At 42.9% G+C, this 57,671-nt stretch carries 47 protein-coding genes, 1 tRNA gene, 2 pseudogenes, 1 riboswitch and 1 other annotated feature (1 of these 52 running past the window's edge); of the genes and pseudogenes, 14 read left to right on the top strand and 36 right to left on the bottom strand.

Annotated features, from left to right (window positions below):
- The 4 genes from HMPREF9708_RS06145 to HMPREF9708_RS06130 form a co-directional block, all read right to left on the bottom strand.
- Window positions 1–129: the 5' portion of a C1 family peptidase gene (locus tag HMPREF9708_RS06145; RefSeq protein ID WP_006309392.1), read on the bottom strand. Its footprint begins 1,206 nt before the window's first position; only the first 129 of its 1,335 coding nucleotides appear in the window; its start codon is at window positions 127–129; its stop codon lies off the left edge, out of view.
- A 90-nt stretch (window positions 130–219) separates the two neighbouring features.
- Window positions 220–543 carry a branched-chain amino acid transporter permease gene (locus HMPREF9708_RS06140; protein WP_006309391.1) on the bottom strand — a complete coding sequence of 108 codons (324 nt, stop codon included), beginning with the start codon at window positions 541–543 and terminating at the stop codon, window positions 220–222.
- Window positions 536–1,240 (bottom strand): AzlC family ABC transporter permease, encoded by a 705-nt coding sequence (locus HMPREF9708_RS06135; protein ID WP_006309390.1) that lies wholly within the window; start codon window positions 1,238–1,240, stop codon window positions 536–538. Before HMPREF9708_RS06135 ends, HMPREF9708_RS06140 begins: the two co-directional genes overlap by 8 nt.
- A gap of 20 nt (window positions 1,241–1,260) precedes the next feature.
- Window positions 1,261–1,731 carry an HAD family hydrolase gene (locus HMPREF9708_RS06130; RefSeq protein WP_006309389.1) on the bottom strand — a complete coding sequence of 157 codons (471 nt, stop codon included), beginning with the start codon at window positions 1,729–1,731 and terminating at the stop codon, window positions 1,261–1,263.
- A 248-nt stretch (window positions 1,732–1,979) separates the two neighbouring features.
- Between HMPREF9708_RS06130 and HMPREF9708_RS06125 the strand changes: the two genes are divergently transcribed.
- The gene (locus HMPREF9708_RS06125) at window positions 1,980–2,777 is read left to right on the top strand and encodes a YwqG family protein (protein ID WP_006309388.1); all 798 of its coding nucleotides are present in this window, start codon (window positions 1,980–1,982) and stop codon (window positions 2,775–2,777) included.
- Window positions 2,778–2,907: 130 nt separating this feature from the next.
- On the top strand, window positions 2,908–3,702 hold the full coding sequence (gene surE / locus HMPREF9708_RS06120; RefSeq protein WP_006309387.1) for a 5'/3'-nucleotidase SurE: 795 nt from the start codon (window positions 2,908–2,910) through the stop codon (window positions 3,700–3,702).
- Window positions 3,703–3,827: 125 nt separating this feature from the next.
- On the opposite strand, the gene HMPREF9708_RS06115 is transcribed toward surE, so the two are convergent.
- The 7 genes from HMPREF9708_RS06115 to HMPREF9708_RS06085 all read right to left on the bottom strand — a co-directional run bounded on the left by HMPREF9708_RS06115 (window position 3,828) and on the right by HMPREF9708_RS06085 (window position 10,355).
- Window positions 3,828–5,054 carry an ABC transporter permease gene (locus HMPREF9708_RS06115; protein WP_232215550.1) on the bottom strand — a complete coding sequence of 409 codons (1,227 nt, stop codon included), beginning with the start codon at window positions 5,052–5,054 and terminating at the stop codon, window positions 3,828–3,830.
- Entirely contained in the window at window positions 5,038–5,802 is a 765-nt protein-coding gene (locus tag HMPREF9708_RS06110; RefSeq protein ID WP_006309385.1) for an ABC transporter ATP-binding protein, read from the bottom strand. The genes HMPREF9708_RS06115 and HMPREF9708_RS06110 overlap by 17 nt, the downstream gene beginning before the upstream one ends.
- Window positions 5,803–5,811: 9 nt before the next feature.
- The gene (locus HMPREF9708_RS06105) at window positions 5,812–7,143 is read right to left on the bottom strand and encodes an efflux RND transporter periplasmic adaptor subunit (protein WP_040447814.1); all 1,332 of its coding nucleotides are present in this window, start codon (window positions 7,141–7,143) and stop codon (window positions 5,812–5,814) included.
- A 281-nt stretch (window positions 7,144–7,424) separates the two neighbouring features.
- A complete protein-coding gene (locus HMPREF9708_RS06100) occupies window positions 7,425–7,778 on the bottom strand; it encodes a glycine cleavage system protein H (protein ID WP_006309383.1) in 354 nt (117 codons plus the stop codon).
- A 72-nt stretch (window positions 7,779–7,850) separates the two neighbouring features.
- A complete protein-coding gene (locus HMPREF9708_RS07940; protein WP_198004239.1) occupies window positions 7,851–8,756 on the bottom strand; it encodes a YdcF family protein in 906 nt (301 codons plus the stop codon).
- Between the two features lie 20 nt (window positions 8,757–8,776).
- Complete coding sequence (locus HMPREF9708_RS06090) at window positions 8,777–9,169, bottom strand: thioesterase family protein (protein ID WP_006309367.1); 393 nt, start codon at window positions 9,167–9,169, stop codon at window positions 8,777–8,779.
- Between the two features lie 139 nt (window positions 9,170–9,308).
- Entirely contained in the window at window positions 9,309–10,355 is a 1,047-nt protein-coding gene (locus tag HMPREF9708_RS06085; RefSeq protein WP_006309365.1) for a 2,3-butanediol dehydrogenase, read from the bottom strand.
- Window positions 10,356–10,714: 359 nt separating this feature from the next.
- On the opposite strand from HMPREF9708_RS06085, the gene HMPREF9708_RS06080 reads away from it, so the two are divergent.
- The 7 genes and pseudogenes from HMPREF9708_RS06080 to HMPREF9708_RS06055 all read left to right on the top strand — a co-directional run bounded on the left by HMPREF9708_RS06080 (window position 10,715) and on the right by HMPREF9708_RS06055 (window position 16,878).
- Window positions 10,715–11,383 carry a DUF3841 domain-containing protein gene (locus HMPREF9708_RS06080; protein ID WP_006309364.1) on the top strand — a complete coding sequence of 223 codons (669 nt, stop codon included), beginning with the start codon at window positions 10,715–10,717 and terminating at the stop codon, window positions 11,381–11,383.
- Between the two features lie 123 nt (window positions 11,384–11,506).
- A complete protein-coding gene (locus HMPREF9708_RS06075; RefSeq protein ID WP_006309363.1) occupies window positions 11,507–12,463 on the top strand; it encodes a tRNA dihydrouridine synthase in 957 nt (318 codons plus the stop codon).
- Window positions 12,464–12,568: 105 nt separating this feature from the next.
- A complete protein-coding gene (gene sppA, locus HMPREF9708_RS06070) occupies window positions 12,569–13,591 on the top strand; it encodes a signal peptide peptidase SppA (RefSeq protein WP_006309362.1) in 1,023 nt (340 codons plus the stop codon).
- Complete coding sequence (locus HMPREF9708_RS07935; protein ID WP_006309361.1) at window positions 13,578–14,504, top strand: RDD family protein; 927 nt, start codon at window positions 13,578–13,580, stop codon at window positions 14,502–14,504. Before sppA ends, HMPREF9708_RS07935 begins: the two co-directional genes overlap by 14 nt.
- A 192-nt stretch (window positions 14,505–14,696) precedes the next feature.
- Entirely contained in the window at window positions 14,697–15,755 is a 1,059-nt protein-coding gene (locus HMPREF9708_RS06060) for an ABC transporter permease subunit (RefSeq protein ID WP_006309360.1), read from the top strand.
- A gap of 18 nt (window positions 15,756–15,773) precedes the next feature.
- Window positions 15,774–16,148 (top strand): annotated as a pseudogene (locus HMPREF9708_RS08550) (amino acid ABC transporter permease); the annotation flags it as partial.
- A gap of 1 nt (window position 16,149) precedes the next feature.
- Window positions 16,150–16,878 carry an amino acid ABC transporter ATP-binding protein gene (locus tag HMPREF9708_RS06055; RefSeq protein WP_006309357.1) on the top strand — a complete coding sequence of 243 codons (729 nt, stop codon included), beginning with the start codon at window positions 16,150–16,152 and terminating at the stop codon, window positions 16,876–16,878.
- Window positions 16,879–17,165: 287 nt separating this feature from the next.
- On the opposite strand, the gene HMPREF9708_RS06050 is transcribed toward HMPREF9708_RS06055, so the two are convergent.
- The 6 genes from HMPREF9708_RS06050 to pheS all read right to left on the bottom strand — a co-directional run bounded on the left by HMPREF9708_RS06050 (window position 17,166) and on the right by pheS (window position 26,903).
- Window positions 17,166–18,314, bottom strand: coding sequence for a CD0519/CD1768 family membrane protein (locus HMPREF9708_RS06050; protein WP_006309356.1), 1,149 nt, complete (start codon window positions 18,312–18,314; stop codon window positions 17,166–17,168).
- A 27-nt stretch (window positions 18,315–18,341) separates the two neighbouring features.
- The gene (locus HMPREF9708_RS06045) at window positions 18,342–20,879 is read right to left on the bottom strand and encodes an ATP-dependent Clp protease ATP-binding subunit (protein ID WP_006309355.1); all 2,538 of its coding nucleotides are present in this window, start codon (window positions 20,877–20,879) and stop codon (window positions 18,342–18,344) included.
- Between the two features lie 17 nt (window positions 20,880–20,896).
- Window positions 20,897–22,000, bottom strand: coding sequence for a putative NPN-dependent ornithine cyclodeaminase (locus tag HMPREF9708_RS06040; RefSeq protein ID WP_006309354.1), 1,104 nt, complete (start codon window positions 21,998–22,000; stop codon window positions 20,897–20,899).
- A gap of 13 nt (window positions 22,001–22,013) precedes the next feature.
- Window positions 22,014–23,186, bottom strand: coding sequence for an ornithine cyclodeaminase family domain (locus HMPREF9708_RS06035; RefSeq protein WP_006309353.1), 1,173 nt, complete (start codon window positions 23,184–23,186; stop codon window positions 22,014–22,016).
- A gap of 220 nt (window positions 23,187–23,406) precedes the next feature.
- Complete coding sequence (pheT, locus tag HMPREF9708_RS06030) at window positions 23,407–25,836, bottom strand: phenylalanine--tRNA ligase subunit beta (protein ID WP_006309352.1); 2,430 nt, start codon at window positions 25,834–25,836, stop codon at window positions 23,407–23,409.
- Window positions 25,836–26,903, bottom strand: coding sequence for a phenylalanine--tRNA ligase subunit alpha (pheS, locus tag HMPREF9708_RS06025; RefSeq protein WP_006309351.1), 1,068 nt, complete (start codon window positions 26,901–26,903; stop codon window positions 25,836–25,838). The genes pheT and pheS overlap by 1 nt, the downstream gene beginning before the upstream one ends.
- Window positions 26,904–27,293: 390 nt before the next feature.
- On the opposite strand from pheS, the gene HMPREF9708_RS06020 reads away from it, so the two are divergent.
- Window positions 27,294–27,725 (top strand): OsmC family protein, encoded by a 432-nt coding sequence (locus HMPREF9708_RS06020; protein ID WP_006309350.1) that lies wholly within the window; start codon window positions 27,294–27,296, stop codon window positions 27,723–27,725.
- Between the two features lie 65 nt (window positions 27,726–27,790).
- On the opposite strand, the gene HMPREF9708_RS06015 is transcribed toward HMPREF9708_RS06020, so the two are convergent.
- From HMPREF9708_RS06015 to HMPREF9708_RS05985, 7 genes are all read right to left on the bottom strand, one after another.
- Window positions 27,791–28,288 (bottom strand): HD domain-containing protein, encoded by a 498-nt coding sequence (locus tag HMPREF9708_RS06015; protein ID WP_006309349.1) that lies wholly within the window; start codon window positions 28,286–28,288, stop codon window positions 27,791–27,793.
- 89 nt (window positions 28,289–28,377) lie between these two features.
- Window positions 28,378–29,148, bottom strand: coding sequence for a TrmH family RNA methyltransferase (locus HMPREF9708_RS06010; protein ID WP_006309348.1), 771 nt, complete (start codon window positions 29,146–29,148; stop codon window positions 28,378–28,380).
- 99 nt (window positions 29,149–29,247) lie between these two features.
- Window positions 29,248–30,675, bottom strand: coding sequence for a dipeptidase PepV (gene pepV / locus HMPREF9708_RS06005; protein ID WP_006309347.1), 1,428 nt, complete (start codon window positions 30,673–30,675; stop codon window positions 29,248–29,250).
- A gap of 142 nt (window positions 30,676–30,817) precedes the next feature.
- Window positions 30,818–31,543, bottom strand: a complete 726-nt coding sequence (locus HMPREF9708_RS06000; RefSeq protein WP_006309346.1) for a pseudouridine synthase — start codon at window positions 31,541–31,543, stop codon at window positions 30,818–30,820.
- Window positions 31,543–35,112, bottom strand: a complete 3,570-nt coding sequence (locus tag HMPREF9708_RS07930; RefSeq protein WP_006309345.1) for a polysaccharide biosynthesis protein — start codon at window positions 35,110–35,112, stop codon at window positions 31,543–31,545. Before HMPREF9708_RS07930 ends, HMPREF9708_RS06000 begins: the two co-directional genes overlap by 1 nt.
- A gap of 81 nt (window positions 35,113–35,193) precedes the next feature.
- Entirely contained in the window at window positions 35,194–37,614 is a 2,421-nt protein-coding gene (gene leuS, locus HMPREF9708_RS05990) for a leucine--tRNA ligase (protein WP_006309344.1), read from the bottom strand.
- Between the two features lie 62 nt (window positions 37,615–37,676).
- Window positions 37,677–37,885, bottom strand: a binding site (T-box leader).
- 11 nt (window positions 37,886–37,896) lie between these two features.
- The gene (locus tag HMPREF9708_RS05985) at window positions 37,897–39,606 is read right to left on the bottom strand and encodes a LysM peptidoglycan-binding domain-containing protein (protein WP_006309343.1); all 1,710 of its coding nucleotides are present in this window, start codon (window positions 39,604–39,606) and stop codon (window positions 37,897–37,899) included.
- Between the two features lie 222 nt (window positions 39,607–39,828).
- On the opposite strand from HMPREF9708_RS05985, the gene HMPREF9708_RS05980 reads away from it, so the two are divergent.
- A complete protein-coding gene (locus HMPREF9708_RS05980) occupies window positions 39,829–40,398 on the top strand; it encodes a tRNA (mnm(5)s(2)U34)-methyltransferase (RefSeq protein ID WP_006309342.1) in 570 nt (189 codons plus the stop codon).
- 143 nt (window positions 40,399–40,541) lie between these two features.
- Here HMPREF9708_RS05980 and HMPREF9708_RS05975 read toward each other — a convergent pair whose 3' ends face one another.
- The 5 genes from HMPREF9708_RS05975 to metK form a co-directional block, all read right to left on the bottom strand.
- Complete coding sequence (locus HMPREF9708_RS05975) at window positions 40,542–41,564, bottom strand: sulfurtransferase (protein WP_006309341.1); 1,023 nt, start codon at window positions 41,562–41,564, stop codon at window positions 40,542–40,544.
- Between the two features lie 11 nt (window positions 41,565–41,575).
- Window positions 41,576–42,754: a MalY/PatB family protein gene (locus HMPREF9708_RS05970; RefSeq protein WP_006309340.1), complete on the bottom strand. Its 1,179-nt coding sequence runs from the start codon at window positions 42,752–42,754 to the stop codon at window positions 41,576–41,578.
- A 130-nt stretch (window positions 42,755–42,884) separates the two neighbouring features.
- Window positions 42,885–44,033: an FAD-dependent oxidoreductase gene (locus tag HMPREF9708_RS05965; protein ID WP_156798785.1), complete on the bottom strand. Its 1,149-nt coding sequence runs from the start codon at window positions 44,031–44,033 to the stop codon at window positions 42,885–42,887.
- A gap of 84 nt (window positions 44,034–44,117) precedes the next feature.
- Entirely contained in the window at window positions 44,118–44,246 is a 129-nt protein-coding gene (locus HMPREF9708_RS08545) for a hypothetical protein (RefSeq protein ID WP_006309338.1), read from the bottom strand.
- An 88-nt stretch (window positions 44,247–44,334) separates the two neighbouring features.
- Window positions 44,335–45,519 (bottom strand): methionine adenosyltransferase, encoded by a 1,185-nt coding sequence (gene metK / locus HMPREF9708_RS05955; RefSeq protein ID WP_006309337.1) that lies wholly within the window; start codon window positions 45,517–45,519, stop codon window positions 44,335–44,337.
- Window positions 45,517–45,602: riboswitch (SMK box riboswitch) on the bottom strand. Its footprint overlaps the gene before it by 3 nt.
- 203 nt (window positions 45,603–45,805) lie before the next feature.
- Between metK and HMPREF9708_RS05950 the strand changes: the two genes are divergently transcribed.
- Window positions 45,806–46,609 carry a hypothetical protein gene (locus HMPREF9708_RS05950; protein WP_006309336.1) on the top strand — a complete coding sequence of 268 codons (804 nt, stop codon included), beginning with the start codon at window positions 45,806–45,808 and terminating at the stop codon, window positions 46,607–46,609.
- A gap of 193 nt (window positions 46,610–46,802) precedes the next feature.
- On the opposite strand, the gene HMPREF9708_RS05945 is transcribed toward HMPREF9708_RS05950, so the two are convergent.
- The 5 genes from HMPREF9708_RS05945 to HMPREF9708_RS05925 are packed head-to-tail and all read right to left on the bottom strand — an operon-like array spanning window position 46,803 to window position 54,509.
- Window positions 46,803–48,119, bottom strand: a complete 1,317-nt coding sequence (locus HMPREF9708_RS05945; RefSeq protein WP_006309335.1) for a hypothetical protein — start codon at window positions 48,117–48,119, stop codon at window positions 46,803–46,805.
- Window positions 48,109–51,543 (bottom strand): type I restriction endonuclease subunit R, encoded by a 3,435-nt coding sequence (locus tag HMPREF9708_RS05940; protein WP_006309334.1) that lies wholly within the window; start codon window positions 51,541–51,543, stop codon window positions 48,109–48,111. Before HMPREF9708_RS05940 ends, HMPREF9708_RS05945 begins: the two co-directional genes overlap by 11 nt.
- 3 nt (window positions 51,544–51,546) lie before the next feature.
- Window positions 51,547–52,683 (bottom strand): restriction endonuclease subunit S, encoded by a 1,137-nt coding sequence (locus HMPREF9708_RS05935; protein ID WP_006309333.1) that lies wholly within the window; start codon window positions 52,681–52,683, stop codon window positions 51,547–51,549.
- Complete coding sequence (locus tag HMPREF9708_RS05930) at window positions 52,670–54,277, bottom strand: class I SAM-dependent DNA methyltransferase (RefSeq protein ID WP_006309332.1); 1,608 nt, start codon at window positions 54,275–54,277, stop codon at window positions 52,670–52,672. The genes HMPREF9708_RS05935 and HMPREF9708_RS05930 overlap by 14 nt, the downstream gene beginning before the upstream one ends.
- 4 nt (window positions 54,278–54,281) lie before the next feature.
- On the bottom strand, window positions 54,282–54,509 hold the full coding sequence (locus tag HMPREF9708_RS05925) for a helix-turn-helix domain-containing protein (protein WP_006309331.1): 228 nt from the start codon (window positions 54,507–54,509) through the stop codon (window positions 54,282–54,284).
- A 272-nt stretch (window positions 54,510–54,781) separates the two neighbouring features.
- Here HMPREF9708_RS05925 and HMPREF9708_RS05920 point away from each other — a divergent pair, with 272 nt between their 5' ends.
- Both HMPREF9708_RS05920 and HMPREF9708_RS05915 read left to right on the top strand, forming a co-directional pair.
- A complete protein-coding gene (locus HMPREF9708_RS05920) occupies window positions 54,782–55,447 on the top strand; it encodes a hypothetical protein (protein WP_006309330.1) in 666 nt (221 codons plus the stop codon).
- Between the two features lie 154 nt (window positions 55,448–55,601).
- A pseudogene (locus HMPREF9708_RS05915) lies at window positions 55,602–56,900 on the top strand (ISL3 family transposase).
- Window positions 56,901–57,002: 102 nt separating this feature from the next.
- On the opposite strand, the gene HMPREF9708_RS05910 reads toward HMPREF9708_RS05915, so the two are convergent.
- Together HMPREF9708_RS05910 and HMPREF9708_RS05905 are read right to left on the bottom strand one after the other, a co-directional pair.
- Window positions 57,003–57,482: a CsbD family protein gene (locus tag HMPREF9708_RS05910; protein ID WP_006309327.1), complete on the bottom strand. Its 480-nt coding sequence runs from the start codon at window positions 57,480–57,482 to the stop codon at window positions 57,003–57,005.
- 96 nt (window positions 57,483–57,578) lie between these two features.
- Window positions 57,579–57,649 (bottom strand) — tRNA-Gly (locus HMPREF9708_RS05905).
- Between the last annotated feature and the right edge of the window lie 22 nt (window positions 57,650–57,671).

The following is a 57,671-nucleotide window of genomic DNA, read 5'->3' as shown; positions in this document are numbered from 1 at the left end:
ACGGATCGCATTATTATTCAGACTCGCTTCCTGTAAACCCACCCGCGCAATGGCATGACGACTTGCTCGATTACGGCAAGGCTTATTAAATTTCGCTTCAAATTGCTGCAAGAGTTCTTGATCAATCATGGTATCATCCTTTTCTATTATTCTTTCAATTAGTGGCAATCAATAATAGTGTACGCTTCTTAGCGCGGATCGACAAGTCGACGGTCATCCTTACCCAGCTAGAACTCCCTGTACCAGCACCATATAAACCACGGTTCCGGTTGCTACCGATAGAATGGTCGAGTGCCGCCACTTATGAACTAAGACAACTGCCATGCAAGCAATAAGAGAAGCCACTCCATTCGAGGATAGCCAGTTGACATCCTTCAAGCAGTATAGGAATAGAAGGATCATAATCGAGTAAGGAAAGACTTGTCCGAGATAAATCACCCACAAGGGCGTCCGCTTCTTAAAGACAATAAAGGGAAAGAGTCGAATCATAAAGGTAACAAGGGCCATCAACGCGATCAAACCAACACTATACCAATTAAACATAATCGGGACGCCCTCCCTTCAAGCGGTGCTCCACTAGAATCATGGTAATCGCCGCTAACATGGCAGGGACAATAAATTGGTCAGGTCCTAGAACCCCCAACATCACTACTCCCCCAATGAGCCCATAGATGGCAGGCCGATGGTTCTGTGTTGCTTCCCATTGGTTGATCACCACCACTAGAAAAAGAGCTGTTAGGGAGAATTCGATGCCTTGTGTTGAAAAGGGTAGCAAGTCTCCAACGAGAGCCCCCAAAATTGAACCCGAAATCCAGAAAAAATGATTGAGAATCGTCACATTAAAGTAGAAACGCTCTTGATCAATTCCGACAGGAAGATAATCTTGACTCACTAATGAGAAAGTCTCGTCTGTTAGAGCAAAGATGAGGTACAGCTTCTTGAACCATTGGATTCCACGATAACGCTGTAACTGGCTGATACCATAGAAAAGCAGACGGAAATTCACCATTAGTGTCAAAATAGCAGTCCCCAATAAATCAGCCCCACTCGCTAACATAATTGGAGCCATAAATTGAATAGAGCCGGAATAAACAAAAAGACTTAAAGCCCCAGCCCAGACCCAATTATAGCCATTAGCCGTCATCATAACCCCAAACCCCATCGCCAAGGCAATATAAGTCAAAGCAATGGGCAAATCGATTTGAAGGGCATACCGAAATTGTTCCCATGATTTCATCATTTATCAATCTCCATCTTGAATTAATGGCGTAGAGTCGCTTTGATCCGCTGAGGATGATTTAAGAGATCCAAGGCTTCCCCAATTGATCGACAGACAATATCACTGTGGTAGAGACATTGTCCATAAGTGCCTTCTCCCTCGATCACCGCTACCGATAAGGCAGCTTGTTTAATCATTAGTAGATCGTTATAACCATTACCGATGGCTACACACTGGTCTGCCCCTAGCTGCTCAACGATCTCTAACTTAGCTGCTGCTGCTTGCCCTTGAGGAAACGTCTTGACCTCAACCGGCAGAGAATGGCACTGATTTTGGACAGTCTGGTAAGTATCCGCCGTGCAGATATAGATCTTTAATTGTTCAGCCAATTGAGTGAGTAATTCTGGCACACCCGCAATAAACTGCCCATCAAACGCTAAAGTCCCATTGAAATCCAAAACTAAATAAGCAAGTTCGACTTGCTCACGACCTGGAATATCAAAATGAATCATGGTTAAACTCCTCTCGCATTACTTGTCTTAACAGTATGATAACGCTTTACCTTCTAATTAGGCAAGCCTTTGACCAAAGCCTAATAATTCTCATGAAATTATTCTTTAAGGGCCAGTCTTTAACCTGCAAATGTAGACTATAAACAGATTTTTACTGAAACCAGAGGATTGAAGGTTCAGGTCATCTACCTTGTACTTCATACAATCGCCCTCTATAATGAAGCCATCGAAGATCAAGGAGACGAACCATGCCAAACTATCCCAACTTAGTCCAGCTATTCCGCCAACAGTTTAATCATCCGCGGCTAGATCTCACCCTAAGTCCATTAGATGAGTCCAACTTGACCCAAAGCAAGCTGGGTGGCATCCCTTATTTGGAAGAAGAAGAGGCCCTGCCACGTGACCTTGAAGGTTACCCCATGCGGCTGCTCGCTCAAATTAATTATGAGCAGATGGCTGGTCACGCGCTTAAAGGCTTTCCCCAAAAAGGGCTGATCCAATTTTGGATCAGCCAAACAGACCCCTATTTCGGTCGAGGACCCCAAATCGGATCCACTGACCAGAAGGACTGGCGCATCCTCCATTATCCTGAGATCCACCAGTCCTTAACTCCTGCTAAGATCCAGTCCTTAATGGCCTTAAATAACCAGGAGATTAAGCCATCCTTTCCCCTGGCGATCGATCAAGCTTATGCGATCGACTTTGAAAAAACAATCATTCCCCCTCTTTGGAATATTTATGGATCTCACCAAGACGTCCAAGCCTTTCTCGCCCCCCTCTCAAGCCTTGAACAAGAAGGATTCAAAGATGAGGTCTTTGAACAATGGGACCCTTATGGCAGCATGATAGGTGGTTATCCCGCCTTCAACGATCAAGACCCCCGCTGGCAAATAAGAGACTGGCAAGGATTTGATACTGTTCTTCTCCAATTAGATTCCCAAGGTCCTATCCACTGGCCAGACGATGGGATAGGTCAATTTATGATCAGGCGAGAAGACCTCCTCAATCTAAATTTCAACCGAGTTCTTTATAACTGGGGAAGCTAGCTTGCTCTAGCCAGCCGTCACTCTGACCTTGCGACTGCTGTTAAGCCACTTAGTCAAACCTAGAATCTTTACACAATCTTTACATGGGTCTGTTATACTCTAGTTAACATTAAAAAGGAGCCTAGAACTTATGTTAAATTTTTTGGTTACGAATGATGATGGGATCGACTGTCAAGGAATTCATGTATTGGCTTCAACCCTCAGCCTCTTCGGTCATGTCCGCATCGTCTGTCCAGACAGTGAAAAATCAGGTTTTAGCCATGCTATTACCACCCGCCGTCCCTTAACACTGACCCATTTAGAAGATCGGTCAACCGACAGAATCCAAGTCTACACGGTCAACGGATCGCCCGCGGATACCGTTAATATTGCCATGGATGTCTTCTATCAAGAACAGAAGCCTGACTTTGTCGTGACGGGTATTAATGCAGGTGTGAACGCTGGGCAAGATATCTATTACTCAGGTACTGTAGCAGCCGCTCGCCAGGCAGTCTTACATGGTGTCCCTGCTATCGCCACCTCTTTAGAGCGCCAGCCAGACGGCTCACTCGCTTACCAAGAAATTATTCCCGATCTCAAGCGCGTTCTCAAAGTTTTATTGGCCAAAGTCTTCCCCGATAATACCTTAATCAATCTAAACTTCCCGGCCTACAAGCCTACTAGGCAGGAGACTCCAGTTCCAGTCGAAGTCCTTCCAATCGAACTCGATGCCCGCAAGTTCTCCTACCACGAAGACTTGGATTATGATGGACAGAAGGTCTATTATTTATCCAGTCATTATCGGACCGTCTCTGTCAAGGAAGGTACGGATATCGACCGTTTGCGTAAGGGAAGCATCACGGTCTCCCCTCTACTCGTTAAACAAAACAACGAGGCCTTACTCAATAAGGTCCAACAGTGGTTCAACGACGAATCGGTCTATTAGTTGAAGTCAATCTATCCTCACAAATCAATAACCCCTTGCTCATGGTGGTCCCTTCTCAGCAAACTTGACTCACATAGTCTTTGCTTGCAGAAGGCCCATCCCAATCGAGCAAGGGGTTCTTTAGCTTATCTTAGAATTTCAATGACATTCTTACGTGAGGCTTGGCGAGCTGGAAAGACACTGGATAGGATCCCAATTAGAACCGAAATCACCACAGTCAAAAGAGCGGTCGGAATATCAAAGACTGCCTGGAAGCTGATAAAATTCCCAATGATTTTGGCGATAGTAAATCCTAAAACATAGCCAATCAACCCTCCAAGGGTCGTAATCGCAATCCCTTCTAACAAGAATTGCCACTGGATGGACTGCTTGGTCGCTCCAATGGACCGCCTGATCCCAATTTCCTTGGTGCGCTCAGCGACTGAAATATACATCATATTCATCACACCGACACCTGCAATAAATAAGGAAATCGCCGCGATCGCAGTAATAAAGAGCGTGATCATCTTCAACTGGTTACCAATCTCATCCATCGTCTCCGTCATATCATAATACTCATAAGTTCCGTTCTCTCGCTCATGGCCATTATCCTGGAGGTACTGATTAATCTCTTGGTTCAGCCCCTTCATATCAGCAGCATCCTGGTAGAAGACCTTCATACTATAATTATAGCTCGATTGAAGAGAGAACCGCCGATAAGTTCCAGTTGGAATCGCCAGTTGATTCATATTCATCATCCCATTATCCACCATAGGGTCCAGGTTTTGGTCCGGGTTTATATCTGGGATAAAGACCCCAACGATGGTATAGTCATGACTATCAATGGTCAGCACCTTATGTAAAGCCTGGTCTGCTTGACCAAAGAAGGTCATCGCCGTCATCTCATCAATCATCGCATAGGGCATCTTGGCATTTGAATCCGCTAAATTCAAATTACGGCCGGCTAATAGCCGATATTGAGTGCTCTCGGAAATCGCGACGGTATAATATTCTTCTAGCTGGCGGTAGCGAATACCCATATATTCCTCAGTGACTTGTTCGCCCGATAGACTCACTTCATCCACTCCTGGTAAACTGGAAATATAGTCAACATTTTGACTGGAGAAGGGATCCAGCTGAGAAGGATCCTGGTCGAAATCACTGATATTATAATAAAAAATCTGGCTCCGTCTTCCCTTTTCATCCTTAGCCAACGAATCCAGAGTCTGCTTTTCAAACCCCTTACCTAAGCTGAGGATCGTAATGACGGCCGCAATTCCAATAATAATTCCGATCATGGTCAAAAAGGTCCGGCGACCATTCATCCGAAGGGTCGCCAAAGAGGCCTTAAGTATCTCACTGATCCTCATCATCCACTGCCTCACTTTCCAAATTAAATGATTGGATGAGCTTTTCAGCCTCATGCTGGGCTACTTCATGAATGGCCCCGTCCATCATGACCACATGTCGAGTCGCGTACCGTTGGAGACTCGGATCATGCGTGACCATGACTATGGTCACCCCGTCCTCCCGGTGTAAGTTGGCCAGGATGTCCATGATGCTGGCAGAAGTCTTGGTATCTAAGGCTCCGGTTGGCTCATCTGCAATAATAAATTTAGGATGATTGACTAAAGCTCGCGCGATCGCCACCCGCTGTCTTTGCCCCCCCGACAATTCATGTGGTTTCGCATTTACTTTGTCTTTCAAACCGACCTTTACCAGAACCCGTAAGACTTCCTGATGGGCTTTGCTTGATGACATACCCGCATAGAGCAGAGGGAGACGGACATTCTGCAGAACGGACATATTTGCGATCAAGTTAAAGCTTTGAAAAACAAAACCGACGCTCTCGTTGCGTAATTGTGCGATCTGGCGGTCTGATCGTTCTGAAACGGTCTTCCCTTGAAATAAATACTCGCCTTGAAAATGATTATCAAGAAAGCCCAAAACATTAATGAAGGTAGACTTACCGGAACCAGATGGTCCCATTACTGAAATAAAATCTCCCTCATAAATATCAAGCGAAATATCTTTGAGCACTTGCAAGACCTGGTCTCCATTTCGGAAGGACTTGGCTAAGTGTCTTACTTGGATCAAGGGTCGTCTTGTGTTTAATTCCATACTGGCACCCTATTCTAGTCCTTCTTCCATCATGTCATCCCCCATGGCATCCATTCCAGCCGGATCCATGACTTCAACCACTTGCCCATCTTTCAAATCAAAAGGATAAAGCAACAATTGATCCTCAACTGATAAGCCATGTTTGACAACTTTCTGTAAGCCTTGCTGTTGAATCTTGACAGGGGTCTTAACGGCCTTGCCATCAACATAGCGAAAGACGAATTGCTGGTCTCCCTCATCCAAGATGGCTTCTTGGGGGACAACAATCCCGGATGGAGCCATTTGAATCTTGACTGTAAAACCAGGTTGGATAAAGTCATCTGGTGACACCACAAAACCAAATTGTGTCCCAGTGTTCATGCCTCCAGGACCCGGATCAATCGGTTCTGGACTATCCGATTTATCACTCACAGGACTAGCTGGTGGAATCTCATCATAGCGAACAATCGTCCCTTCCACATACCGATCTTCCGCATTCACATAGACTTGTACAGGGAGATCTTTGGCTAATAAGTAGAATTCATATTCCGATACGGACCCTTTAACTTGTACCCCTTGGGAAATGATGCGAACAAGCGGTACATGCGTTCGGTCCTTCCCTTCAGGATTTAAGATAACCTTCCCGTCATAGTCGGCTCTCACTTCACCGTGTTGCTTATTATAAAGTCGTAAGAGCTTAATCTCAATTTCTTCAATTTGCTGGTTGACTTGTCGGATCTCATCCTTAAGACCTTCACTCGAATCAGCCCCTTCTGTTTGCCCTTGGACATTCTCTTGAAAAGTTGCTTCATCAACTGGGTTGTCTGAAACAAGGGGCAAACCCGACTTACCGATAACTTCGCTGACATAATAATAGTAGTTTCCATCTTGCGCCCAATAACCTGCTAGGGTGTCTCCTTGGTAGTTATAAAGCAGGCCGGTCTGTTTTGATAATTGATCAATCAGCGAAACCCGTTGATTATATAACCGTGTCTGCTCACGGAGAGTATCTTCGATCTCTTCTTGTAGGTCGCCCTTTTGGAGATACTTAAAGAGCAGGTCCCCCTTCTTAACCATCTGGCCATCTTGGACCGCAATTTGCTCCACTTCTCCTTTTTCTGGGTCGTAATAATAGGAGTTGTCATTAATCAAGTCAACCCGGCCATCAACTGAAATTGGATCTTGCTGATAAAGAGAAAAGACTTCATAGACCATTCCCCCTTCTTGGTCCTGAGCATGTGTATGGGGGACCCCTTCATTACTGGTTGTGAAAAACTGGCTCACCATGGTGACCATCATCACGATAAAGACGAAACCAATGGCAATTCCAATTCCATATAGAGAGCCGTGATCTTTTTTCATTCTCAACACCTGAATTCCTTAATAATCTCTTCAGCCAATATAGCAAAGAAAACGCCTAAAGTCAATGTTACTCAGCCTTTGAAGGAGATATGAAACACCAAACGTATCCCCCAATCGAACATTAAAAGGTAGAATGATTTGTTAATAATCAACCCGCTTATCTTAAATCGAATATGAATGAACTTCAGTTTATTGAGTCGCATGATCGATTCCTTACAAAAAATACAGCGCTTATTGAAACAACCACAAAAAAAGCTAGTGGAACTCCCACTAGCATCAGTTTAATCAATTGGTTGGTCTTCTACTAAATAATCCTCTGCCTTGAATTGATCTGTTGTTACAAGCACGAACCAGTTCTTATCTTCATCCTTGTCATTCAAATCTTCTGGATGTGCGCTCAAGACCTCATTGACTTGAACAATTTCACCATCAAAAGGTGCTTCCAGTTCAGTAACCGCCTTAGACCCTTCTACTGAGAAGAGGGCATCGCCCTTCTTGAAGGCCCCTTCTTCTTGTAATTCATAATAAGAGATCTCGCCAGCGGAATCTTGCCCCCATAAAGACAAGCCAATCCGAACTTGATTCTCCTCTTCTTCCTGCAACCATAAGCCATAGTGGGTATATACTTTTGCCATCGTTATGCCTCCTCATTATCATCTCTTTTTATCATATGGGTTGAGAAGCAATTTGTAAAGCTTCATCTTCCATTATTTTACTCCTAACAAGCCTAGTCCAACTAGCAAGACCACCACCCCCAGATGAAGCCGCCATCTTAGGTAGAGATAACCTGCAAACTCGCGCACAAAGGCTCTTAAGGAAAAGAAAAAAGCGGTCCGAGCGCCATAACCCACACATTCAATCCCAAGCTCTCGTGCAATTAACAGGGCCCTCAAGAGATGGTAGTGGTTGGTCACAATCGCTAACTTAGAACCCGGCTTCAACATTCGCTTGGTAAAAGCTAGGTTCTCATAGGTGGAAGTAGATTTGGCTTCTAGGTAGATCCGTTCTGGATCAGCTCCTTTATTGGTCGCAAAGGTCTTCATTGCCTGGGCCTCTGAGACCGATTCCCCTTCCCCTTGGCCACCAGACATGATTAGAATGGCTTGCGGAAATTGATCGAGGACTTGCATCCCCCGCTTAATTCGACTGGCCAAGACACTGGGAACTTGTCGGCCACGAAGGCCAGCTCCCAAGACCACAATCGCATCGACCCTCTTAGGCTTTCGATGATAAACAGCGGCAATCGCCGTAAAAAGATAAGCATTAAATAATAAGAAGAAATAGCTCGCTGCCAAAATCAACCCGTAAAACAGTCCAGATCCTTCCTGCCCCTTGTAGCCATTTAGATAAACCATCATGATAAAAATCAAAAGAATAAGTAAACTGGCAATATTGACTCGGTTTTTCTGATGTCTTACTAGTAAGTCATACACATTATAGATAAGAATCGCCACGATGAGGAGTGAAGGAACCACCATGATAGCCAGGGGATAGTATGAATTTAACGCTAGGGCGAGGCAGACAATCCCCAAGACTAAATAAATCCCTAACCAAATAGTACGAGGATCCTGCCGATAACAGTAAATAGCGCCTCCCAAACAAAGACATGTCATCAACCAAGCCATTTCAGCCACTAGACCTCATCAATAAAGTTTGCGTCCACTTTAGCTAAGAGGCGGTCTGGATCGATAATCACCCGTTCGTGTAAACCGGTCGCTACTTTCTTATCCTGCACATAAGCCGTCATCTCAAAATGGATATGCCGCCCTTCTTGGTGAACCTGGTCAATAACCACCTGAACCGTCCCTTTAATAGGACTCGCTAAGAGGTGGTTCACTTCGATCTTGGCCCCCACACTTGTCTGCTGAGGGTCTTCAATCAATACTTCCTGGCTGTAGGTATAACAAGCATTCTCCATCAAGGCAATCAAAGCCGGTGTGGCCAGAACAGGTAGGTCTCCTGACCCAACTGCCGAGGCAGCCTGTTCGGGAGTCACTTCATAATTTTTGGTATAAATCGCTGTCATATGAACCTCCGATGCTTCTTTTTGGAATCTATAAAGACTCTTATATGAAATAGTATACCAGTTAGCCCTTTTATTGCCTATCAAAAGAAGCGGACCTTCTATGAGGCCCGCTTTATCTGTCTTATCCATTACTAATTTCTTATTTAGGAGATACCAAAATCTTAACTTGAGATTTATCGCGAGTTAATTCTTCGAATCCTTCTTCCACGATATCATCCACTTTAATCTTCTTGGTCACTAGCTTATCAGCAGAGTAGTAACCTTTTTCCATCAATTCTAACACATTTGGGAAGATATGACGGTAAGCAATAATTCCCTTAAGGGCCTTCTCGCCAATTGCCAATTCATTCGGGTCGATGGCTGCTTCCTTCTCCCAAATGGAGACCACCATACATTCACCAGCCTTACGAACGGATTGAAGGGCTTGTTGTAAGACAACGGGCACACCGGTCACTTCATAAGAGACGTCCACTCCACCATCTGTTAAGCGTTGGATCGCTTCCACCGTGCTCTCACCTTCTTCTGGACGGACCACAATAGCACCCAGTTCTTCAGCCTTGGCTTGACGTTCTTCTGAGAGTTCAACCGCATAGATCTTGGAAGCACCAGCGGCTCTAAGTGATTCAATGACCAATAAGCCGATTGGTCCACATCCAAAGACTGCCGCTGTATCGCCGGCCTTTAGAGCGGATTGACGGACCGCATAAAGAGCAACCGCTGACGGTTCAGTTAAGGCTGCTTGCTCATAGCTCAAGCTATCTGGAATGATATGGGCTAATTCTCCATCAACAACACAGAACTCTGCAAAGCCACCATTGGCCGCTAAGCCCACAAAGTTCAAGTTAGGGTCTAAATTATAATCTCCAATTAAGCCGTGTTCTGCAATGATGGGTTCAATTGCTACTCGGTCGCCCACCTTTACATTCTCGACACCTTCTCCAATTTCAACAACTTCGCCACAGAATTCATGGCCCATGGTTAAAGGTGCTTGCACACCAGAAATTGGATGCTTCTCATTAGCTGGGATAAAGATTGGGCCTGCTAAATATTCATGCAAGTCAGATCCACAGATCCCTGTATATTTAATTGCCACTTTAATTTGTCCAGCACCAACTTCTGGTACCTCAATTTCTTCAACTCGAATGTCTTTAGCGGCATACCATCTTGCTGCTTTCATTTTTGTCATTTTAAATTCCTCCAGTCCTTTAATACTTTCCCATTTTAAGAAAATCATTCTAACTTTGCAAAGAATTTGCCTATGGTTTGATAAATATTTCTAATAAATTCAAGGTTTTTATGAAAAGTAATCGAATGATTCTTTCTGAAAAGAGGCTAGCCGTTAAGACACATCCCAGCTTAATTTTATTTAAAAATGACTTGTTTTTAAAGATTTTGTCTTAAATCCCTTTCAAATATTCTATTAAACTAGAATCCACGAAACTTATATACTGCTTTTGCTTTTTGAATCAATCAGTATCATTCTTCCCTTTCTCTTGCTGACCCTTGTAGATTTAAGTAGAATGAAGGCAAAGGGGTGGAGCTAATATGGAAGATTTTGTTGATCTATTTACCCGTCAACATGAGAATTCGATCTTTGAGTTAATCCAAAAAGGTGAAATCACCAACAAGGAACTCTATGTCCGCCTACATACAGGTCCTGATGCCCAGTATTTCATGGACCGTTACCGGACCTTCGTCGAGATGGCTGAAAAGCGCGTTCCACGTCCTGAAGGAACAGAGTACCCTATCTGGGGTTCCGTTACGGACAAGTATTGCATGAAGCCTGAATATAATTCGATTTGCTATTGTCTCAAAGTCCCCAAAGAGGAGATCATCTACTTTGATGGAATGAAGTGGGACTATGTCTTGAACTATCTCTATATCCCCAAAGATGATCAGGATGCTAAAGCGCATCAGAAGGAATTGCAAGCTTTAGGCATTCAAAGTGGCCACTTCTTATTTACCGACCGGTACAAAGGCCTCTATCCTGAAATGAAAGAGAAGATCAAGGCTTCCTGGGAGCGTATCTTTGAGATTGAAGATTGGGGCACCTTCAATGTGCAAGGCAATATCTGGCGCATAAAGCCCGAATGGGTAGTCCGCGTTCTGCATCCTGGTGACAACCTCTTCGAACCACCAGAACGTCCCCTTGATTTGGCAAGGGATGCTGCAATGATTAAAGACCGTCAAGCCAAGCGCGGTAGCCAAGATTAAGGCTTGTCTTTTCCAGTAAATATGGTAAGCTATTCAATATTTATAAAGAATCAGTACCATCTCTAAAAGGAGTGATCAGATCACTCCTTTTCGCTTGGAAATAAAATACAAAGGAGCTACGTTATGGTCGAAAATTTCTGGCAAACTTTACCCCGTCCTTTCTTTGTCCTCGCCCCGATGGAAGATGTCACGGATGTCTGCTTTCGTCAGGTAATTGCGAAGGCTGGCCGGCCGGATGTCTTCTTTACTGAATTTACCAATTCAGAAAGCTACTGCCACCCTCAAGGTCAAGATTCAGTGCGCGGGCGCTTATTAAAAGTAGAAAGTGAGCAGCCGATTGTTGCCCATATTTGGGGCGATAAACCCCAATTCTTTGCTCAAATGGCCAAAGGAATGCGGGAAGAAGGCTTTGCGGGGATTGATCTCAATATGGGATGTCCTGCTCCAAATGTCTTCAAGCATGGTCGAGGAGCTGGACTGATCTTGCGTCCACAAATAGCGATTGACTTAATTCATGCAGCCAAAGAAGGTGAAATCCCGGTCTCCGTCAAGACCCGTCTTGGCCATCATAAGATCAGTGAATACCAGGACTGGCTCTCGCTCCTGCTAGACCAGGGAATTGCCAACCTTTCAATTCATTTGAGAACCAAGACAGAGATGTCCAAAGTGCCAGCCCACTGGGACTTGATAGGCGAGATTGCTAACTTACGTGACCGCCTGGCACCCGATACTCTCATCACCATTAATGGGGACATACCCGACCGTCAAATTGGCCAAGAGTTAGCAGACCAATATGGCATCGATGGGATCATGATCGGACGAGGTATCTTTAAGAATCCTTTTGCCTTTGAACAAAAAGCTCGCGATCACTCTGCTAAGGAGTTAATTGATCTTTTCCGTTATCATTTAGACCTATTTGACCAGTATCAACTTAAGCCCTTCCCTGCCTTGAGACGGTCTTTCAAGATCTATATCCGTGAATTTAAGGGGGCGAACGATCTCCGCATCCAGTTGATGGAAGCGGAAGATTCCGACCAAGCCCGCCAACTACTCGACCAATTTGAAGCCAATCACTTATAATCCCTCCTGAACGAGCCACAAGCTCGTTCTTTTTGATTTTTAAGGGTTTTTGTTATCGGTCGCGATTGAATCATGATAAACTGATTTCAGAAAGGTGTGAAGCATATGAATAAAAAGAAATGGATCGTTGTCGCCTTTGCCTTGATTCTGGTCGTAGCAGCGAGTCTTTCAACTGCTCTAAAGCCACAAAATCAGCCAACTATGGAAGAAAAATTGGCCAGTGAGTCCTTCAACCAGCTTTTTAACAAAGATGCGGGCTTCCAAGAAGAAGTACGTGAACCCGGTAACAACCAATCGCGGATCTTGGTGATCCCGATTAAGGGAGCGATTGCTGCAAATTCTACTAGTTACCAACAGGAATTGATCCTCGATACCATTGAGCAGATTCGGCAAGATGAGACTATCAAGGCCGTCCTCTTAGAAATCGACACGCCAGGTGGAGCCGTCTATGAGACTCGTGAGGCTTATGACCTCTTCAAAGAAGTGATGGCAGAGCGCGATATCCCAGTCTATGCCAGCATGGGAGCCGTGGCAGCTTCAGCCGGTTACTACTTTGCGACCTTAGCTGATAAGATCTATGCCACTCCCGAAACTATCACAGGTTCCATTGGGGTTATTACTTCTGGTATGAATATGCAAGAGCTCTTTGAGAAAATTGGAATTGACCAATACGTCTTCAAATCTGGTGATTTAAAGGATATGGGATCAAACCACCGCGAGATGACTGAAGAGGAAAAGATGGTCATGCAGAATTATATCAACGAAAGCTTTGACCGCTTTGTCCATGTGGTGATGGAAGGACGTGGCATGTCGGAAGAACAAGTCCGTGAATTAGCCGATGGTCGGATCTACACGGCTTCCCAAGCTGTCAAAAATGGATTAATTGACGATCTTAAATATTACCGTCAAGTCATCGATCTGATTCGCGAAGAAAATAACCTAGAAGGGGCAGAGGTCTTTGAAAAAATCTCTAGCAAGGACAAATTTGCTTCTCTCTTCTCTCCTTTTATGAAGAGTGAACCGAATTATGCTGAACAATTTGATCAAGTGATCAATCGAATTGAAGAGGCACAAAAAGTGAAAGTTGAATACCGCTGGGAAGGTGGGTTCGACCATGCAAGTAAATAAATTAGACCAGACCTCCCTACAACAAATTTTTAAGTCAGCGAGGACCGTTCAATCAAGTTCTCCCCATTCTTCAATGACTAGCCAAGCAACTGGCGATCAACCTTCAGGCTCTGATCCAGGATTTAAGGGCCAAGTCACTCAGCTTGACGACCAGCAAGCAGGTTCGATCCAACCAACTGATCCGAAACTTGATGCCCAGCAAAAGGATTCGATCCAATCAACTGCTCCCAAATTTGAAGAGCCAAACCCTGAGTCCGCTAATAAGGATCAGCAAGAAAAGCTTAATTCTCAAGAAAAGCTTAATTCTATTGAAGAAACAAGCCACAAGAAAGCAGCCCAAGCAGGCCTCGCTCCTAAAGGCGGTCATTCCCCTGAGCCAAAATTAAAATTTCACCCACAAGATATCGATGACCAAGCCCTGGTTCGCCAACAAGAAGACCTGGTTGCAAATGGCTATGACCAAGTGCCAGTAGAAGCCTTCGCTGGCTTTTGGATCCGATTCGCCGCCTATGCTGTCGACTGGATTCTGATTCATTTCATCACGCGCTTGCTATTCAATCTCCTGGGACTAGACCAAGTCGCTCTAGCCAATGGATTAATTCCTAAACTCGCTAGTTTACTAATCTATTGCCTATACTTCACTCTTGCGACCGCTAGCTTAAAAGGCCAAACACCTGGTAAGATCCTCTTCAATTTGCGGGTTGTTCCGCTGAATGGTCCCCACACTCATTTGACCTTCTCGGCCCTCATCATTCGTGAATTCTTTGGTCGAGTGATCTGCTATTACGTTCCCTGGCTGATGGTCCTCTTAATCTTTACCAACCGGCACCAACACCCGATCGATCTTTTGAGTGATACGAGTGTCATCAATGAGAAATACCTACAAGCCATAGCTAAATGGCAAATTGCTTAGCCTATAGATTTGTACAAAAAAGCAGCCTCGCGAGGCTGCTTTTTGACTTTCAATTAAATGATAGTTTTCAAATAATAGAATACCACATCCTTAAAAAAGGCTAATATAAAGCCATAAACATGAAAACATGCTTATCTTTTGCAAATTTATTTTCCTAATTTTATACTAATAGAAAGGAGTGATTAAAACTCAATGAATAAAATAACAAGGCACTTTTGTCACTTTACCCTGACCCTACTAGCACTTTTATCAGTTTTAGGTCTTCATTTTAGGCCTGAAATCACCTTAGCCCAGGACCAAGAACAACCGACGTATTCAATCATCACTGCTACGGATTATGCCCCCTTTGAATTTACTGACAATACAGGTAAGTTAATTGGTATTGATATTGAAATTCTTGAAGCCATCGCTGAGGACCAGAATTTTAATATTGAATATGAGTTAATGCCCTTCTCTTCCGGCCTCCAAGCACTCGAGAGTCAACAAGCAGATGGGATGATCGGGGCCATGGGGATTACCGAAGAGCGCAAGGAATCCTTCGACTTCTCCGATCCCTACTTCCAGGTGGGATCCATGTTTGCAGTCAAGGAAAGCTCGGACATCCAAGAGATTGAAGACTTAAAGGGTCATACCATTGCGACTAAAATCGGCTCACAAGGGCATGATATTGCTAATCGTTTGCAAGAGGATTACCAATTTGAAGTGGTCACCTTTGAAGATTCAGTCAATATGTATCAAGATGTCATTTCAGGTAACAGTACGGCCGTCATTGAAGACTATCCCGTCATGGCCTATGCCACGAAGACTGGCACGATTGACTTACGTCTGATTGGCGAAGAGATGGAATTACTAGACTTAGGCTTTGCCATTAACAAAGAAGGCGATCATGAGCTCTTAGACCGCTTTAATGCCGGTCTAACCAATATTAAGGAATCTGGGATCTATGACCAAATCATTGAGCGTTACACAGGCGATCAAGTCCAAGAAATTGATACCTCTTTTGTTGGCCAGTTCCTAGACAACTTTCCAGCCCTCATGAAGGGACTTGGAAGCACCTTATTAATTACAATCATTTCACTCTTGGTGGCTTTTATTCTGGGAACGCTTCTCGGCCTCATGAAGGCCAGTCACAATCGTTTCCTTGCAGCCATTGCCACCTTCTATATTGACATTATGCGAGGATTGCCTCTACTAGTTTTGGCCTTCTTTATCTACTTTGGACTCCCCCAAATGACGGGTGTTCAATTCTAAAATACGCTCGCTGGTGTCTTAACCCTTGGCTTGAACGCAGCGGCCTACGTCGCTGAAATCGTTCGAGGAGGAATCCAGTCAATTGCTAAAGGGCAGATGGAAGCCGGGCGCTCCTTAGGTCTCTCACGTAAAACGACCATGAAGAAGATTATCTTACCTCAAGCCTTTAAGATGATGCTGCCTTCCTTTATTAATCAATTTGTTATTACTTTAAAGGATACTTCGATCCTATCAGTGATTGGACTGGTTGAATTAACTCAAACGGGTCGAATCATTATCGCTCGAACTTACCAATCAGGGTCGATGTGGCTCATTGTTGGCTTTATCTATGTGGTGATCATTATGATCTTAACCAAATTATCTCAACGAATCGAAAAGGAGCTGGTCTACTAATATGTCAATCATCCAAGTCAGCCACTTAAGTAAGTCTTTCGGAAAGAATCAAGTCTTAAAATCAATCGATCTGACCGTTGAAGAAGGGGAAGTCGTCTGTATCATTGGGCCATCTGGTTCTGGTAAGTCTACCCTCTTACGCTGCTTGAACCGGTTAGAATCTATTAATGGCGGCACCATCACCATTAATGGGCAAGATATCACCTCGCCCGAGACCAATATTAACCAGGCAAGAGAACATATTGGGATGGTTTTTCAACACTTTAACCTCTTCCCCCACTTGACCATCCTTGAAAATATTACCCTAGCACCCGTTGAACTTGGCAAACAGACTCAAGAGGAAGCGACCGCTAAAGCCAAACAACTTCTAGAAACGGTCGGTCTAAGCGATAAGGCAGATTCTTATCCTCAATCCTTATCCGGTGGACAAAAACAACGGGTGGCCATTGCTCGCGCTTTAGCCATGAATCCGGAAATCATGCTTTTTGATGAGCCAACCTCTGCTCTGGATCCCGAGATGGTCGGTGACGTGCTAGCAGTGATGCAGCAGCTTGCTCAAGAAGGAATGACCATGGTGGTCGTTACACATGAGATGGGCTTTGCTCGTGAGGTTTCAGACCGTGTCGTCTTCATGGACAAGGGTTATATCATTGAAGATGCCCATCCTGACCAACTCTTTGACCATCCGCAGGAAGAAAGAACGCAAGAATTCTTGAAACAAATTCTTTAAGATCCCCTATAAAAATCCGGACCAGTAACAATTAACCCTATATCAAATGAACAAAGACACCGAATGATAGATCATGGCGGCAGATCTTCTGCCCCCTAGTGATCTCACATTCGGTGTTTTCTTCTTTCTTAACAGACGGTCAGGGACAAGCTGTCTCCTCGAAACTGAGTGCCGCTCAAATCTCTCACTGCAACTGGCAGGACCAACTCCTACGATTATTCCAGCTGAAATTTAGCTAAGCTTTCGTATTGCTATTAAATTGACAGGCGCACTTGTATCGCTACAGCTTAGCCAATCAGGGTAAAGATCAAATTAGCTGCAGCCCCCGCCACTAGTCCGCCAATGGTATGGCTCAGAATCGCATAGCCAGTGACTTCCTTAGTATCCAAAGCATCCATCATGGCGATATGAGTCGATAAATAACCTGACCAGCACATGCACATGGCAGTAAATACCGCCACATCGCTCCCCGTAATCATGCCAGAAGCAGCCATTTTGCCTGCCATGCCGACAGCTGCTCCGGCTGAACCGAGTGCTGTGATCGGAACCGCAATAGAAGCGGGGCTCGAAAAGCCAAAGATCGGCGTAAGAATAAAGGATAACTTCTCCCCAATCCAGGGTAAGAGAGGAATCCCCTCTCCCAGTCCACCGGTGTAGACCCCATCTGGTCCCGGTCCGTTTGTTAAGAGAAGGACCATGGTACACATAATGATAACACCTGGAATAATAGCAAGGCCCATGTCAACCCCACTCTTTCCACCATCTAGAAGCGCTTCCAATAAACGGGAGCCAAAACTGCCTTGACGGACGGTCCGATAACCCTCCGGTACATCTTCTAACGACTTTGTCTCCACCCAATCTGTGGTGCCATATACTTTGCGAGTAAAGTGTAACATCAAGCGTACACTCACAATACTACCAATGATGGCACCCAAATTTCCAATTAGGGCCCCCTTCACCGTGTCTTCTCCAGCAAAGCCCATCATAGTAGTGGTCACTATCAGCCCCATCCCGAATGAAGTACCCAGATTGGTTAAGGCTGGAAGCTGGTATTTCTTAAAGTAACGCTTAAAGTTATCTTCCCCAGCCAGTGTCAAAATAGCTGGGTTGTCCGATAAATAACAATTTAAGACCCCAAGTGAAGAAGCACCGGGTAGGTCATAAACCGGTTTCATAAAAATATTAATTAAAGCATTCACTAATGCAACAAAACCAAATTCAGAGAAAATTCCTGATAAGGCCCCCGCTACGACGGATATGGCCATAATATACAAACAGGTATTCACTAACAGGTCAAAAGCAGTCGACATGATGGTCGACAGCATATTGGCTGCCCCCATCACACTCCCAATTGCAATAAAGATCCCAAAAAACACAATCAAAAAGATCACATTCTCTGGACCGACTGTCTTTTTATAAGTCACTTTTTGAGCCATAAGGCTACCTCCATCTTAGAAAAAATTTTAGTCAATCGCAGCAATATAAAACTGCTGCTGGTCATTATAATCGACCAGGATCTGGGCTCGGTCTTTCACTTGACCTTGAAGAATGGCGACTGCCAAGAGTGTCTCAATCTCATTATGAATCAACCGGACTACTTCTCGCGATCCATAAGCTAAATAATCGGACCCTGCCATAATCGCTTCGACACTCGCTGGTGAGAGTTCAATGGACAATTGGCGATCGGCGAGCAATTGGACCGTCTCTTCCAGATGGAGGTCAATAATCTGGCGGATTGCGGACTTGGTTAGGCGACGGAAGGGAATAATCCCGGTTAATCGATTCAGAAACTCTGGTCGGAAAGTCTCAAGAAGCTGGTCTTCCAGGTGGTCTTCTTGGCCTACCGACTCACCTGCGACATTCGAAGTTAATAAGATCAAGGTGTTCGCAAAATCAACCCTGCGCCCCTTGTTGTCTGTAATCTGTCCTTCATCTAATATCTGTAAGAGCAAATTAAAGATCTGAGGATGGGCTTTCTCTATCTCATCAAAGAGGATAATCGAGTAGGGCTGATTTAAAATCCGCTCCGTTAATTGCCCCCCTTCTTCGTAACCAATGTAGCCTGGAGGTGCTCCAATTAACTTAGTCACAGAGTTCTTCTCCATATACTCACTCATGTCCAAGCGAATCAGGGCTTCTGGACCCTGGTATAATTCACTGGCCAAGACTTTGGCTAGGTAAGTCTTTCCAACACCTGTAGGACCGAGGAAGAGAAAAGAAGCAATCGGTTTATTGACTGCTTTTAAGCCCACTTTCGCCCTCAGAATACTTCCTGCTACCTGATGAATCGCTGCTTCTTGTCCAATCACTTTTTCTCGGAGCCGCTGGTCCAGGTTCAATAATTGGGCCACTTCATCCTGGTTCAAATCCATGACGGGAATCCCACTCGACTTGGAGATGATCTCACAGATATGCTGACGATTCACCTCTTCAATTAGATTATAACGGTAAGGCCGACTCAATAATTCTTGAGCTTGAGCGCGCAGTTTAGGTATTTTGACATGTGAATAGTTAACAATCTCCTCAAAGTCATCTTCCTGCTGGGCTTGGGATGTCTGCCGCTCTAGCTGATCAATTTGATCTTGAATCTTTTGTAGCTTTTTCATCGCCCGTTTCTCACTTTGCCAGTTCGCCTTATCTGCTTCAAATTGGTCCGTCAGCTCTTCAATTTCGGCTTGTAATTGTGCCACTTCTGGGTTGGTTGAATCCTCCTCCTTGAGGCGAACCTTCTCAACCTGCAACTGTAAAATACGCCGTTTCAAGTCATCTAACTCAACCGGCATGGCGTCAATTTCCGTGCGTACCATCGAACAGGCTTCATCCATCACATCAATCGCCTTATCTGGCAAGCGACGGCCCGTGATATAACGGTCGGATAGTTTAGCACAGGCCACTAAGGCTTCATCCTTGATTCGCAAGCCATGATAGGCTTCATACTTACTTTTTATCCCTCTTAGAATCGAAATGGTATCCGAAACGGATGGCTCCTGAACGATGATCTTCTGAAAGCGCCGTTCCAATGCTCCATCTTTCTGGATATAGCGCGCATACTCAGCATGGGTAGTTGCACCGATGACATTAATCTGACCCCGAGCAAGGAGAGGCTTAAGAATATTCGATGTATCGACACCACCGGAACCGCCTCCCATACCAACCACTGTATGCAGTTCATCAATAAAGAGGATGATTTGGTGGTTAGCATTGGCGACTATATCTAAGATCTCGCGCAGCTTCTCCTCAAATTCTCCTCTTAATTTAGAACCTGCAATGACATCGGACAATCTTAAGGAGAAGATCATCCGATGACGTAAGGATTCTGGAACATCCTGGTTGACAATGCGGTGTGCGAGGCCTTCGACCACTGCCGTCTTACCGACGCCTGGTTCTCCGACAATCACTGGATTATTCTTGATCCGTCGACTCAGCACCTGGATCACCCGGTTAATCTCATCATCCATTCCAACTACCGGATCAATCTGTCCTTGCCGGGCAGCCTCCGTCAAATCGCTCCCATATTGCTTGAGCACCTCTGCTAGACCTTGTGGGTAGCGCTCATTTAAGTTGTGAGTCTGACTCAATTCAAGGATATAATCATAAGTGGCTTGATAATCAAACCCATTCTTCTGTAAAAAATGATAGCTGGTACTCCCCTCTAACCGCAGGAGGGCCAAGAAGAGATGGAGGGTCGAGATCGAGGTATGATAGAGCTCCTTAGCCACCTCTTTGGCCTGCAAAAGTAGGCGCTGGTAGTCGCGGCTATAATATAAGTTGCTAAGACCAGGATTGGAGCTGAGACGTTCCACCGCCGCTTGGATCTTCTTTTGGTAACTAGCTTTATCGATCGCAAAGTATTCAAAAACTTGATCCAAGGGAGAGTGATTCTGTTGTAAGAGGGCCAGGTGGACATGCAGGTCTTCAATCTGAGGATTATTGTGTAGAATGGCTAAGTCCTTTGCTTCTTTAATGACCATCCCTGCCCTAGCAGAGTACTTAGTCTCCATGCCTCAAAGCCCCTTTCTTAATCTTGCGTTAAATGCCGTGAGATGTGGCTGACAAAGTCTTGTGTATTCGTCACGATCGACTTAGCCGTCAAAGTACCACGGTCAGACAACTTATTCACGGCAAATTCTTGAATATCGACCGTATACATATAAACGGGTCGCACCTTGCCATCAAATTCATTATATGAAGGGGTCATATTTCCTGAAGCAATCGTAAAGAGAATCGCGGAAGTCATAATAATCGTTGAAGTCTTCTTAACATGAGCTCTCATCGCGTCCTGAGCTTCATAGACATCATTATAAGTATCTGGGAAAGTTAACCGGTCCCGGATTGTGCCCGCAATAACGATTTCGACCCCATTCTCGATACATGCCTTAACGAAGCCATCTTTAACCTTACCAGACTTAACATAAGCTTCGATACCACCTGCTTCATTAACGGCATTAATCACTTCATAATAATTTTGGTAAGAATTTTGGTCATTGAGGTATTCGGCTTGTCCAATAACACTGCCATAAGTTCCCAACTCAAGATCGGCTGCTACAGCAGTCGTTCCACAGAAGATGGCATTCATATAGCCCGCTTCGACCAATTTCTGCAGAGCATGGCGGCTCTTTTGGTCCAAGGAAGTCGCTGTCCCCAAAATCCAAGTGATATAGCCATTATTTTCTTTCTCATACTCTAATAGGTCAAAGATATCATCATAATCTTTAGAAAAGGCTGTTTCTCTTGACCGTCCCGTTCTAAACCCGAAAGTCGCCGCTTCACTCGCTTCCTCTAGGAAGCCTTCAGTATGAACAAAGATTCCTTCTGACCCATCTTCAGTCCGGCCGACTACGACCTTATCACCTTTCTTGAGATTACGGAATTCAACAATATCCACACTTTCTTGTCCAGGTGTATCATGTGCCACACAGACCGTATCCATCCGACTTTGAACCGCTAAGACCCACTTATTGTTAATTTTGAAATATTCAGGAAAGACAGATAGGGCATGGTAATTTTCAGGTGAGATACCATCTTTCTCCACTTCAACGAGGGTCGCATTAGGAGCCTTTACAAATTTATCTTGAGTGAAATCAGGTTCGTGATAAGTAGGTAATTCAAATTGTTTCTTCATAATGGTCCCCTTTCTATAATGAATCGACCTGGTGGTCACTAATAACTTGCTCTTGAGGGACAACTACCGCTTGACTGTCCTCGACTTCTACCCGGTCTTCTTCCGCGTAGGTATCATTAACCAGAGCATCCTCTAAGTTATTTACAAAGTCCTGTACATTTGTCACCAGAGAACGAACGGCCAAGTTATCACGTGCAGCAGACACCTTACGAACTGCATTCTCAGTGACATCAATGGTATAGAAGAAGACAGGTAGAACATTCCCTGCTTCATCTACGCGGTAGGAAGAAGAAATCTCAGCACTGGAAGCGGAGTGAAGGGTCGTCGCTAAACAAACGACCAGCGTTGCTTTAGCCAATTCTTCGCTCGCATTGGTCAAGGATTCATAGACATCACTCGTCACTTCCGGTAATGGACCATCATCCCGGATGGAGCCGGCTAATACGATCGGAACATCTAACTTCACTAAAGTCTTAATAAAGCCGTCCTTCACGTTCCCTTCGGCGATAAATTCTTTAATGGATCCTGTCCGTCGTACGGCATTCAAGAGATCTAAATGGTTATAGTGACCCATGGGGTCTGATTCTTGGGTATAAATATCTTGACCCAAAGCAGTGTTCAGATAGCCGCCTTCAAGGTCATGGGTACACATGGCATTTCCACCTAAGAGCGAATGAACATAGCCATTCTCAGCTAATTTAGACAGTCCATTCCGCGTATTATGGTCGAAGACCACAGCTGGACCTAAGACCCAGGCGATATAGCCATTATTTTCTTTCTCATATTTGAGCAGGTCATAGATTAAATTATAATTTGAGGTATTGGCCGCTTCGACAAAGTCTCCTCCATTACGTGTCACAGCAGGATCAAACCCATCCTTGTGAACGAAGATTCCTTGGCTGGCATCAATGCCTCGTCCCATCACGATCTCGTCGCCAACCTTAACATCACGGATCTCTTTAATCACCACTTGATCTTCCGCAAGAACCGCTACACAGTTCAATGAAGACCGCTTAGGTAAGCGCCATTCTCCCTTTACCCGATAGTAGGTCGGCATATGGGTTGTCAAGTAGAAACCAGAGGGCACGATTCCGTCCTTGGTCACGGACGCTGTTGTCACATCCGGAGCTTGCGCAAAGGCTTCTGCTGTAAAGTCAGGTGCTTGATACTTATAAATATCTAACAAAATAAAACCTCCTCAGAATAATAAATGACTTTTAGGTATCATCCTAGCCTTAGGGTACCTTGAAAGAAAAGCGTTGTCAATCTTACTCTAATAATATTTACTGATCTTTTAACCTGGAATGACCGGTTCGAATCCAAAAGAAAAAAACGAACGGCTTCCCCTTTAGCGTGGAAGCCGTTCGGCTGATGGATCGATCGTTAAGACTTGGGTCATGAGGATGTTAACGAATTTCAAGCTGGTCAATCTGATTGAGTGCCTCATAGACTTGATCCATTGCTTGCTTGACTTCCTCTTCCTCTAAGGTCTTAGTCGGATTCTGGAAGGTCAAGCGATAAGCAAGCGATTGCTTACCTTCAGCAATCGAATCTCCCACATACCGGTCGAACAATTCTAAATCGATCAAGTCAGCACCCGCTGCCGACCGGATGGTCGTCATGAGTTCTTGGTGGGTCAGGTCGCGATTGACTAATAAAGCAATGTCACGCGAAGTCGCTGGGTACTTCGGAATTGGACTTTGAAGAAGGTCTGCACGTACTGCCCGGTCGATCGCATCCAGGTCAACTTCCGCAAAATAAGTCTCCGCTAACAAGTCATAATCCTTAGCAAGATTCGGATGGATCTGACCAACCAAGCCAATGCATTGGTCTTGCAGATAGATTTCAGCTGTCCGGCCGGGATGCATGCAGGTTAGGTCTTGTCTTGCCTGATAAGTCACTTGGTCTGCCAGGCGAATGCTGGCAAAGAAGCCTTCAACCATCCCTTTGATGGTATAGAAGTCATAGGCTTTCTCTGGAGTGTCCCACTGTTTGCCTACTTGTTGTCCGGAGACAAGCATGGCTAATCGTTCTTCTTCTTCAGGTTGTTGATGGATCGATTCCTGGGCAAAAAAGACTTTTCCTATTTCATAGAAGGCTAACCTCTCTTGATGGCGGGCCCGATTATAGCGGGCGATCTCTAATAGGGAAGGCAGCATGGATTGACGGAGAACCTTACGATCTTCAGACATTGGCAGCATCAGCTCAACTTGTCTTGTTTGACTGGCATTTAATTCAGCCATCGCTTGTGACACTAGGACATAAGATACAACCTCATGGAGTCCCATTTCTTCACAAATGGCGCGAGACGACCGGATGAGTCGCTGTCTAGAGCTTAACTTAGCCGGTTGACTTGGCGCCTTAGGTAAGGTGTCCGGAATTCGATCATAGCCATAGATTCGGGCAATCTCTTCCAAGATATCGGCTGGTATTCGGATGTCCCACCGTCTAGGTGGAATCTTAACCGTCATCTGGTCTCCATGGAAAGCCAGGTCAAAGCCTAAACGATCAAAGATCTCCTGAATTTCCCTTTGATTCAATTGGATTCCAATCTTATTCAAAATATCCGCTTGGTCTAAGGTCACTTCCACTGGAGGATTCAGTTGAGGTTCAATTTCAACAAACTGTTCTTCGACTTGGCCTCCAGCAAGTTGGGCCATCATCAGGGCTGCTTGTTCACCCGCACTTGCAACCGTTGCTTGATTAATGCCCTTTTCAAAACGTGCACTGGATTCCGAACGTAAGCCCAATCGACGCGAAGTCTTGCGAATGGCTTGCCCATCAAAGTCAGCTGCTTCCAAAAGAACATTTCGTGTGTCAGCCGTTACATGACTATCGTATCCACCCATCAGCCCTGCTAGCGCAACCGCCTGATCAGCCGCAGTGATGACAATATCTTCTGGATCGAGTGTCCGTTGGGTCTCATCTAAAGTGGTTAAGACCTCCTCTTCTTTCGCCTTCCGGATACCAATATTTTTACCCGGTAACCGGTCAAAATCAAAGGCATGAAGGGGTTGACCATATAGAATCAGCATATAATTGGTTGCATCGACAATATTATTAATTGGTCGGACATTGGCCTTCATCAAGCGTAATTGAATGTTTAAGGGACTCGGTTGAATCACAACATCATGAATCAGACGTAATTGATAAATGGCAGACAAGTCTCTGTTGGCCGATTTGACGGTCACCTCTTGAATCGCATTTGTTTCTGATTGATGACCCGGATCAAAGTCTAATATGTCAAAGTGGGGCGTCTGATTAACAATTGCCCCAACTTCATAAGCGGTCCCTCTCATGGAAAGGGCATCCGCCCGGTTAGGTGTAATCGACAGTTCGAGAATCGGATCATCTAACTGAAGATAGTCAATGATCGATGCTCCTACTGTTGCCTCTTCTGGTAATAAGACGATGCCATCCACAAATTCCTTGGGAATCACATTCTCTGGAAAACCTAACTCCTGATAAGAGCAGAGCATTCCTCGAGATTCTTCCCCTCTGAGTTTAGAGGTCTTAATCTTGAAATCACCAGGTAGAACCGATCCTTCAAGCGCTGCAATTACCTTAGCGCCCTGGTGAACATTGGGTGCACCACAGATAATTTGGCGGACGTCTTCTTCCCCCACCTTGACTTGGGTAATCTGCAAGTGATCTGAATTAGGATGTGGTTCTTGTTGGATCACTTGTCCCACGACAATCGGTCCTTGAAGATGGTCGGCATAGTTTTTGACCCCTTCAATTTCAATTCCCGTCCGTGAAATCTGTTCCGCCAATTCTTCTGCTGGATAAGCAGCCAAATCGAGCATTTCAGACAACCATTGATAGGATACAAACATTAGTTTTGACCTCCTTGAAACTGCTTTAAGAAGCGTAAATCATTTTGGTAGAAATGGCGAATATCATCGATATTATATTTCAGCATTGCCACCCGATCTATTCCAACACCAAAGGCAAAACCAGAATACTTGCTTGAATCAATCCCTGACATCTCGAGTACATTTGGATGGACCACCCCAGCACCAAGGACTTCAATCCACCCTGTCTGCTTACAGACGGAGCAACCCTTGCCACCACACTTGAAGCAAGAGACGTCGACCTCAACCGATGGTTCCGTAAAAGGAAAGAAGGAGGGACGTAACCGAATCTCACGTTCTTCTCCAAAGAAGGCTTTAGCAAATTGGCTCAAAGTTCCTTTCAAATCAGCCAGCGTAATCCCTTCCGCTACGACCAGTCCTTCCATTTGATGGAATTGGTGGGAGTGGGTCGCATCATCGTCATCTCGACGGAAGACTTTGCCTGGTGAGACCATTTTAAGCGGACCCTGTTGATCAAAGTCATGTTGTTCCATCGTACGAGCCTGAACAGGTGAGGTGTGCGTTCTTAAAAGCACCTCTTCCGAGATATAGAAGGTGTCCTGCATATCGCGTGCAGGGTGGTTTTTGGGAAGGTTCATCTTCTCAAAGTTATAGAGGTCCACCTCTACCTCTGGCCCTTCTATAATTTGATAACCCATCCCCAAGAAGAGGTCTTCTAACTCCTCTCGAGTCTGAGTAATAATATGACGGCTTCCGATCGGGAATTGATGACCTGGTAGGGTCACATCCACCTGTTCACTAATCAGCCGGTCTTGCAATTCTTTCTGGGAGAGTTCCGCTTGCTTGCTTTCCATCGCACCATTAAATGCTTGGTGAAACTGACTAATTAATTGACCTAATTGAGGCTTATCAGCTGGATCTAAGTCTTTCATCTGTTTAGAGACTTGAGTGAGGGCTCCCTTCTTACCTGTATATTGGACCCGAATCGCTTGTAAATCTTGAGTTGATTGACTCCTTTGAATCGCCTGTAAAGCCTGGGAGATTAAAGCCTCCACTTGCTCTTGTAGATGTGTGATCTGGACTGCCATTTGACTCCTCCTATTCATTCATAACCGCTTCAAATAATAAAAAAATAAGCCCACCCCTCCTAAAAGGGACGCGCTACCGTGGTACCACCCTTGTTCTTGAACAGATTCAAGCACTTTGCATTGTTAACCCCAATGAAGGTATCCTTTTCTTGTGCCACGCACAATTAACAGATCAGCTCGAAGGGTGAAATCCATTAGCTTGACATGATCTGTTCCCACTCTACCAGATCTCCCTTGAATGCTCTGCTAATAAAAGCCCTTGTCATCACTTTTTTGATAACTAAGATTAGTATAGCTTGAAATGAACAAGGGGTCAACATTCTACATAGCTTGTATTTTGGCTCTAAACATCTACAATGAAGGTAAATCCAATCAAGGAGTGAAACATTTATGGATCTCTTTCAAAATAAAGCCTTGTACCACACCGAAATTGTGAATGCAGATGGCCTACCTGGCCAGGTTTATGTCGATGAACCCCATGGCCTTCGTCTCCCAGTATCGAGTCCTTTGGATTCTCAAGCTGTTGGAACCAACCCTGAACAATTAATTGGTATGGCGCTAGCAACTTGTTTAAATGCGACCATCCAGGCAGAAGAAGACCGACGTGGTATTCCTCATCAATCACAAGTTCGGGTGGTCGTCGAATTATCAAAGGGCAGTCAAGGCTTTGAATTCTTTGTGGACGGTCAAATTATGTTACCGCATTTGGAACAAAATCAAGCAGAAGAATTCCTCAAAATAGCCGAAAGACGCTGTCCTGTCTCCAAGTTACTCGCTGGTTCCCCCAATGTAAAAATACGCCTCGTTTCACCTTCTAACTAAGACCTCTATAAAAGAATCCAGACCGGTCTGTTCACCAGTCTGGATTCTTTTTATAGCTGATTCACTTAGCTGGCAAGCTTCAAACGCTTGAGATACTGACGGAAGTAACGGCTTGTCCCATCACACCACTCACAAATAGCAGTATGTTTATCCATCAAGGTCACGATATAAGATTCGCCATATTTTGGAAAGGCTAAAGTCGCGCCAAACATATGCTTTAGGATAATATCGCGCTCTTTGTCCGATAGATCCGTGATTTTAAGAGCATTTTGCAAGGCAATGCGGGGGTGTTCATAATTATGGCCCCTGCCACCGACCTGGTGCTTATCGCACGACTCATAGAAGAACAAGTCATGTAAGAGACCTGCTCGGGCAGTTGCCACCGCATCAAGCTTCAAACGCTTGGCTAACCGATAGGATCGATAAGATACGGAGATCGAGTGAGCTAGGCGGTTGGTTACTTTGTGGTGGACAAAGCTTTCTAAATCTTTAACACATTGTTGGTCCATTAAATCCGCTACAATTGCCATGTACTCTTCATTATCACGCCAAGCTAAAGCCATCGATCCAATCTCCCCTTTCAATTACACGTTTAATTATAGCTAAAAGGTATGAACATTATGTAAATTTCTTGTAAAGATTAAGTAAAAATTCACTCACTCAGCCTTGACCAATGAAATAGCAGAACACCTGCTGCTATGGCGACATTCAATGACTCTGCTTGACCGGACATGGGAATGTAGAGGGTCTGATCCGCCTTCTCTAACCAGAAGCTCCCCACACCCTGACCTTCATTACCTAAAACAAGTCCTCCAGGTGGTTGAGTTATTGCTCGGTAAGAATTCGCCTCCTGGTGCAGGGCTGTCACATAGATCGGTAAGTCTTGACTCTTTAAGGCATCATAAATTTCTTGGTTAGAAGCCATGACAATCGGTAGATGCCAAATTGATCCTTGGCTTGCCCTTAAGACCTTATCATTATAAAGGTCAACACAACCTGGTGCTAATAGGACCCCATCCCATCCTGCAGCATCTGCGGTACGGATCATGGTGCCTAAATTACCTGGATCTTGAATGGCATCACAAATTAAATAGCTTTGCCCCTTCAAGTCGGTCATGGATGAGGTATCCATTTTGATCACGGCCATAATTCCTTGGGGAGTTTCTGTCATTGCTAGCTCTTTAAAAATATCGCGACTGACCTGAATCATTTCAATCTTCCGCTCTAGCACCTGGTTTAAAAGTGGACCCATGTAGTCTTCTACATAGAGGACCGTTTCAATGAGGGCCTGATGACTCAAAGCTTCCTCAAGTAAATGGTCTCCTTCTACTAGATAGCGACCTTGTTTACGCCGGTTCTTGGCGGTTTGTAATTTACGCCAAGCCCTGATCCGTGGATTTTGTTTGGACTCGATCCTCAGCATTTGCTCTACCTCCTTCTATTGACTCCATTGAAGAATACTAGAAGGAAAATAAAAAAGCAAACCCTCTAGCGAGGGTTTGCCTAGTTATTGACTAATTAATTATTGGCAAGCTAAACGATAAATCACTTCAGCATAGATAGCCGTTGCCCGTAAGAGATCATCAATTGCCAAGAACTCATTCGCCTGATGCATCACATCAATTGAGTCAGGGAAGAGGGCTCCAAAAGATACCCCACGGTCCATCAACCGACCATAAGTTCCGCCCCCAATTGTCTTCTCATAGGATTCGAGTCCTGTCTGTTTAGAGTATACCTCTAGCATTACCTTGACCATTGGATCTTCTGGTGACACATAGTGAGGTCCTTTGCCATCACTCATCACCACTTTGGCAGAAGAATGCGCATTGGCTAGTGCCTGTTCGATTGCTTTTTGAATTATTTCCTCGTCTGTCCCTTTTGGATAGCGGAAATTCGCATCAACAAAACCACCATCCGTTAAGTTGAACTTGATGATTCCGACGTTCATGGAGAGAGCCCCCATAATCTCATCTTCAATATTGACACCTAATTTTACCCCTTCAAAGTCATCATGGAGGGTATTACCTACGAGGTCTAAGAAGTCGTTCTCTGCTTTGGATTTGAAGTCATATTGCTTTAAGAATTCAGCTAAGTAAGTTCCAGCATTGTGTCCCTTCTCTGGTGTTGACCCATGGGCTGACTTACCATTCACCTCAAAGTTCAAGCAATCACTTTCATGTGTTACTTTACCTGTGACAGGCTTATCTGCTAGATACTGTCCAAAATCTTCCATCATTTCTTCAGGATGTTCAGCCTTCACGACAGCAATCGCCGCTTCTGGTACCATATTAGGTCGTAAGCCCGCTTCAAATTGAGCTAATTGGTTCAAGCCATTAGCAGATTCACCCACTGGAATTGTCAGATGAGCAGATACATTTCCTTTCTCACCATTGATAATGGGGAATTGAGCGTCGGGCGAGAAGCCATAATCTGGCATTTCTTCAACTTCTGCATAGTGATCCATGCACATCCAACCCGATTCCTCATCTGAACCGACAATGACATGAATCTTTTGGTTAAACTCTGCTCCAAGTTCACGTAATAGCTTAAGTGCAAAATATGCAGCGACCGTTGGTCCCTTATCATCTGAAGATCCACGCGCATAAATCCGTCCGTCCTTGACAACTGGTTCATATGGATCCGTATCCCAGCCACTTCCTTCAGGCACAACATCCATATGACCTAGAATCCCTAAAGTCGTATCTCCTTGGCCAAGTTCAACCCGTCCCACCAAAGGACCAAATTGTTTCGTTTCGAATCCATCTTCTTGAGCCATCTTCAAGAATTCTTCTAAAGCTTCCTTAGGTCCAGGTCCGACTGGGGCTTCAGCGGTCGCTAAGTGGTCCTCACGAACAGACCGAATTCGGAGCAAACGAAATAGATCTTCAAATAAGGCTTCTTTACGGTTGGTTACCTCTTCTAGCCAGTTCACATTGTCTAAAGTTGTCATAAGATCCCTCCATGAATTTCGATTCAACAAGGAGACTTAGACAATTTTTATTGCCTAAGACCTCTTGTATTCGTTTTCTATTATAGCACTAAAAAAGGAAGAGCTAAAGCTCTTCCCCACTAAAAATTGGCGCATCAAGTACTTATTCTAAACCATAAGGTCGCAACTGATCTTCCTCACTTGCTGTTAAACGGCGATAGCTTCCCGCTTCTAGGTTAGAATCCAACAGCAGTGGCCCCATTGACAGACGATGGAGACGAATCACCTCTACCCCACAAGCAGCAAACATCCGCTTCACTTGGTGGAATTTCCCTTCAGTTATCGTGACTTGGATCGCTGATTGCTCCTGGTTTGGATCAACCTTTAGAATCTCAAGCTTGGCAGGTTGCGTGGTAAAATCACCCAAATCAATTCCCTCAGCAAATACTTCCACCATTTCCTGGTTCACAATTCCTTGGATCGTCGCTTGATAAACTTTGGCAATGGCTTTTTTGGGAGAGGTTAAAGCATGATTTAAAGGACCATGATTGGTAATAAGTAACAATCCGGTTGTATCAATATCCAAACGCCCCACTGGGAAAAGGTCTGGTCGAAGATCTTCTGGGTCTAAACAATCAAGCACAGTGGAGTGATGTGAATCCTCGGTTGCTGAGATCACCCCTTGGGGCTTATTTAGCATCCAGTAGACAAAGGGTTCATAGCGGACTTCTTGCCCAGCCACACTAACTTCTTGCTGAGTGGGATCCACATGAACATTGGACTGCTTCACCACTCGACCATCAATGGTGACGCTCCCAGAACTAATCAGGGCTTTGACTTCTTTGCGAGATCCGTATCCTTCATGACTTAATAATTTATCTAATCGCATTATTTCCCAATACTCAATCTTTCTTGTAATGTTGCATGCCGGTCTCCAATCAGAATGGATAACATGCCAAACAGGGCCAAGACCCCAAAGTAAATGAATACCGCCACCACAATCACAATCAAGATCTGGACAAGGGTTAAGCCACGCCCAACAGGATCCATGATGAAGTTCAAGGTGCGATTCCAAGCTGAAGCTCCAATACCCATCAGTGTCGTCGCGATCACAATCCGGATCAGATCTCCAACAAAGTAACGGTCACGGATCTTAATCACGCGCCAGATCTTCATCCACATCATGACCGATATAACAGCAAAGGCTATGGTGGTCGCAAACATGGCACCGTGGGCTCTAAACATGGCTACCATTGGGAATTGTAAGATTGCTTTGATTCCAATCCCAATGAGTAAATAAGTAACGGCTGCTCGGCGATAACTCATCGATTGAAGAATAGTCGCGAGGACTGTATAAGCCCCCAAGGCAATCGCCATAATCGATCCTGTAACAAGGAGCTGAGGTCCAATTTCTAGACCCGCTGGGTAGAAGAAGGGATAGAGATTATTAGCAATCACGGCCATTCCTACCGCTGCTGGCAACATAACCAGGGCAAAAACTAAGACAATATTCTTAATTAATTCACTCGTCTTATTAACATTTCCTTGGGCAAATTTACTTGAAACAGCCGGGATGGATGAGCCGGCCATTGCGACTGCCAAGGAGACCACGATCATTACTAATTTATTGACGTCCAAATTCATGGCCCCAAATAGTTCTGCAATTTCACTGGTTAAAAGAACACTCGTCCGCACCAAGATCTGCTTAAAGGTAAAGGTGTCAATCACTTGGGCCAGAATAATCCCTGATCCTAATAAAATGAAAGGAATCGAATCCTTCAGCATCATCTGGATACTCTGCTTAAAGTCAATCTGAATCTTATCTTCGGATACTTCCTTAAGCTGATTAATCACCGGCAAGTGACGAATATAAACGATAATCAGAAAAATGACAGACCCAACCGCACCCACAAAGGCCGCAAAAGTTGAATGGGCAACCGCTTGAGTGACTGATCCGTGATAAACCTGCATAATCAAGTAGGTTGACCCTAAAATATAGAGAACTCGCAAGACTTGTTCAATAATTTCTGAAATAGCAAAAGGCATCATATTATTGAAACCTTGGAAATAACCCCTCGTCAAGCTCATCATCGGTAAAATCAAGAGCGCTGGTGCCAAGGAGCGAATAACCACAACCGCAGCTGCTGGATTATCAGTTGAAGATTGAATGGCTAGAGCAGGTGCAGCAAAGAAGAAAATACTTGCTGCAATCATCCCGGTGACAAGCATCACCAGTAAAGAGTATTTAAACAGCTTATCCGATACCTTAAATTCCTTCTTAGAATTATAATAGGCAATCTGCTTTGCCACTGCCCCTGGAAATCCAGCTGTTGCAATCGCAATAAAGTAAGCATAGGGGGTATAACCAACTGCATATAAGGAGTTAGCATGGGTATACTCAGCCCCCAACCAGGTCGCCCAAGGAATAATGTAGAGCGCACCGATAATCCGCGAGAAAATACTTCCAAAACTTAACCAAGCAGCATTTGAAACGAAGGATGACTTGCTGGTATCCTGTTCCGCTTCTGCCTCATCCACTGAAAGTGATTCTGGTGGTAAAGTGTAACTTTCAAGAATACTGTCAGATAATAGTGGCTCCTGATACTGTTGAGTTTCTTGCGAAATACGCTCAGCTAGCGCTTTTGGATCTTCTTTGACCTTGTCTTTTTTCTTCTTCTTTTCTTGACCAGCTAGACCAGTCTCAGGAACCGTTTGGTCTTCAAGGGAATCGTTAAGGTCACTGTTATCGCCTGGAAGATCTTCAGAATCTTTTAAAACTTCTGAATCCTCTGAACCATCGGAAGCTTCTATGTCGTCATTTGAAATACTTTCCATTAATTCATCAGACGCGATACTTTCCTCTTTAGCTGATGAATCGATAGGATCCTTTGCTGCTGGATCAGTACCTTCAACAACTGGATCGTCGACTTCTTCCTCCGCTTCTTGATCCGGTGTGACTGGGTCCTCTTCCTTGCCATCAAGATCTTGCTCGGTTGGTTCACTGTCAACCCCTAGAAGCTCTTTTTGTTGCTCGCTATTTGATTCGTCTTGCTCACCATGAAGAGCTTCTGATTGAGCCTCTTCAACTGGCTCTTGATCGGATTCAGTTCGTAAGACATTCTCAGCCTTTTGCTTGATTCCGGACCAAAAATGACGCGACTGGTCCGTAAACTGTTGCCATCCCCTCTCCAGGGAATGTTGAGACTTCTGCAGTTGTTGTTGCAACTTAGAAGGTTGCTTAGGTTCTAATTCATAGTGGTATTCTGGCAAATCAGCCGCTAATTCTTCTAAATCATCATCATCGTACATTTGAGTCTTGGGTTGCAAGTCAGCTTGATAAGCACTCGCTTCTTCCCAATCGCTTGCTATTGGAGTACCTCTCCATTCCTCGAGAGAGCCTTCCTCTTGCGAGATCGCTTGGTCAGAGTCTAACATTTCTGACCCTGTCTGCTCAGATAATTCAAGGTCATTCTCTTCATCAATGCCAACTTGACCCTGCAAGTCCGCTTGATCCTCTGAATTCATTGGCTCAATGGTATCATCTAAAGCGGTCGAATCCCACTCTTCATGAACCCATTCCTCACTTTCAAGCATGTCCGATTCATGATAATCGATTACATGCCCCGAATCCTCTTCCTCTGAAAGCTCAGTCAAGGTTTCCGCCATCATATCCGTAAAATCTGCTTCTTCTGGCTCTATTGGCTGGTAAGCTTCTTCATCGGCACGTGTTCTAAAGATCGTTTGCATGATCCCTTGCATGAAGCCTGGCTTGGCCTGGTGGACCCTTTGATAGGCTTGCCGATCTCTTAATTCCTTCTGAATGGAACGATAAGCGAAGGGGTTCTCTTCAGAAGACTCGGCATCAAGATGTGAGAAATCATGCCGCTCAAACATCTGATCCTCTAAATCCATGTTTAAGGTCTCTTGAAGATGTTCCCTCGATCCTAATCGATCGACTGGCATCTCTTCGTCCTTCTCATCCAAGTCTTCAAAAGAAGGCGTCGATTCATGGCCAGATTCATCAACCCAAGCCTCACCATCTCCCCAGATATCACTAAAATCTTCGTTTGATGCATCGATTTCACGGGCATGTTCTGGAACTTGAACAGAATCATCAAATGAGGATGGCCCGTAGGTGCTAGAGACTTCCTCTTCTCCTGGTAGTGGATCGAGCTGAGATGTGAATTCCCTATCAGAGGTGGAAAGATTATCTTGTTCAGGTCCCTCGTCGCTTAAGATTTGCTGAGAATCCTCTTCTCTTGTTTCTCTCAAACCCTCCTGCTCTTCAGTAAAATAATCTGAATCCAAAGGTTGCGGATTCGGGTGACGAAGCGCTTCAAGATCTTCCTTGGTAAATTCAATCGTCTCGAACCGATCATAAGGATCAAAGCTACGATTCTGCCATCTTCTTTGATTCCGTCCATCATGATGCTTCATATTTTGGTCTCGATCAGACAATGCTAGATACCTCCTTTACTCTATATTCTACCCTACAATATAACATTCTTAATGGTGAAATGCGATTATAAACCTTTTTTTCTAATTGGCAACAATATTCACCAAACGATTGGGGATCGCGATCACCTTGCGTATCGTTTTACCAGTTAGTTCTTCTTGGATCGTTTCGTTCCGCAGGGCCACTTCCTCCATGGCTGACTTATCTAAGTCAAGGGCAATGGTCTCTTTGGCTTTGACTTTGCCATTAATTTGCAAGACGATCTCTACTTGGTTCTCGACAGTGAGCGCTTCATCATAGGTTGGCCAAGGCACTTCAGAAATTGACTCTTCGTGGCCAAGTTTTTGCCAAAGCTCTTCCATTAAATGCGGTGCAATCGGTGCCAGAAGCTGAACAAAGCCTTCTGCATACTGCTTAGGCAGGACTTCCTCTCCCTTGGCTTCATTGAGGAAGATCATGAGTTGAGAAATCGCCGTATTAAAATGGAGCTGGTCATAATCCTCAGTCACTTTCTTAACCGTCTGATGGTAAACTTTGGTTAATTTCTCATTATCAGCTTCTTTGACTGTTTCCTTCAATTCATTGCTTTCTTCATCAATAAACAAACGCCAAACACGTTCTAAGAACCGCCGTGACCCTTCCAGCCCGTTTTCGGACCAAGCAATCGAAGCATCCAATGGTCCCATGAACATTTCGTAGACCCTTAAGGTATCTGCCCCATATTCTTGGACGACATCATCTGGATTCACAACATTGCCTTTCGATTTTGACATCTTCTCGTTATTTGCACCCAAAATCATTCCTTGGTTGAACAGACGCTGGAAGGGTTCTTTAGTTGGAACCACCCCGAGGTCATAGAGGAACTTATGCCAGAATCGTGCATAAAGCAAGTGAAGCACCGCATGCTCCGCTCCCCCAATATAGAGGTCAACATTTTGCCACTTGTCCAGGGCATCTTTAGAAGCAATTTCGGAGGTATTTTGAGGGTCCATATAACGGATAAAGTACCAAGAAGACCCCGCCCATTGAGGCATGGTATTCGTTTCACGACGGCCTTTCATACCGGTCTTAGGGTCAGTCACTTCTAACCAATCCGTTAAATTAGCCAGTGGAGATTCACCTGTCCCAGATGGGTGAATATTGGTGGCTTTAGGTAGCGCAACAGGCAAGTCCTCTTCGCTTACAACACTTGTAGTCCCATCTTCCCAATGAATAACAGGAATCGGTTCACCCCAATAGCGTTGACGGGAGAAAATCCAGTCTCTCAACCGATAATTGACTTGTCCTTGTCCTTTCCCTTCACTTTCTAACCATTCAATCATCGCTTGAATGGCTGCTTGGTTATCTAACCCGTCTAAGAATTGTGAATGAATATGAGGACCATCCCCTTCAAAGGCCTGCTCATCAATTCCAGCTGGTGACTCAATTACTTCTTGAATAGGCAAATCATACTTCTTAGCAAATTCATAATCCCGTTGATCATGTCCTGGAACCGCCATAACAGCACCCGTTCCATAAGAATTTAAGACATAATCCGCAACCCAAATTGGAAGTTCCTGGCCAGTAACTGGGTGGATCGCATAAGCGCCAGTAAAGACACCCGTCTTATCCTTGGACAGGTCGGTTCTATCCAGATCTGACTTTTTACTAGCTTGATCAATATAGGCTTCCACTTGATCCTTTTGTGAGCTCGTAACAATCTTATTCACCATCTCGTGTTCAGGCGCAAGGACAAGATAGGATAAGCCAAAAAGGGTATCGGGTCGGGTCGTGAAAGTCTGAATTTTTTCTGTTTTCCCCTTCAGCTCAAAATCAATCACGGCTCCTTGCGACCGGCCAATCCAATGACGTTGCATTTCTTTAACGCTTTCGGACCAATCTAAATCCTCCAAATCATCCAGCAAGCGTTGGGCATAGGCAGTAATCTTTAGCACCCATTGTTTCATTGGCTTGCGAACAACTGGATGGCCCCCTCTTTCAGAAAGCCCATCAATGACCTCTTCATTTGCCAAAACAGTCCCTAGCGCTTCACACCAGTTAACCGTCACATCCGCTTCATAAGCAAGCCCTTGTTCATATAACTTCGTAAAGATCCACTGAGTCCACTTATAATAATGAGGGTCTGTTGTTGAGATTTCACGATCCCAATCATAGGAGAAACCAAGTGATTTAATCTGACGTTTAAAGTTCGCAATATTTTTATCAGTAAATTCTGCGGGTGAATTTCCCGTATCTAAGGCATACTGTTCAGCTGGAAGACCAAAGGCATCCCAACCCATTGGGTGTAAGACATCATAACCTTGAGCTCTTTTAAAGCGGGCCATGATATCTGTTGCCGTATAGCCTTCTGGATGGCCAACATGTAGGCCTTGTCCAGATGGATAAGGGAACATATCTAAGACATAATATTTTTTATTTCCGGGCCGATTTTTAGTTTTAAAGGTTTGGTGATCATCCCAAAATTCTTGCCATTTCTTTTCAATTGTTCGATGTTGATAGGTCATTGTTATTACTCCTTTTCTTATTAAAAAATAAAAGCCCTATAAAGTCCTTGCCGAAAAAGACTTTATAGGGCGCTCATAGCGCGGTACCACCTATCTTCCATTGGATGATCCAATGCTTAAGACGTTAACGCCGCCAGACGTTTCGGGTTCACAAAGTTTGCTTCGCCCGAACTTTTAAATAGGAAGAGTTCAAATCGTTCCATCTACCTACTCGCACCACCCATAGGCTCTCTTTAGATTTCACGGATTCTACTTGGTCCTAAAAATTTATTGATGAATCGATTATACGTAAAGGACTGTTCCTGGATAAATTGCCGAAATACCATGGTTCTTAGCAACCAGTGTCTCTAAAGACATACCATAGCGGTTGGCGATCCCCCATAGGGTATCCCCCTGCTTACAAGTATAAGTTCCTTGGTTCGTTGTAACGGATTCTGCTTGGATATATTCAGTTTGTCCCACTTTAACAGGAACATCTTGATTGGCTTCCTTATAGTCCTTAACAACTTGATTAGTGGGTTCATTGACAACATAAGTATTAACAGTGCTTGATGCTTCTTGCACCTGGCCAGAAACGCTCAACACTTGGCCTGGATGAATCACAGAGTTTAACGATAAACCATTTGCTGCTAGAAGCGTTTGGATGCCAGTCCCGGTCTTACGAGCAATGGCATATAAAGAATCGCCTGGTTTGACGGTATAACGACTTCCTTGGCCTGCTGCTTGTCCAGCTGGCTGAGTTGTTTCAGCGACGACTGTCTTTTCGACCACTTTCCTTGTTCCAGCCGAATTATCTGTCCGCACTGGATTAGAATTTGATCCATTTGATGTGCCACCTGGGATCACTAGCTGTTGGTTGGGATGAATCACAGAAGAAAGTGATAGGCCGTTCGCCTGCAAGAGCGCTTGAATATTGCAGCCTTGCTTAGCAGCAATCGCATAGAGAGAGTCTCCACTCTTAACCGTATATTTAGCAGACCCAGCACCCTGTCTTTGACCAGTCTGACTTGAAGCTGAAGTAGCAGGAGGTGTAATCACTTGCTTAGAGATTCTTGCCTCCGTAACCTGTGTCCTAGAAGATTCGACACTTGAGGAAGTTGCTCCAGGAATGATTAGGCGTTGGTTAGGATGGATAACCGAACTTATCTGCAGATTATTGGCGGCCATTAAATCTTGAGGTTTGATACCAAACTGACGTGCAATCCGATAAATGGAATCTCCCGGCTTCACTTGATAATTCGCTGATGCGGTAGAAGTTTGACCACTTTGTTTAGGCGTTCTTGAGAGGTCGGCTGTCGAATTGTTTTGAGAGTTTCTGCTTGCTCTTGATGCAGGTCCTGCTACATCATAGGCATCTAAATTATATTCAGAAATAATTTTATTCAGTTTGGACCCATAGCTCGTATCGGTTGCATATCGCCCTGTTAAGTGGGCTGTTGCATCATGGTAAGAATTTGTATTGGATCTTAAAGCACCCGCATAAAACTCTCTGCGCCACTGCGAACCCTTACCAGTTAAGAGGTCCGCATAGTCATTTAAAGATTCGGCATAAGAATTATAACGTCTAAAATCATCTTTGATTTGGTAGTAATTCCCTGTTCCATCATCTTCCAAGGTGTCCATATTGGTTGATTGACCCTTATAATTCCCCTTGATTCCAAATAGATTGTAATTTGGGGCCTGGGCAAGTCTAGAATTTCCCCAAGCAGATTCTAAGGCTGCTTGAGCAATCATGACTGAAGCATAAAGATTATTCTCAGCCGCTATTTTTTCTGCAGACTGCTTGATATTATTAATAAATTCAAGAGGTGAAACCTTCTTTAAGCTGTCTTGGGCTTTGACTGTACGGGGTTGACCAACAGGATTCCCCAAGACAGAACCAGCAGAAAATAGAATTAACCCTGCATTTACTTGGGTTATTAGTTTCTTATATAATTTATGTCTTTTATTTCGGCCGATTTGGCGCATTCTTTGATTACGTAATTGAATCATTCGTGAACCTCCATACGGTTTTATTTCCATAATAAATATTGGATCGATAACGCCTTTATTATACCCTTTATCTTTTTTTCTTTGTCGAAATTCGGTGACTTTTATTTGATACTTAACATATGTAACACAAATGTAATACGAACTATATCAAGACTCACAGCCAATCCTTTATACTAGTCTTAATTCGATTACCAAGCTAATCAGATAGAATGGAGTATATAAATGAAGAACGCTGTACAGTTGAGTCACCACCATCTCGACCAATTAATTAATCTCTTTCCAGCTGGTATTTTCATTGATGCCACCTTAGGAAATGGGCACGATACTGCCTTTATCTTGCGGCATCCATTTTTTAAAGGAAAGGTCATTGCTTTTGATATCCAGCATCAGGCAATCCAGTCTAGTCAAGAAAAATTAGCTGGCTTCCCAGTCGAACACTATCAATTACTAGAAGCAAGTCACGACCAATTTGATCAATTCGTCTCAATCCTGGACTACCCTATAGTTCATGGAGCAGTTTTTAATTTGGGGTATTTACCTGGAGGCGGCCACCAAATGACAACTCGTCCTTCTTCAACCCAAGCAGCCATCGAACAGATCGCAAACCGATTGGTTAAAGGGGGACAAATCATAGTGGTTATCTACGCTGGTCATCCCCAGGGACTTGAAGAAAAACAAGTCCTCCTTGAATCATTCACAAGCTGGTCACAACAAGAATTTCAAATTAGCCACCTCGAATACATCAACCAGAAAAACACCCCGCCTTCCCTCTTAATCATTGAGAAAATTTAAGAAACATACTCACAGTCATTTTATATGAGAAGTCAGTCAATTTGGAAAACAATAAAGTAACTTTTAAAAAGACCCAGAAGCTCTTTCAACAAGAAAAGAGCTTCTGGGTTGTCATCTTTCATGGGCGCATCATGATGAAAAATTTAACGTCTCTCATCAATGATTTCTAATGCTGGCTCTCCCATCGGATTGCCTCTTTGAATCGGAAATTGTTCAGGATCTTCTTGATGAGCAAGGTAATACTTGTACCAAGACCCGTCGAACATCACCACTCTCTTCCAGCCCAAATGCTTCAAGAGAAAGAAGGCTGTTGAAGATCGCCAAGAAGTGCCACAATAAAGAATCACTTCTTGATCAGGTGTTATTCCCCACTTCTGCCATTGGGATAGGTAAACAGAAGGGGCTGCAAGTTCTCCTTGGACATTTGCGATGAGTTCATCACCTAAGTAACGTGCCCCTGCTATTTCACCCGAACCCTTATTCCACTGATGCCCTTCGTTCACTCCCAAATATTCATTCCAAGTGCGAACTGAAGCCAGAAGACTCTCTGGATGTTTTTTTCGATAGGTCACTAAATCTTCAGGTGTCCTTAGATAGATCTCAGGTCGTGCTGGGACATCACATCCAAAGTGATCACAGGGACGGCCCTTATTTTCTTGAGTTTCCAACGGGTAGCCCGCTCGTTGCCAAGCCTGGAGGCCGCCATCCAAAATCTTCACCTGGTCAACGCCTAAATAATAAGCAGCAAAAGCCATCCGGCTGGCAATATAGAGGATATCTCGGGCATAAATTGAATAAAAGACCACCTGGGAGTCTTTATGAACCCCCTTCTTTAAGAATACCTCCCGCATCTGTTCCGGGGTATTAAAGTAATCCTTAAATTCCCCTAGTTCATCCGTATTCAAATGAATCGCTCCAGGAATATGGCCTAGGGCATAATCTTCACTCGTTCGATTCTGTTCAAGCGGATAATTTCCCTTTCCCCGTGTGACATCCAGAACAATGAGGTTACTTGCTTCTTGGCAAATTTGATCATGGAGCCACTGGGCACTGACAAAGAAATCTGTTTCCATAACAGGGGAATCTGCTTGTAATAAACGAGAGTCCGCCCCCGCTTGAGCGACTTGATAGTTAGTGTCAATCAAATGAGAACTATCTTTTGACATCTTAACACTCCCTAATAATCCTTCAGCGCTTGACATAATCGGTCAATCGCAGCTTCTGCTATTTTGGTTGGTAGGGCCAGATGGATCCGAATGAAACCATCTCCAGCTTGTCCAAATGCTCGCCCGTCCGTCACGAACAAGTCATTTTCCAGCATAAGTTCCATGATGTCATCACTCTTCAGATTATATTTTCGCAAGTCTACCCATAACAAGTAGGAAGCTTGAGCCGGAGTTACGACAGCCTTTGGTAGTTTTTCCTGAATAGTTTGTCTAGCTGAGTGCATATTATGTTCAATCACTTCCACCAGCTCATCCTTCCAGTCAGCTGAGGTATTATAAGCGTGCTGACAAGCCAAGAGTCCTAGAGCGGGACTCCCTAATAAGTTTAACTTTTCTGCCATCAGCGTATAGCGTTCTCGCCACTCGCTATTAGGAATAAAGATGTTTGAAGTCTGTAATCCTGCTAGGTTAAAGGTCTTTGAAGGAGCAGTTGCGACAATTACATGCTGAGCAATTTCAGGCGAAAGACTGGCAAATACGTGATGGGTATATTCTTTATGGGCCAAATCAAAATGAATCTCATCTGAGAAGAGGTAGAGGTCATGCTCCATACATATTGCAGCGACTTCCTCTAATTCTTTCGAAGTCCAAATCCGGCCGCAAGGGTTGTGTGGACTACAGAAAATTACAGCCTTATTATGCGGATCCTTGGCCGCTTCCTTAAAGGCTTCAAAATTAATGGTGTAAGATCCTTCTTGGTTGATTAACTCAACAACGGTTAAATCCCGTTGATGGTTGACGACTTGATCCGCAAAGGGTCCGTAGACCGGTTGGAAAATAATCACCCCATCACCTGGTTCAGTAAAAGCATTAACGAACACATTAATCGCGGGTACAACACCTGGTGTGGTGACAAGCCAATCTCTTTCAACTTCCCAATGATGCTGGTCACGCATCCACTTTTGGACGGCCTGGAAATAGGCATCGGTAGGGAGAGTATAGCCGCAAATAAAACTATCCAGATCCTTTTTTAGCCCTTCAACCACAGCTGGAGGCATCGGAAAGTCCAAGTCAGCAACGGACAAAGGCACAATTCCTTCCTGAATATCCTCCTTGGCTTCGCGCATTAACAACCATTTTTTTGATCCTTGGCTTGTCCGATCGATACAAGTTGTAAAGTCATATTTCATCTAAAAACCTCCCAAAGTCTTCTTATTGATAAAATAATCTTACACAATTTAACCGTTTTCTTCAATATAGATTCAAAAAAGCAAAGACCGCATCAGATACTAGTCTTTGCTTTGATATGAATATGGCAAGTTAGAACAATAATTTATCTGCTCCACCCACTTGATTACCGAGTGCTTCAATTGCCAACACATTTAGATAATGCCAAGGGCGGTCATAATTAGGCTGGAAGAAGAAGTCTAAGAGTGCTAATTGCTCCAAAGTGTACTTGGCATTGATACAAGTCGACAAGACATTAATGGAGTCTGCCACATCAAACTTGGAAACCAATTGTCCCCCTAGAATCACATGACTCTCTTCGTCAAAGTAAATCGTCATATGCACAAGCCCTTCTTTACGCATAAAATCAGGATAGACTTTCTCTTCAACGTACTTGCTTGCTACTTTGCCGTCATAAATCGATTCATTAGCCGCTGATAGACCCGTAGTGGCAATGGTATAGTCGAAGAACCGGAGAGCCGAAGTGCCGGAAACTGGTGGCATCTTGACTGTTTGTCCCGATGCATTCAAGCCAGCTACAATCCCTTGACGTCTAGCCAAGGTTGCTAAGCCAACGTTATTTGGTTGCCTAGTCGGAGCATAAGGGATATAGGTTGCGTCCCCTCCAGCAAAAACATCTTCTGCTGAAGTTCTCAAATATTCATCAACCTTGATAAAGCCGTGATCATCAATATCGACCGCCCCTTGTAGCCAGTCTGTTCCTGGCTTAACACCTACTGAAACGATCACAGTATCGGCTGGATACTCGCCCTTATCCGTGATCACCTCGCTTACCTTGCCATCCTCGCCAACTAATTTTTCAACTTTTTCGCCACCTCTAAAGGTTAATCCTTTCTGGTTGGCATGATCTTCTAATAGTTGAGAAAGTTCTTGGTTGAGATATGTTGGAAGAATCCGGTCACTCATATCCAGTACAGTCACATCAATACCAGCTTCTGCATAGGCCGTCGCGACTTCAACTCCAATATAACCAGCACCGATTACAACGAGATGGCGAGTATGAGCCATTCGTTTTTGAACAATATCCGTATCGCCCCGTCCTCTAAAGGTATGAACATTTTCGAGTTCAATTCCTTCAATTGGAGGAATCGGCGCAAACCCTCCTGGACTTAACAACAGCTTATCGTAGCTTTCTTGATATTCTTTGTCAGCCGTCTTGACGGTGATTTCTTTAGCTTCTGGGTCAAGCCCAATCACTTGACTGGCTGGATGGATATGGATTCCTTGAGCCGCGTAGGACTCGTTATTTGCAAAGTGAACCTCATCTAAGTTCTTAGAGATACCTTCCAGGTATGACTGTGCACCTCACCCCATAAAAGATGATTGTTCATCTGCTTCAAACAAATGGATCTCTGCTTCTTTGTCTTGCTTCAATAGGGTTTGGACCGACTCATAACCAAAATGAGAGGTCCCTACCACAACGTACTTAACCATAATATTTCCTCCTATCAAATAATATCGCTCTATAGGAGTAATATTACCATGACTAATAAATATAACAAAATTATTAGCTTATTAAAAATCAGCTTAGGAGGGATAACAATTCCTCAACGCGATCCGTTCGCTCCCAGGTAAATTCTTCACCTTCCCGACCAAAGTGACCATAAGCCGCGGTTTTAGCGTAAATTGGACGTCTTAGATCTAACATTTCGATAATGCCACTAGGGGTCAGGTCAAATAGCTGACGGATGGCCTGTTCAATCTCCTGGTTCGAGTGGGTCGCTGTTCCAAATGTATTTACATTAATTGAAACAGGCTGAGCAACCCCGATGGCATAGGCTAATTGAATTTCTACCTTTTTAGCGATGCCTGCTGCCACAATATTCTTGGCAACATACCGTGCCGCATAGGAAGCTGAACGGTCAACTTTCGTTGCATCCTTACCCGAAAAAGCGCCACCACCATGGCGGGCATACCCCCCGTAAGTATCTACGATGATCTTGCGACCAGTCAATCCAGAGTCTCCCTTAGGTCCACCAATGGTGAAGCGTCCAGTCGGATTAATAAAAATCTTGGTTTTAGAGTCAAACAAGTCACTTGGTAGAGTGGGTTCAATGACATGATTCAAGATATCCTTTCGTAAATCTTCAAGTTGAACTTCATCACTGTGCTGACAAGAAACCACCACTGTATCAATATGAACGGGTTGGTCGAGCTCATCATACTCCACCGTTACCTGAGTCTTTCCATCTGGTCTAAGATAAGGTAAGTGACCTTGTTTACGAACTTGACTTAATTGATAAGCCAGTTTATGCGAAAGCGAGATCGGTAAAGGCATTAATTCCGGCGTCTCATCACAGGCATAACCAAACATCAGTCCCTGGTCACCAGCGCCAATTGCTTGTTGTTGCGACTGATCGTCCCTGGTCTCTAAGGCGTGATCAACCCCTTGAGCAATATCAGGTGATTGCTCATCGAGTGATACAATGACCGCGATATTCTCTGCGTCAAAGCCGAATTTTCCTCTGGTGTAGCCAATTTCTTCTACTTTTTCACGAACTAGCTTCTGAATATCAACATATGCGGTCGTAGTCACCTCACCAAAGACTAACACGAGACCCGTGTTAACTGCTGTTTCACAGGCTACACGCGCAAATTTATCTTGTTCCAGTAAAGCATCTAGGATTGTATCGGATATTTGATCCGCAATCTTATCTGGATGCCCTTCAGTCACGGACTCCGATGTAAATAATTTTCTTTCTTGCATAGTATTTCCCCCAGTCATTCTTTTGGTTACAAGGCAAATCTACTTTCATAGACCCTATCGGGAACTTTTTCTTTGTAACGCATCGTATTATATCAAAGATTAAACCTTTAAGTAAACAAGCGAAAAATATCACTACTATATAATGTGAACCAACAATTGGAATTAAACTAAATACTTACTTAATTCTGAAAGAGCCACTCACATATAAGTATATATTGAAAGATACCAGCGGATCGATTAAACTATTGACAGGTACAATAAAATGTTAACTTTAGAAAGGATCATCATGAAAGATCTTATACGTTATTTACAACACCCCCTCGTTCCAATCCTAGCCACTCCCTTGGCAGCCATTGTTTTTGGCTTGATAGCTGGAATTACAACTTCGACCTCATTTGAGCCAATGACCGCACTTTTTCTATTTTTGACCCTGGTCTTTTCGAATCTCGTCAATCATTACCAGTATCAAAAATATATTAAAGATAACCAAGAAGTGGTCAATCCAAGTCTTTTTTATACTTTTACATTCTTGATGCTGGCCAGTGCCATCCTCTTTATGTTGAGACAGCATTGGATTATTAACTTACTCCTCATCTTTTACCTCAGCTTTATTCTCATGAAATTCTATCCACTGCGTCTAGTCAATAGCCCCTACTACTATATCTTAAATGTCTTCTTTAATAGTTTTCTATTAAATGCGATGGCCTATTTTTCGCAAGCAAGAGGAATTAATTCCATGATCATGAAGCTCTTTATTCCAATTGTCTTTTATGTAGCGGGGATTGAATTATTAAACCAAGCCCTTAAAGGAACCCTACCAAGTTTTAAGCGGAGCGGTGTTAACCGAAACAGAATCCAGCAAATCAGTCTGGGAATGATGGTCGTGGCGATTATCCTTGGAGTCTACTTTTCTCAACCCAGTCGTTCATTATTTTTCGTCCAAATCCTATTTGTTTTAATCAGCCTTACAGCTAGTCTTCCAGCCATTGTGCCCGTATCAACCAGCCAGAAAGTTCAAAACAAATTAAACTACAATGCTGCCATGTCGCTTATTTTCAGTCTGACCTATGCACTAAGCTTTATTTTCTAAGAGACAGATCTTGGTCATTTAATTCATACAAAAGAGGCCCAGCAAAGGGGCCTTCACTTAGGGATTGTATGAAAAACAGTTTTTGAGTGACGTCTTCAAGCGATGACAAAAGAAATAACGACCATACAAGAGTAGGAATACTCCTGTGTGGTCGTTTTCTTATGCTCAAGTACCTAAATGGTATGTGAGGTTGTTATTCTTCAACAGTGTTTTTTTCTGTTGACTCTTGTTCCTTTATATATTTCTCTATTTCTGCCATGTCAGCTGCATCTCTTGCTCTATTAGTGCACTGTCCATTTCTTCGATATATTTTCAATACATCATTTATTTCAGATATTGAAAGTTCTGTTATATGGTTTTTAAAGAAACTCATATAGCAATCTGCATCATAAAAACCATTAAATGTTGGAATAGCTTTAGCCATTATCAAAACAAACTCTGCCAAATCAAAATCATCACATTCTTTTACTGTCTCGTATAGCATTTCCGTATAAGTTGCTTCATGAACTGATGTGATTTCCTTGAAATAGCAATAAATACTCTTGCTTTCACGAGGGAAGAATGCTTTATATAGATTCAATCCACGAGGTTTTGTTAATACTCGTTTACTGATGTAATCAAAAACTTCTTCATTATCTCTTACAATATCCATAATGATTGGATAGGAAGTGATAAGGGATATAAATGCATTTGCTCGTCGTGAACTATCTTTTAATCCTTCTACATTTACTTTTGAATAGATATCAATTATTGTTTCTTCAGAGAACAAAGCTGTATAGCCATTTTTTATTGCAAAATCAGTCATCGTAAATGCAAAAGCATATAAACCATAAACATTTTTTGTACATTCTTCTGCATCTGACACCAACAACAAACGTACAAATGTTTTGTATGATTTCCTGAAAGAATCATACGTCATTCGTTTTAAATACTTTTCAGCAATACTCTTTTTAATTGAATTATCAAGACCATTGTTAGGAATATGCGATATAGATTCAGCATATTCTTCTACATCTGCCTGAGCAATGGAAAATAAATCCATAATGAAAGGTGCCTTTACTGAAAGAATATGGTCATACATTGAACAAATAAGCATTCTTGCATGATAGTCACTTGGTACATATAATGTATTATCGTTTACCTTTAGATGCGCACATTTATTCCTGCAGTTTTTCAAATAATCTATATCTTCAATAAATCTATCAAAATATAGCGGGCAATTATCTTTGAAAAATTGAATGATCTCATTTTCCACTTTTGAATACTTCTCATCATCCTCAATCATTGCATTGACTTCTTTTAGCTTTTTATCAGCTTTTTTATCACCTTCGTTTGCCATTTTTTGTAGTTTTATAAATAAGTCGTATATGACAAATGAATAGAGCAAAACCACAGTAGCACGGTAATTCTGGCTATAATATGATTGAAGTATTTCTTTAAAGTAGTTGCGAGAATCTGTGTTATCAAACACCCTATAATCTTTTTCATCAAACAACACTTTAATCACCATCCTTCTTTCCACCATATAGGGCACTATCTTCAGCAACCATCATAGGCCTTTGTGTAGGAGCAGAATAAATAAAAGGAACAACCTTGCTTTCTGGGGTTGTTTCGGAATACTCCTCAAAGTTTTCTACCTGCTCCATAACCTTTGTGAACACTTCAGGACTGTATTGTGGCGGGTAACCGTTTTTAATCAAACAAATCTTGATATCAAGTTTCAACTGATTACGCACGTTCTGATTGTTGAGCCAGTCAGCAAACGAAGACTTAGTATCGATGATTTCCTTAACCTTTTTAGCAAGTGACTTGCACTTGTCATTTACAACAAAACCATCAACTTTTTTGTCAGTACCATATTCAAAATTATACTGGTCACGAAGAACAACCAAAATATCATAGAACGCCTTTTCTTCAAAGGTTAATCCTATTTTACGGAAGCTCTCACGATTTTCATTCATTTGACGAAGTATTGCCAAAGCTTGTTCAGTAGCAGCCTTAATAATATCTTCTGATGCCGCTTCCTGTGCTGCTCCGGCTTCTTCAGCTGTAAGGTGCTTACGTCTTTCATGGTATTCAGCAATAGTTTTTTCAAGCATTTCTTGGAAAGTCTTTGCTGCTAACTGATTGACCTTGCCGTATTCTTTTATTTGCTTACGGAGCATTTTGATAAGTAACTCCAACTTTGTGGCTGGCATTTTTACATCCGATAACTTTTCAAAGTATTCAGGAGAAAAAATATCTTCTTCCTCGCCACTTTCAAGAACGCTTTCTACCTGATTGTATTTCAATGCTTCTTCAACCATTTTTGAAACTGCACGATTCATAGTATCAGCATCAACATCACTTGTTCCGCTCATTTTACGAACGAAACCTGCTATAGCCATAAAGCACTGTGCAAGTGCAGATTCTTCTTCGCCAAGGTTTCCAGAAGGTTGGCAAATATCAAAAGCACGTCTCATTCTCTTAACGGTCTTTAAGAAATATGTCTTAAATGAGACCTGATTAGTCTTTCCATTTGATTCTGTCTGCAGTGCCTGTGTTGACGCAAAGACAAATTCAGCTGCTTTAGAAAGTAATTTATATCTATCAACAGGGTCACACTCTGGATTAAGGAATGGTGCTAAATCATAATCCGTAAATAGTGTTTTAAGGATTTCAAGTTCTTCTCTGAATACAGATGTAGCCAGTTCAACATCATCTGAAGTAGGAGCAACTGATGTATCACCACCGTAAACCTTCATGGCTTCACGCATATTGTCACGAATACCAATGTAGTCGATAATCATACCATAATCCTTACCCGGATATTTTCTGTTTACACGGCTTATTGTTTGAATTAACAAATGCTTCTTCAATGGCTTGTCATTGTACAAATATGTGAGTGAAGGAACATCAAAACCTGTAATCCACATATCAACTACGATAACAATACGGAAATTAGATTTTTTCTGTTTAAATGCTGCATCCAGTTTCTCAGAACGTTTATCGTTTTTAACGCCACCAAGATAGTTATACATCTCAGTTTTATCATTACTTCCTACACTGGATACCATAGCCATAAATGGCATAGGTTTTAACTCTTTTAGTTCCTCATCTGTTGCAGTAACTCCGTCAGGTGTTTTCTTTTCTTCAAACCATTCAGGATATTTATCCTTGAATTTAAGAAGTAAAGAATATGCAATCTTTCTGCTTGAGCAGACAATCATTGCCTTTTGGATTCTATCCGGGTCACCTTCACAAGATGAAATATAATGGTCATGAATATCCGTAGCAAGTCTTTCTAATCGAGAAGGTTCTGCAAGAATAACTTCCATAGAACTCATTGCTCGTTTACTTGCTTCAATATCATCATATGTAGCACCATCATCGGCACACTTTTTATAGTAATCTTCAATTTGTTTAGCTTTGGTCTTATCAAGTAACACCTTAGCAATGCGAGGATGATACTTAATAGAAACAGTAAGTCCATCTGCAACTGCCTGATCCATTGTGTATCTATCAATTTCTTCACCAAAGGTCTGATAAGTTTCAGCAATAGGTGTTCCTGTGAAACCTACGAATGTAGCCTGCGGGAATGCTTCCTTTAATACTTTTGCATATGGTTTTGAAACCATAGCTTTCATATTCTCATCAGCATCCTTGCTAAACTGGATTTTTTTAGAATGTTCAAGCTGAGTTCTGTGGGCTTCATCAGAAAAACATATAATATTCTGACGGTCATTGATAAGACCGATTTTATCATCTTCTCGGTCGCAGAACTTTTGGATGGTGCAAATATAGAAACCACCGCTTTGTCTTGCACCGAGTTCTTCTCTTAACTGTGCTCTGTTCTTAACAACAGATACCTCACCAAGATTTAAGAATTCCTTACTCTTAGTAAACAGTTTAGCACCTTGTTTCTGAAGTTCTTCACGGTCAACGATAAGAATAATTGTCGGTGACCCAATTTCTGGAATGTCAGAACAACGAAGTGCAAGCTGACGTGCAAGGAAAGCCATCGTATATGTTTTACCACAACCTGTTGCTCCAAAGTATGTACCACCTTTACCACTCTTGGTAACGATAGAATTAACAATACTTTGCTTTAATAATTTTGCAGCAAAGAACTGTGGGTAACGACATACGATTTCAACTTCGGCACTATCATAAATACTATCCTGAAAATAAATATAATCTCTGAAAATCTCTAAAAATCTTGCAGGTGAATATACACCTTTAATCATCGTTTCAGTTTCAGCAAAAGGTAGAGGAGAAACTTCATCACCGTCATTCACACGTCTCCAAGCATAGAAATGCTCATAAGGAGTACGCACCGTACCAAGTCTTGTCTTAACTCCGTCAGAGATACAAGCCAAAGGACAGTAGTGTAGTAAATGTGGAATATCTCTCCAGTAGCGAATATTAATCTGCTCCCACGCATCATAAACTGTCGCATGAGCATCAGCAGGATTTTTTAATTCAACAACGCATAAAGGCATACCATTAACAAATAACAATACATCAGGTCTACGATTTTCCTTCTGACCATTATTTGTGTATTCAACGGTAAACTGATTAACCACACGGAAGATGTTATTATCTGGATTATCAAAATCGATAAGTGGTACCATCTTTGCCAATCCGTCCTGTGGAGTAAACTGAATACCATCAACCATCCAGCCATAAACTTTATGCAAGGTTGCAAAATCACTCTCGGCACCGACAAGACGAATGTTATCAAATATCTGTGTAACTTCATCTTCAATAAGTTCAGGATTAGTCTCAGCAATAAATTTCTTAAAATCATCGGCGATTAAAACATCTCTTTTTGTGACACGACTAATACTGTTGCCGGCTGTGTATTTCCAGCCTTCAGCTTCCGATAATCCAACGAAGGCATACTCGTATTGTGATTCACAATAGTGGCCGTTATATTCTTTTAACTTTGCCATAGATTACGCCTCCTTTGTTTTCATTCCTTCTTCGATAGAACCATTAATTAAAATAGGGCAAATATCTTTTATTTGTGCTTTAAGCTCTTCATTGATATCCCTACGGGAATTGTATGCGTTGTATATATTAACAATAACTTTTTGAACTTCTAAAGTTGGTACTGGTATTTCTATTTCGTAAAAACGATCCATATCTAAATTGGTTCTTATACTTGCATCACTCATAAACCAACCTAAGCGGTCAACTTCTTTACGTGAAAACCACATCATTATGTACTCAGCAAAAACATCTTTATCTTTTACCTCTAAAACAGAGTATGCAGGTGAAATTACGATAGGTTCTTCTTTATCAAACAGAGCAATACGGATACATTCATCACGTCCTGTCTGCATACCAGAAAATGCGAAATGACCCTTCTGCACTAATTTATACTTTGACAAATCAACGCCATTTGTGTTTGCAACAGATGGCATAAACTTTTTTGTAATATTGATACCTTGAACATCGGTTATTATTCCATCAGCATTTCTATTATCTACTTCCTCAAGAATCTCACCTACCGATTTCCTGGCAGATTTGTGTTTATAATTGTCGATTAACGCTTCAAAAGTAAACTTCAAATCTTCCAATCCACGCTCATAGCTTTGCTGATTGGCAAGCATGGAGTTGTAGATTTCAACATATTTTTGTTGGATTGAGAGAGGGGGTAAATCAACTATCATATCGCATAATGATTCCCATGCAAATACTTCGGTTGAGCTTCCCCATGATTGAAAACAAGCTTCTCTGTCCCATTCGTCACGTTTAAAATGCAAGAATAAATAGTCTGGCAAAATCACGCTGATCATAGACGTTTTTACTCTAAAGGCTATATTATTCCAGCTAATAATAAACGTATTGCTTGTATTATTATATCCAAAACCTATCTTTTTTCCATGAGTTCTTGGGTTATATATGAACTCATTAGGACTAACTACCAAAAATTTCGATAAATCAGTTCCGGTTACATCTGCTTTTGTTGGAATGATTTCTTTTGTGATCGTCATTCCTCTGACATCATCAGGGCCATATTTTAAATCTGTATTAGTAGTTAAAACAAGCTCAATAAGCTCCCCAAGTTTATACTTAGTCAATGCCATAACCGATCCCCCTGAATGCTTCTTCCAACATCTGCTGAGATTCCTTTTCCTGCTTCATGACCTCACGCATTTCAGCCTGTATCCGAGCCATTTCCTTTTTATAATCAATTTCAAGGTCATGGTCGATAAACTCAATATACTTGCTTGGTATGAGCGTCCAGCCTTTTTCTTCAATCTCGGCAATACCAACACTGCGGTAAAGCTCGGGAACTTCGTAATTTGCTCCGTCAGTGCCTTCCGACTGCCATGTGTGATAGATATCAGCAGCATGTTCAATTTGTTCAGTTACTAAACGAACCTTCTTTTTATTTTCACCTTTGACAGGATTATCTCTCCACTGGCGTAAATCCATGAACAAAATTTCATGCTCACGATTACGGAGATTCCTTCCGTGATATTTACCACCTTTTTTATTCTGGTTCAGAATCCATAATGTAACACTGATATCAGTAGTAATAAACACTTCTCTTGGAAGAACAATAATGGCTTCAACCTTATCATTCTGAATAAGCTTTTTACGGATTTCTAATGTATCGCTGTCATTTAATGCACCATTAGCAAGCAAAAATCCTGCAACACCATCAGCAGGCTTTAAATGCGAAAGCATATGTAAAATCCACGCATAGTTTGCGTTACTTTCAGGTGGTGTAACATAATCTGCCCAACGAGCATCGTTCTTTATATTCTCATCATACCAACCTTTAAGATTGAAAGGAGGATTTGCCATAATGTAGTTAAAGTACAAGCCCTTATGTAAATCATGGGTAAAGGATGAGTCTGCCTCACCACCAAGATTATGACTAATACCACGAAGTGCCAAATTCATTTTAGCAAGACGATATGTTGCAGGCTCTTTTTCCTGACCGTAGATATTTATACTGTTAAGATTGCCTTGTTTTGATTTCACAAGTTCAGCACTTTGAATGAACATACCACCTGAACCACAGCAAGGATCATACAGTGTGCCGTCATAAGGTTCAATCATAGCAGCGATAAGCTGAACAACATCATGAGGAGTATAAAATTCTCCTTCTTCCTTTGTTGCATTAACTGCAAATTCCTTAAGGAAATACTCATATACATAGCCTATTAAGTCTTTTTCTTCTCCAAATGCTTTGTGGCTGATTTTATTTACTTCATCCACAATTTTCTTGATGTCATTGGCTGCTAAATTTCTTGTAGTGAATGTACCTTTAATAAAGCAACCTTTAAGCTGAGGATCTTCCTCTTCAAGTCTTGTTAAAGCAGTATCAAGTGCAACGTTAAGTTTTGGTGCAGGTGTGTTAATAATTGTTGACCATCTTGCTTCAACAGGAAGGTTATATGTTCCATCTGCAAATGTAGCATCATCAAAAAATGCTGCTCTGATATTTTCGTCATCAGGGTCAAGTCCCTGTTCAATTAAAGTCAGTCGAAGAGCCTCGATTCCGTCTTCGTATTTCTCACCGATAAAGCGCAAGAACACAAGCGTGAGCATCATATCTCTTTTTTCAAAGAATGAGCCGGAATTACGAGCAGCACGCAAGTAATCTCTACAGTTAAAAAGTATGCTATCTATATTTAAAGCTTTTTCAGCAGTTTTCTTCTTAGCCATCGTATTATTCATCCTTTCCGATATTAGTCCATTCTGCTTCCAACGCACTGAAATCAATACCCTGCGCTTCACAGAAATCTTTTATTTTTTTCATAGCAGACATATTAGGTTTGCTCTTTCCACCTTCCCAACGGTTGATTGATGAAAATGAAACCCCAAGTTCTCTGCCAAATGCCTCCTGTGACAAAAAACACTTCTGACGGATTTTCTTTATTTCAGCTGAATAAGTCATTTTATTTCATCTCCTAGTTTATATGTCAATGATACAGCATAATTATAGCAAAATTTATGAATTTTTCTACCCCTCCAGTCCATCTGTAACTTTTGCAGATGGATTTTTATATTTTCAGAAAAAGCGTCCTTTTTATGCCTCTCCCAAGACTAACAGTTAGGAAGGACAGAAATTCTTTCAAATGTATCCGCTCAAATTTAAAAGCTTTCTCCAGTGGGAAAGTGTATGGACGATACAAGTAACTATCATTAGGAAGGAGGTAATACAGATGTATGGATAAGAAAAACGAAAAACAGAACGTGGAGGTTTTCGATTACTCCACGATACCCAAGTTCATGAAAGACCATGGCAAGTTCTGTCTGTGGAAGCTTGTAATGAAACCGGGTAAGACCAATCCTGACAAAATACCATATCAGCTTAACGGAAAACGAGCCGATGCTACAAACCCACAACACTATTCATCTTTTAATGAAGCTGTGGAGGTGTTTGGCAAAGGTAGTTATGCAGGTATCGGTATCGGCTGCTTTGAACCATTAAGACTTGCGGATGGTGATGATTGCATTATAAACAGAAAGCTTGATACAAGAGGTCAGAATATTAGAGGTCAGAATATTGTTGATACCCTTGATTCATATACGGAACTTAGTCCGTCCGGGAATGGTATTCATATCTTTATTCTTGCAGATGGTTTTGCTTATGACAGCGAACGCTACTACATCAATAATCGCAGTACTCATGTGGAAGTCTATGCTCCCGATGTTACAGGAAAGTTTCTGACACTTACAGGCAAAGCAGTTCATGGGGGTGATGTCAATGAACGCAGTAAAGAGCTGCAGATAGTTTGGGATAAGTATATGAAAAGGTCTGATGCAGATGTTACTTTTCCGACAGTAGATGCTCCCGGCAGTTACCTTTCCGATGAAAGAGTATATACCTAGGCATCAAAATCCAAGCAGGCAGATAAGTTCAGGTTCTATAATATATAGGGTTGATGGAAGAAAAAATCTTCCTTCAACCCTATTTTTAAATACACAAAAACACAGAAGTCCGATATATTTAAAGTGCTACCCTAAAACAGAAAGGACCCTGTGCATGACTAATGATATAAGAAAATTCCTTAATATTAAAGACCCAAATATCCAGTTCTCCCCAGATTCTGTTCAAGAACAAGACAATAAGCTCTATATCCACTGTTCACTCACCTATCCTGTTCATACCTGTCCAAAGTGTCACCATGAAGGTTGTGTCCTTAAGAATGGTTTCCGTCCTTCTAAAGTTACCTACCTCGAATCCGCTGGCCAAGCGAGTTATCTCATTCTAAATAAACAACGCTTACTCTGTAAAAAATGTCACCATTCATTAACTGCACAGACACAACTTGTGGAGAGGAACTGCTCCATCTCAAGAGCCACCAAACAAAAGATTGCTAGCTTAGCCACCAGAACCTATTCAGAAAAGTCGATCGCCGATCAAACGTATGTTTCAATTCATACAGTCCGTCGGGTGGTGGATACATTCTCTTCCGCAGTCCGTAAAAGGCCAACGACACTCCCCAAACATCTTTGTTTTGATGAATTTAAGTCCACACGAACGGTGAATGGGGCCATGAGTTTTATCTTCTGTGATGCCACCGACCACCAAGTCATTGATGTCGTAGAGGATCGACGTTTAAGATACTTGAAGGCCTACTTTTACCGTTATAGTCGCAAAGAACGAAAAAAGGTCCAAACCACTTGTATCGATATGTACACTCCCTACATCGAATTGATCCGCCAACTCTTTCCTAATGCCTCCATTATTATTGATTGCTTCCACATCGTTCAATCACTCAATCTCGAATTAAATCGATATCGTATCCATTGGATGTATAAAGTAAAATACCAAGATCGGTGGCTCTACAATAAACTCAAGCGGTATTGGAAACTGTTTTTAAAGAAGGAGACAGACCTTGACCACACACATTACAGGCGATTTACCCTCTTTGATTCTCTAACGAATACTGGCCATATCGTCGATTATCTCTTAGATCAAAATCAAGTCTTTAAAGAAACTTATCGCATGGTTCAAAACATTCGTTATGCCCTCGAAAAGTCCGATTACGATCAGTTTATGATGACGCTACATCAAGCATCTAATCGACCACTCGCACCTGGATTAAGAAGAGTTTTGAGAACCTTTAAGAAAATCCAACCATATATTTCCAATACCTTTAACCATCCTACCGTAACCAATGGCCCAATCGAAGGAATTAATAATTAAATTAAAGTCCTTAAGCGCAACGCTTATGGTTACCGTAAGGATACCCATTTCAAGAACCACATTCTTTTAATATCAAGACTGTATGTGTCCGGAAGAAAAGAAAAAGAGACCAAGCAACAGCTCGTTGCTTAGTCTACTTTAAATACCATCACCCTATTTGACAAAGAGCCACTATTTGGGGTCACTCTACAAAGGGGCCTCTTTTCTATAGGATATTATCAATAAGGATAGACGTTATTCTTCATCGTTTAGTAAGTTATCTACGACTTCATTAATTCTATTACCTAGATCATCTGCATGACGATTTGCTTCGACTGCTTGTTCTCGAGTGGCTTCACGATTACGTTCATTCTCTTCAATTGCTTGTTGCCGTAACTCTTCTGCCTTCTCAGCCGCTTCATCCTTCAAGCGTTTGCCTTCATCGATCGCATTCTTAATATTCTCATCGGCAGATGTCGAAACAGATTCATGAGCGTTCGTGATTTGACGTTTTACCTGTTCTTGAGCTTCTTCGACACGAGCTGAAGCTGATTCTTTTAATTCATCAGCATGACCACGACCGCTAGCAACGGCTTGCTTAATATCGCCTTCCACTTGTTGAACAATCCCTTTAGATTGGGTTTCAGGATTATCCGTCGCCTTACCCCAAACCTCTTTTACTTTACCTACGATTTCATCCTTGATCCCATCAAGGTTCTTCATATTATCTGTCATGGTAATGCCTCCTTCTTTTAATATCAATAATATAGCATGAAGAAGAAGGAATATCCAATAAAGTGCTCAAAAAAAAGACTCCTAAGAGTCTCAAAAAGCGGGTGAGGAGAATCGAACTCCCGACAACAGCTTGGAAGGCTGTAGTTTTACCACTAAACTACACCCGCATAAACGGTCCGGACGGGATTT

Origin of the sequence: Facklamia languida CCUG 37842 (genome assembly GCF_000245795.1) — a bacterium.
In the GTDB taxonomy this organism is placed as follows: domain Bacteria; phylum Bacillota; class Bacilli; order Lactobacillales; family Aerococcaceae; genus Facklamia; species Facklamia languida.
The sequence above is the reverse complement of the archived record's forward strand: the minus strand, read 5'-3'. Positions and strand labels throughout refer to the sequence as shown.

Coding starts and splice junctions, on each gene's coding strand:
- HMPREF9708_RS06055 (WP_006309357.1), top strand. CDS start 16,150: ATGTCAATCATCCAAGTCAGCCACTTAAGTAAGTCTTTCGGAAAGAAT.
- HMPREF9708_RS06040 (WP_006309354.1), bottom strand. CDS start 22,000: ATGAAGAAACAATTTGAATTACCTACTTATCACGAACCTGATTTCACT.
- HMPREF9708_RS06050 (WP_006309356.1), bottom strand. CDS start 18,314: ATGGCTCAAAAAGTGACTTATAAAAAGACAGTCGGTCCAGAGAATGTG.
- HMPREF9708_RS06015 (WP_006309349.1), bottom strand. CDS start 28,288: ATGGCTTTAGCTTGGCGTGATAATGAAGAGTACATGGCAATTGTAGCG.
- HMPREF9708_RS06105 (WP_040447814.1), bottom strand. CDS start 7,143: ATGAAAAAAGATCACGGCTCTCTATATGGAATTGGAATTGCCATTGGT.
- HMPREF9708_RS05920 (WP_006309330.1), top strand. CDS start 54,782: ATGGATAAGAAAAACGAAAAACAGAACGTGGAGGTTTTCGATTACTCC.
- HMPREF9708_RS06060 (WP_006309360.1), top strand. CDS start 14,697: ATGAATAAAATAACAAGGCACTTTTGTCACTTTACCCTGACCCTACTA.
- HMPREF9708_RS06100 (WP_006309383.1), bottom strand. CDS start 7,778: ATGGCAAAAGTATATACCCACTATGGCTTATGGTTGCAGGAAGAAGAG.
- HMPREF9708_RS06110 (WP_006309385.1), bottom strand. CDS start 5,802: ATGGAATTAAACACAAGACGACCCTTGATCCAAGTAAGACACTTAGCC.
- HMPREF9708_RS05925 (WP_006309331.1), bottom strand. CDS start 54,509: ATGACTTATTCAGCTGAAATAAAGAAAATCCGTCAGAAGTGTTTTTTG.
- HMPREF9708_RS05935 (WP_006309333.1), bottom strand. CDS start 52,683: ATGGCATTGACTAAGTATAAACTTGGGGAGCTTATTGAGCTTGTTTTA.
- HMPREF9708_RS06125 (WP_006309388.1), top strand. CDS start 1,980: ATGCCAAACTATCCCAACTTAGTCCAGCTATTCCGCCAACAGTTTAAT.
- HMPREF9708_RS06080 (WP_006309364.1), top strand. CDS start 10,715: ATGGAAGATTTTGTTGATCTATTTACCCGTCAACATGAGAATTCGATC.
- surE (WP_006309387.1), top strand. CDS start 2,908: ATGTTAAATTTTTTGGTTACGAATGATGATGGGATCGACTGTCAAGGA.
- HMPREF9708_RS06090 (WP_006309367.1), bottom strand. CDS start 9,169: ATGACAGCGATTTATACCAAAAATTATGAAGTGACTCCCGAACAGGCT.
- HMPREF9708_RS05975 (WP_006309341.1), bottom strand. CDS start 41,564: ATGTCAAAAGATAGTTCTCATTTGATTGACACTAACTATCAAGTCGCT.
- HMPREF9708_RS06140 (WP_006309391.1), bottom strand. CDS start 543: ATGTTTAATTGGTATAGTGTTGGTTTGATCGCGTTGATGGCCCTTGTT.
- HMPREF9708_RS05910 (WP_006309327.1), bottom strand. CDS start 57,482: ATGACAGATAATATGAAGAACCTTGATGGGATCAAGGATGAAATCGTA.
- HMPREF9708_RS07935 (WP_006309361.1), top strand. CDS start 13,578: ATGCAAGTAAATAAATTAGACCAGACCTCCCTACAACAAATTTTTAAG.
- HMPREF9708_RS06000 (WP_006309346.1), bottom strand. CDS start 31,543: ATGCGATTAGATAAATTATTAAGTCATGAAGGATACGGATCTCGCAAA.
- HMPREF9708_RS05970 (WP_006309340.1), bottom strand. CDS start 42,754: ATGAAATATGACTTTACAACTTGTATCGATCGGACAAGCCAAGGATCA.
- leuS (WP_006309344.1), bottom strand. CDS start 37,614: ATGACCTATCAACATCGAACAATTGAAAAGAAATGGCAAGAATTTTGG.
- HMPREF9708_RS05980 (WP_006309342.1), top strand. CDS start 39,829: ATGAAGAACGCTGTACAGTTGAGTCACCACCATCTCGACCAATTAATT.
- sppA (WP_006309362.1), top strand. CDS start 12,569: ATGAATAAAAAGAAATGGATCGTTGTCGCCTTTGCCTTGATTCTGGTC.
- HMPREF9708_RS06085 (WP_006309365.1), bottom strand. CDS start 10,355: ATGACAAAAATGAAAGCAGCAAGATGGTATGCCGCTAAAGACATTCGA.
- HMPREF9708_RS06010 (WP_006309348.1), bottom strand. CDS start 29,148: ATGCTGAGGATCGAGTCCAAACAAAATCCACGGATCAGGGCTTGGCGT.
- metK (WP_006309337.1), bottom strand. CDS start 45,519: ATGCAAGAAAGAAAATTATTTACATCGGAGTCCGTGACTGAAGGGCAT.
- HMPREF9708_RS05930 (WP_006309332.1), bottom strand. CDS start 54,277: ATGGCTAAGAAGAAAACTGCTGAAAAAGCTTTAAATATAGATAGCATA.
- HMPREF9708_RS06020 (WP_006309350.1), top strand. CDS start 27,294: ATGGATCTCTTTCAAAATAAAGCCTTGTACCACACCGAAATTGTGAAT.
- HMPREF9708_RS06115 (WP_232215550.1), bottom strand. CDS start 5,054: ATGATGAGGATCAGTGAGATACTTAAGGCCTCTTTGGCGACCCTTCGG.
- HMPREF9708_RS06045 (WP_006309355.1), bottom strand. CDS start 20,879: ATGGAGACTAAGTACTCTGCTAGGGCAGGGATGGTCATTAAAGAAGCA.
- HMPREF9708_RS05985 (WP_006309343.1), bottom strand. CDS start 39,606: ATGATTCAATTACGTAATCAAAGAATGCGCCAAATCGGCCGAAATAAA.
- HMPREF9708_RS06130 (WP_006309389.1), bottom strand. CDS start 1,731: ATGATTCATTTTGATATTCCAGGTCGTGAGCAAGTCGAACTTGCTTAT.
- HMPREF9708_RS07940 (WP_198004239.1), bottom strand. CDS start 8,756: ATGACATGTCTTTGTTTGGGAGGCGCTATTTACTGTTATCGGCAGGAT.
- HMPREF9708_RS06135 (WP_006309390.1), bottom strand. CDS start 1,240: ATGATGAAATCATGGGAACAATTTCGGTATGCCCTTCAAATCGATTTG.
- pheT (WP_006309352.1), bottom strand. CDS start 25,836: ATGTTTGTATCCTATCAATGGTTGTCTGAAATGCTCGATTTGGCTGCT.
- HMPREF9708_RS05945 (WP_006309335.1), bottom strand. CDS start 48,119: ATGGTGATTAAAGTGTTGTTTGATGAAAAAGATTATAGGGTGTTTGAT.
- HMPREF9708_RS06075 (WP_006309363.1), top strand. CDS start 11,507: ATGGTCGAAAATTTCTGGCAAACTTTACCCCGTCCTTTCTTTGTCCTC.
- HMPREF9708_RS05950 (WP_006309336.1), top strand. CDS start 45,806: ATGAAAGATCTTATACGTTATTTACAACACCCCCTCGTTCCAATCCTA.
- pheS (WP_006309351.1), bottom strand. CDS start 26,903: ATGGCAGTCCAGATCACACATCTACAAGAGCAAGTGGAGGCTTTAATC.
- HMPREF9708_RS08545 (WP_006309338.1), bottom strand. CDS start 44,246: ATGGTTAAGTACGTTGTGGTAGGGACCTCTCATTTTGGTTATGAGTCG.
- HMPREF9708_RS05940 (WP_006309334.1), bottom strand. CDS start 51,543: ATGGCAAAGTTAAAAGAATATAACGGCCACTATTGTGAATCACAATAC.
- pepV (WP_006309347.1), bottom strand. CDS start 30,675: ATGACAACTTTAGACAATGTGAACTGGCTAGAAGAGGTAACCAACCGT.